Source organism: Pseudolysinimonas kribbensis, from assembly GCF_039531715.1.
GTDB classification, from domain to species: Bacteria; Actinomycetota; Actinomycetes; order Actinomycetales; family Microbacteriaceae; genus Pseudolysinimonas; species Pseudolysinimonas kribbensis.
In genome coordinates, this window is sequence record NZ_BAAAQO010000002.1 from 641903 (window position 1) to 690462 (window position 48560).

Below are 48560 nucleotides of genomic sequence, written 5' to 3' on the forward strand. Positions count from 1 at the left end.
CCGCGCCCGGGGCCGAGCTGGGCGGGCCCCATGAAGGGGAAGACGGCGCGGTTGAGGCGGTCCCACCAGCGGATTCGTGTGTCCACAAACAATGAGTGTACTAACGATTAGCGCACTATGCTTGCATCGTGCCCACGACCGCTCCCTCCGCCGACCTGCTCGCCCTCGACCGCCAGGTGTGCTTCGCGCTCGTCACGGCCGCGCGCGACGTCGTCGCCCTCTACCGCGAGGTGCTCGCGCCGCTCGGGCTGACCCATCCGCAGTACCTGGTCATGCTCGCGCTCTGGGAGGAGAGCCCGCAGAGCGTCCGCTCGCTCGGCCGCAGGCTGTCGCTGGAGCCCGCCACCCTCAGTCCGCTGCTGCGCCGCCTCGAGTCGGCCGGCCTGCTCGAACGCAAGCGCAACCCCGATGACGAGCGAGCGCTCGCGGTGGCGCTCACGGCATCCGGTACCGCGCTGCGGACCAAGGCGCTCGCCGTGCCGCCGACGATCATCGACCGGCTCGGCATCGACCTGTCCGAGCTGGAGCGCATGCGCGACACCCTGCTCGAGGTCGGCCGGGCCGCGCGCGCCGGGCTGAGCTCCGCCCGGGTCGCCTAACCGCCGCCCAGCCTCCGCAGCTCACGGAGGTCGTCGACGACGAGCGCCACGCGCCGGGCCCGCTCCGCGGCGGAGAGCCGGCTCCCGAGCGACCACGCCGTCGCGGTGCGCTCGGCGATGCTGTCGCCAACCTCGTCCCACGCCTGACGCCGGGCCTCGTCCACGAGCGCGTCGAGGTGCGCGTCATCGGCCGAGAGGCGGATGAGGCGGTCGGCGAGCGCGACGAGGGCCTCGCTGCGCCGGGTCAGGTGACCCACATCGCCCTCGCGGTAGTCGGCCTGGTGCGACGCCTTGCCCGTGCGGTCCTCAGCGCGGGCGCGCTCCTCGTCGAGGCGACGGGCGTCGGCCCGGCTCTCGACCGCGAGCCGGCGCAGCTCCTCACGGGCGATCGCCCGGGCGAACTCGGGCCGGTAGTCGGCGCGGTCGCGCACCGCCCGCAGGATCACCTCGTTCTTGACGGTCATCCGGGCGGCGGACTCGGCGATGAGCAGCCCGTCGGCGACGAGGTCGTCGAGCGTCGCCGGGGGCAGGGGCGCAGGCGCCTTGAAGGTGCCGACGTCCGCGCGCCGGCGTCGCCACCATCGCATCTCTCAGATGCTATTGGCGACGGCCGTCCGGCGCGGACACCTAGACGATCGCGAGCTCCTGCAGCTTCGCCTCGACGTCGGGGTTGCTCGGCTCCACCTGGTGCGACCCGTCGGGATAGACCACGACCGGGATGTTGATGCGCCCCGAGATGCGCTGCGCGGCCTCCGCGCTCGCGGCGTCGGCCTCGACGTCGATGTAGTCGTAGGCCACGCCCAGCCCATCCAGCTGCGCCTTGGTACGCCGGCAGTCGCTGCACCAGTCGGCGCCGTACATCGTGACCTTCTCGCTCATGCCCGGTGCAACCGGCGGCGGACCGGCGCCATTCCGCTCGCTAGCGTGAGAGGCGTGCCGGGCGAATGGGACGGGACCGCGGACGCGTACGCGGCCTCCTTCGCGCACCTGTGCGCCGGCACGATCGAGCCGCTCCTCGACGCGATCGAGCGCCCGGATTACGGGACGCTTCTCGACGTCGGCACCGGTCCCGGCAGCCTGGCCCGCGCGGCCGCCGCCCGCGGCTGGCGCGTGGAGGCGGGCGACGCGGAGCCGTCGATGGTCGCGCTCGCCGCGTCGCTCGGCGGCGGCATCCGGTATCGCCAGGCGACGCTGCCGCACCTGCCGCACGCGGACGGCGCCTTCGACGCCGTCACCGCCAACTTCGTCGTGAACCACACGCACGACCCGCGCGCCGCCCTCGCCGAGCTCGCCCGCGTCGCCCGCCGCACCGTCGCGATCACGATCTGGCCGCGCCGCCGCACCGAGCTGAACGGCCTGTGGTCGGGCATCGTCCGGGATGCCGGGGCCGTCAGCCCGCCCGGCACGACCCTCTCGCCGGAGCTCGACTTCGACCGCAGCGGGCCCGGCCTGGCCGCGGCCCTCACCGAGGCGGGGCTGCACGATGTCGTGGGCCGCACCCTCGAGTGGGACTTCGCAATCGCCGCCGACGACCTCTGGGCCGGGGTCGCCGGGGGTGCGGGCACGATCGGCACGACCTATCGCGCGAACGACGACGGCATCCGGCGCGGCATCCGCAGCGCGTACCGCATCCGGACCGGCGACCTCACCGGCGCCGACGGGCTCCTGCACTTTCCGGCCGCCGCGCTGCTCGCCGTCGGAGAGAAGGGGGAGTCATGACCGTCGTCGTCCGTCTCGCGTCGCCCGTCGATGCGGCGGAGCTCACGCAACTCCGTTTCGAATGGTCGCCTCCGCCCGCACCGGCTCCGCCCGCCGCCGCCCCGGATTTCGCGGCGCACCTCGGGGACTGGATGCGCCGCCAGGGCGAGCGCTACCTGTGCACCATCGCGACCGCCGGGCACGAGCCGGTCGGCATGGCCTGGCTCGCGGTCTTCGAGCGCGTGCCCAACGCACACGAACGCCTGCGGCTCTCCGGCGACGTGCAGAGCGTCTACGTGCGGCCCGGCCTGCGCAACCAGGCGATCGGTGAGCGCCTGGTGCGCCTGCTCCTCGACGAGGCCGGCCGCCGGGGCGTCACGGAGTTCACGGTCCATTCGAGCGAGGGCGCGCTGCCGTTCTACCGCCGGCTCGGCTTCGTGGGGTCCGATCGCCGACTGGAGCTCAGCCGGTAGGAGGAGGGTCGTCACGACGATCCATCGATGTGCGCGAGGGGGGACTTGAACCCCCACGCCCTTGCGGGCACTGGCACCTGAAGCCAGCGCGTCTGCCAATTCCGCCACTCGCGCGTGAGATCGCTCCGTCGCGATCAACCAGGCGACATTACCATCCAGGTGCGAACCGGCTGAACTCCGGCCTGGCGCTCCCGGATTGGGTCGGTAGCATTCGGTCTACCGATCGGGAGGAGACTCCGTGGGGATTCTCGACAGCTTCGAGAGGGGCTTGGAGCGCGTCGTCAACGGCGCCTTCGCCAAGACCTTCAAGAGCGGTCTGCAGCCCCTCGAGATCACCTCGGCGCTGCGCCGCGAGCTCGACACCCGCGCCGCGGTGGTCGCGCGCGACCGCATCCTGGTGCCCAACGACTTCACGGTGCGGCTGTCGGCCGACGACTACGCCCGGATGACGGGGCTCGGTCCGGCGCTCATCGACGAGTTCACGCAGCTGGTGCAGCAGCACGCCGTCGCCCAGGGCTACTCGTTCGCGGGCGGCATCTCGATCACGCTCCAGCGCGACGACGCCCTCACCGCGGGCGTGCTGCGCATCGACTCGGCCAACCTCAAGGGCGAAGTGTCCTGGAATCCGGTGCTCGACATCGGCGGCAAGCGGTTCCCGCTGCACAAGGGGCGCAGCGTGATCGGCCGCGGGTCGGATGCCGATGTCACCCTCGACGACACCGGCGCCTCCCGGCATCACGCCCAGATCCTCTGGGACGGGCGCCGCGCCGAGCTCGACGATCTCGGCTCCACGAACGGCACCCTCCTGAACGGGCAGCGGGTCACGAAGGTCGCCCTGCCGCCCGACTCGGTCATCGAGATCGGCCGCACCCGTATCGTGTTCCGGGTGCTCGCCCAGTCCGCGTCGCCCGACCAGTACGCCGACGTCCGGCGCGAGGGCGGTCGATGAACGCCAGCAGCCTCACGCTGCTCGTGCTGCAGCTGGGGTTCCTGCTGCTGATGTGGGTGTTCGTCTTCGTCGTGGTGTTCGCCCTGCGCTCCGACCTGTTCGGGCAGCGCGTGCGCCGGATGCCGCCTCCGGCGAGTGCCGGGGCCCCCGCCGTCGCGGCGACCGCCGCGCCCCCGGCGGCCGCCACCGCCGCCGTCACCGAACCCGTCCGCCGGCAGCCGCCCCTCGCCGACGACACGACGCCGAAGCGTCTCGTGATCACGAGCGGGCCGCGTGAGGGCATGGCGATCGACCTGCCGGCCGAGCAGCTGACGATCGGGCGCTCGAGCGAATCCGGCCTCGTGATCCGCGACGACTACACGTCGACGCACCACGCGCGGCTCATGCTCTGGAACGACCAGTGGGTGGTCCAAGACCTAGACTCCACCAATGGCACGTTCCTCGACGGAGTGCGCGTGACCCTTCCCACCCCGATCCCCCCGAACGTGCCGGTGACCATCGGGACCACGACGTTCGAGCTCCGGCGGTAGTCCGGTGGCCACGACCTCCAGCGCGGCCGTCTCGCACGTCGGAAGGATCCGGAGCAACAACCAGGACTCCGCCTACGCGGGCTCCCACCTCTTCCTCGTCGCCGACGGCATGGGCGGCCATGCCGGCGGCGATGTCGCCTCCGCGATCGTCGCCCAACGCGTCGCCGAGGCCGACCAGACGTACTCCTCCCCGCACGACGCCGAGTTCGCGTTGCAGTCGGCGCTGATCGCCGCGAACTCCCTGCTCGCCGAGACGGTCTTCGAGCACAGCGAGCTCACCGGCATGGGCACCACGGCGAGCGGGATCGTGCTCGTCGGCGGCCAGATCGTCGTCGCGCACATCGGCGACTCGCGCATCTACCGGTTGCGCGGCGGCACGCTCGAGCAGATCACCGCCGATCACACGTTCGTGCAGCGGCTGGTCGACTCCGGGCGCATCACGCCCGAGGAGGCGGCGGTCCACCCCCGCCGCTCCGTGCTCATGCGCGTGCTCGGCGATGTGGATGCCGCCCCCGAGATCGACACGAAGGTGCTCGACACGCGCCCCGGCGACCGGTGGCTGCTGTGCTCCGACGGACTCTCGAGCTACGTCAGCGACGAGCGGATCGCCGCCGCACTGCAGTCGACCACGAGCGCGCAGGCCGCGGCCGACCGGCTCGTGAAGGACAGCCTCGATCACGGCGCGCCCGACAACGTCACGGTGATCGTCGTCGACATCGGCGACTCCGACGATCCGGCGCCGCAGCACCTGTTCGTGGGCTCGGCGGCCGCGCCGTTGAGCTTCGAGGGCGAGAGCGCGCGCCGGCCGATCCGCCTGCCCACACTGCTGCTGCACCCGCTCAAGGCGAGCCAGCCGGAGGACGCGCACTTCGAGCCCGAGCGCGAGGGCTATCTCGAGGAGCTCATCCAGGAGGACCGCCGCCGCGCGATGCGCCGGCGCATCACCTGGCTCGTCGTCGTCGTCCTCGCGATCGCCGTCATCGTGACGACCGTCGTCGTGGGCTACCAGTGGACCCAGTCCCGCTACTACGTCGGCGTCGACCACGGCCGGGTCGCGGTCTTCCGCGGGGTGCAGCAGAACATCGGCCCGATCCACCTCTCGAGCGTCTACCAGACGACCACCATCGAGGTCGCCGACCTCCCCGCGTTCTACCGCGAGAGCGTTCGCAACACGCTCGGCGCCGACGATCTGCGCGACGCCCTGGCGATCGTCGACCGGCTCTCCAATCAGGCGGGCGATCAGCAGTGAGCGCCGCGAGCGCCCATCCGGTGCCGGCGGCCGCGGCGCCGGAGGAGGCGTCGCCGCACACGACGCTCACCGAGACCATCCGGATCCGGCTGCGCACCCCGGCCCGCCGCCGCAATCTCGAGCTCGTCCTGCTGGTCGGGGCGTTCCTCCTCGCCGGCGGCGCGCTCGCCCTCGTCGATCTCGGCACCCTCGGACGCGTCGGCGGCACGATGATGCTACTCGAGGCGGTGCTCGCGCTGCTGATCCTCGCCGTGCACGTCACGCTGCGCGTGGTCGCGCCGGACGCCGACCCGTTCCTGCTGCCCATCGCGACCCTGCTCAACGGGCTCGGCATCGCCGAGATCACGCGCATCGACATCGCCAAGGGCTGGACGGGCTGGGATGCCAACGGCGTCAAGCAGGTCGTCTGGTCGGCGATGGCGATCGTCATCGCGCTCGTCGTGGTGCTCGTCATCCGAAATCACCGCGTGCTGCAGCGCTACCGCTACATCGCGATGTTCGTCGCGCTCGCCCTGCTCCTGCTGCCGATGCTGCCGCTGATCGGCAAGACGGTGAACGGCGCGCGGGTCTGGATCGGCATCGGGCCCTTCAGCTTCCAGCCGGGTGAGCTCACGAAGATCGCGCTCGCGATCTTCTTCGCCGGCTATCTCGTGACCGCCCGCGACTCGCTCGCGATCGGCGGGCGCCGGCTGCTCGGGATGCGGCTGCCGCGGGTCCGCGACCTCGGCCCGATCGTCGTGGTGTGGCTCGCGGCGATGGCGGTCATCGTGTTCCAGCACGACCTCGGCACCGGCCTTCTCTACTTCGGCCTGTTCCTCGTGATGATCTACGTCGCGACCGGCCGCTTCAGCTGGGTCGTGCTGGGTCTCATCCTGTTCGTCGGCGGCGCCTTCGCGGCCAGCCGGGCGCTCGCGTACGTCGGCGGTCGCATCGACTCCTGGCTCGACGCCTTCTCGAAGACCAACTACGACAAGCCGGGCGGCAGCTACCAGCTCGTGCAGGGCATCTTCGGACTCTCCGACGGAGGCCTCATCGGCACGGGCCTCGGCCGCGGCCGGCCGCAGATCACCCCGCTGTCGCAGAGCGACTACATCATGGCGAGCCTCGGCGAGGAGCTCGGCCTCATCGGCGTGTTCGCGATCCTCGCCCTGTACCTGCTGTTCGTCTCGCGCGGCTTCCGCATTGGGTTCACCGGCCAGGACGACTTCGGCCGCCTGCTCGGGGTCGGGCTGTCGTTCGTCGTGGCGCTGCAGACCTTCATCGTCATCGGCGGCATCACGCGGGTGATCCCGCTCACCGGTCTGACCACGCCCTTCATGGCGGCGGGCGGCTCGTCGCTCGTCGCGAACTGGATCATCGTGGCCCTGCTGCTGCGGCTGTCCGACTCCGTGCGCAGCCAGCCGCGATGGGTCGTCGACACCCCCGCGGCCGGCACGGCGCTCGGCGGCCCGACCGCGAGGGGAGCCCGATGAACAAGGAGCTGCGCCGCGTCAGCATCGTGGTGCTCATCATGTTCCTGGCCCTGTTCGGGTCGGCGACGATCATCCAGGTCTTCCAGCAGCCCAACCTCAAGGCCGATCCGCGCAACGTGCGGGAGTTCTACGCGAGCTTCCAGACCCAGCGCGGCGCGATCCTGGTCGACGGCACGCCCATCGCCCAGTCCGTGCCCGTCAACGACGCCTACAAGTACCAGCGGCTGTACGCCGACGGCCCGCTGTACTCGGCGGTCACCGGATACTTCACCCTCAACCAGGGATCGACCGGCATCGAGGGCGCCGAGAACCAGGAGCTCAGCGGCACCGGCAGCGACCAGTTCTTCGACCAGGTCAACGCGATCATCACCGGCAAGGAGCCCGAGGGCGCGTCGGTGTCGCTCACGATCGACCCGAAGGTGCAGAAGGCCGCGTGGGACGCGCTCGGCGACTACACGGGCGCCGTCGTCGCCTTCGAGCCGAAGACCGGCGCGATCCTCGCCATGGTCTCCAAGCCCACGTTCGATCCGAACGTGCTCGCCGGCCACGACACCAAGAAGGTCATCGCGACCTACGACCAGCTGCTCCACGACTCGGGCGACCCGCTCATCAACCGGGCGATCGCCGGCAGGCTCGATCCGCCCGGATCGACGTTCAAGCTCGTCGTGGCCTCCGCGGCTCTCGCCAACGGGTACACGCCGGACAGCACCTTCCCCAACCCTCCCCGCCTGCAGCTGAGCGGCACCAACACCTACATCACGAACTCCGAGGGCGGCTCGTGCGGCGGCGCCGACACCGCCTCGATCAAGACGGCGCTGCAGTACTCCTGCAACATCCCGTTCGCCCAGCTCGGAAAGGATCTCGGCTACGACAAGGTGGCGACCCAAGCGAAGGCATTCGGCTTCGGCGACAAGAACCTGACGGTCCCGATGCCGGTCACGCCGAGCGTCTACCCGTCGACCAACGGCGATCCCGCCCGCCAGGAGCTCTCGAGCTTCGGGCAGGGCGACGACCGGGCCTCGCCCCTCCAGATGGCGATGATCTCGGCGGCGATCGCCAACGGCGGCGAGCTCATGCGGCCGAATCTCGTGAAGTCGATCACCAATCCCGACCTGACGACCAAGCAGGACTTCGCCCCGGAGCGCTACGGACAGGCCGTCAGCCCCGACATCGCCGCGACCATGACGCAACTCATGGTCAACAACGTCGACAACGGTGCCGCGAGCAATGCAAGAATCAGTGGAGTTCAGGTCGCGGGCAAGACCGGCACAGCACAGAACGGCGCGAACAATCAGCTGCCGTACACCCTCTGGTTCACCGGTTTCGCCCCGGCGGACGATCCCCAGGTCGCGGTCGCGGTCGTGGTGCAGAACGGTGGCGGCATCGGCAAGGCCGGCTTCGGGAACACCCTCGCGGCTCCGATCGCCAAGAAGGTCATTGAGGCGGTGCTGAGCAGATGAGACCCACGAGCGGCCTCACCTTCGGTGGCCGGTACCAGCTCGGCAACCGCATCGCGATCGGCGGCATGGGCGAGGTCTGGCAGGCCACCGACCTCGTGATCGGTCGCACCGTCGCGATCAAGATCCTCAAGGACGAGTACCTCGGCGACCCCGGATTCCTGGAGCGCTTCCGCGCCGAGGCCCGGCACGCCGCGCTCGTCAACCACGAGGGCATCGCGAACGTCTTCGACTACGGCGAGGAGGACGGCTCGGCGTTCCTCGTCATGGAGCTCGTGCCCGGCGAGGCGCTCAGCTCGATCCTCGAGCGCGAGCACGTGCTGCCCACCGACCGGGTGCTCGACATCGTCGCGCAGACGGCATCCGCCCTGCAGGCGGCGCACCAGGCCGGCCTCGTGCACCGCGACATCAAGCCCGGCAATCTGCTGATCACGCCCGACGGCCGGGTCAAGATCACCGACTTCGGCATCGCCCGGATCGCCGACCAGGTGCCGCTGACCGCGACCGGCCAGGTGATGGGCACGGTCCAATACCTGTCGCCGGAGCAGGCGAGCGGGCATCCCGCCTCCCCCGCGACCGACATCTACTCGCTCGGGATCGTCGCCTACGAGAGCCTCGCCGGCCGCCGGCCCTTCACGGGCGAGTCGCAGGTGGCCATCGCGATGGCGCAGATCAACGAGGCGCCCCCGGAGCTGCCGGTCACGATCGCCGAGCCGGTGCGCAACCTGGTCTACGCCTGCATCGCGAAGCGCCCGGAGGACCGGCCCGCGACGGCCGCACACCTCGCCCGGGCCGCCCAGGCGCTGCGCCGCGGGGATGTCGCCGGCGCGGTCGCCGCCGTCCCGGGTGTCGCCGGCCACGACCCGGTCTCCTCGTTCGCCGCCGACACCTCGGCGGCCACGCGGCTGCTGCCGGCCGGCGCCGCGGCCGGCGCGGTCGGCGCGGTCGCGACCCCGGGCCCCACCACCCAGACGATCCGGCGCCGCAATCCGTGGACCTGGCCGCTCATCGCGATCGTCTCGGTGCTCGCGGTCGCGCTCATCGCGATCATCATCGTGCTGCTCATCCGGCCGACCGGGCAGGCGGCGCCGACCTCGTCGCACACCACCCAGAGCAGGACGCCGACCCCCACCCCCACCCCGACGGCCACGTCGCACCTCATCAACGAGGAGGACTACGTCGGCAAGCCCTACGACCAGGTGGCCGCGGCCCTGGGCGTCCTCGGCTACGCCGTCGACCGGCAGGACGGCCCCGCCGCGACCACCCCGAACGACGAGGGCAAGGTCTCCGGACTGAACCCGACGGGCAACGTGGAGAAGGGCAAGACCATCAAGGTCTACGTCTACGGGCCGTACCCGGGCGCTCCGGCTCCGTCGGCCGCGACCGCCCCCGCGGGGCCGCAGCACGGCACCATCACGATCGCCTGGACGCCGTACACCAGCTGCCCCTCCGGGTTCCCCCTCTCCGGTTACGTCTTCAACGGAGGCGACGCGAGCGGCTACACGATCCCGTCCGGCAACACCGTCGACAAGACGGCGCAGAGCGTGGACATCGAGCTGAGCACCACCGCCACCTCGGCGACGGTGACCTACCAGGCCAGCTGCGGATCGGCCGGCCTGCAGTCGGCCGTGTCGAGTCCGCTCAACATCCCGATCGGCTGACGCGACGCGACGGACGCGGAGGAACGTCCCATTACACTGATGCGGACGTCGAGGAGGAACGCGTGACCGATCAGGAGGTGACTCCCGACGTCCGCATCATCGCCGGACGCTACCGGCTGGGGGCGCTGCTCGGTCACGGCGGCATGGCCGACGTGTATGCCGGCACGGATGCCCGCCTCGGCCGGCAGGTCGCGGTCAAGCTGCTGAAGCCCTCCCTCGCCAACGACCCGTCGTTCCGCACCCGGTTCCGGCAGGAGGCCCAGTCCGCGGCCCGGATGGCGCACCCGACGATCGTGCGCGTCTTCGATGCCGGCGAAGAGACGGTGCGCGAGGCGAGCGGCATCGAGGTGCAGGTGCCGTTCATCGTCATGGAGCGCGTCGAGGGCACCCTCCTCAAGGACCTCATCGCCCGCGGCCCCGTGCCGCCGGCCGAGGCCGTCAAGCTGGTGGACGGCATCCTGACCGCGCTCGAGTACTCGCACCGCGCGGGGGTCGTGCACCGCGACATCAAGCCGGGCAACGTCATGGTCACGCCGTCCGGCCAGGTCAAGGTCATGGACTTCGGCATCGCCCGGGCGATCTCCGACTCGTCGGCGACGATCGCCCAGACCAGCGCGATCCTCGGCACGGCGCAGTACTTCTCGCCCGAGCAGGCCCGCGGCGACGCGATCGATGCGCGCACCGACCTCTACTCGACCGGCGTCGTGCTGTACGAGCTGCTCACCGGCCGGCCGCCCTTCCGCGGTGATACGGCGGTCGCCGTCGCCTACCAGCACATCAGCGAAGCGCCCGTCCCGCCTCATTCGCTCAATCCCTCGATCTCACCGGCGCTGAACGCGGTCGTGATGCGCGCGCTCGCCAAGAACAAGGACGAGCGCTTCCAGTCGGCCTCGGATTTCAAGGCCGACCTCGACATCGCCTCGACCGGCAAGGTGCCCGATCGCGTTCCCGCGGGTGACGACTTCAACGCCACCCTGTTCGGGGTCAGCCCGAACTCCACCGCGGCGTCGTCGGCGACCCTTCGCCGCCTAGCGGAGGACGGCAACGACTCCGCCCCGCGCACCCAGAGCCGGCCACCGGTCGCCTGGATCTGGGGCGGCATCGCGGTGATGGCGGTCATCGTCGTCGCGGCCCTCGTCTGGGTCTTCAGCCTCACCCCGCAAAACCTCGTGGGCGCCGGTGCGCAGACCGAGGTCCCGAATGTGATCGGGCTCGAGAAGGGCGCGGCCGAGAAGAAGCTCGAGAAGGCCAACCTCAAGGTGAACGAGGTCACCCAGTCCAGCGACAAGATCCAGCCGGACCACGTGATCTCGCTCACCCCGAAGGCCGGCACGAAGGTGGTGCCCGGTCAGCAGGTCGAGGTCGTCGTCTCGACGGGTCCCGCGACCGTCACGCTCCCGGGGCTGGTCTACAAGACGCAGGATGACGCGCAGACCGCGATCAAGGCCGCCGGCCTGGTCGTCGGCGAGATCCGGTCGCAGGATTCGCCGTCCGTGGCGAAGGGAGCGGTCGTCGGCGCGCAGGTCGACGGCCTCGAGGGCATCCAGACGACGAGTGTGCAGGTGCCCGAGGGCAAGAAGGTCAACCTCATCGTCTCCACCGGCAACGTCAACGCCCCGGATCAGCGAGGGCAGTCGTTCACGGCGGCGCGGGATCTGCTGAGCGGCCCCGACTACCAGCTGCAGGTCAAGCTGGTCGCCGACGGCTCGTGCTCCGGCGGCAACGTGACGGCGCAGTCGGCGATCGGCGAGGTGCCGCAGAAGTCGGCCGTGACGATCACCTACTGCTCGGGCGGCTGACCCGCCCGCTAGTGCGAGGTGCGGACCGTGACGTCCTGCGGGGCGACGAAGGTCTGCACCCACGGGAACACCCAGAACACCAGGGCCGCGATGATCGCCGCCACGGCGACGAGCACGATCAGCAGCCGCACCCACCAGGGCCCGGGGAGCACTCGCCACAGGGCCGCGTACATCACTTCTTCCCTTCGTACACGTCGGCGATCTCGGCGGGCGCCCCGTGATCCGGCTTCGCGTCGTCGCGCGGGATGAACTTGTCGAAGTCGCCGTAGGCGATGATGCGCTCGGCCGTCGAATAGAACGGGTTGCAGCTCGTGAGCGTGATCATCCGGTCGACGGCCTGCACACCGGGCACCTCGGGCACCGGGTCGATGACGCCGACCTCGGTGGGCTGCACGTACTGCAGGTTGCGGAACGAGTACTGGTACCAGCCGTCGATCGTCTCGACGTAGATGTGATCGCCGACGTGCAGCTGGTGGATGAGGTGCAGGTTGCCGCCGTACGCGGAGCGGTGCGCCGCGATCGCGAAGTTGCCCACGTCGCCCGGCATCTGCGTGGTCGGGTAGTGGCCGAGGTTGTTCTTGTTGAGCACGGCGGAGGCACCGACGCCCTGCGCGATCGGCCGCACGTACAACGGCTGACCGGCCTGGTTCCAGCGCGGCACGATCAGGTTCGCGAACCGCTGCGCGTTCGCGGGGGCCTTGGCGACCGGAATGGTCGTGGAGCTGGCCGGCTTGGTGTTCGCCTTGGTGGCATCCCACTTCTGCGACTGCTGGAGCGCCTGATCGTGCAGCTGGCCCCCGACGATGATGTCCTGCAGCCAGAGCTGCCAGCCGAGGAACATGAGCACGAGCACACCGGCCGTGATGAGCACTTCGCCCAGCACGCCGACGACGGAGATGCGGCGCCGCGGCCGGCCGTTCGCGCTGCGCACGCCGGTGGATCGACGTCCTCTCCTCGGGCGCGCGGCGGCCCGCTGGGCCGGGGCGCCGTCCCCCTCGGGCTCGGTCATGTGCTGCATCATACGGCGCAGGCGGCAGCCGCCGGCTGGGAGAACGGTCGACTACACTGCGGGCATGGCCCGACCCACGACCCGCAGCAAGAGCGAGCCTTCGGACGAGACCCGGGGTGAGAGCGCACCCAACCCGGTGTGGTTCCGCCCGGTGATGTTCGGCTTCATGTTGGTCGGGCTGGCGTGGATCATCGTCTTCTACCTCAGCAACCAGCAGTGGCCGATTCCGCAGCTGGCCAACTGGAACATCCTGGTGGGCTTCGGGATCATGTTCATCGGCTTCCTGATGACGACCCGCTGGCGCTGAATCACACCGCTGTCATTCGTCCACACTGTGGACGAGCCTGTGGATAGGTCGCTCTAGAAGTACTGCGCTCGTTCGGTGACCACGCACGCGACGGTGATCAGCACGAGCAGGATCGCGATGCCCGCGACGATCGCGACCTGCACCGAGCGCGGCCGATTGCGCCTCGTGCGCAGGAACACGTAGCCGATCGCGAGCCCGGTCAGCAGGCCGCCGAGGTGGGCCTCCCATGCGATGCCCGGCACGAAGAAGCTGATCGCCAGGTTCGCGACGACGACGATGAGCAGTTGCATCGACTGCACGCCCATCGCCGTGCGCAGCGCGATGATCGCGCCCAGCAGGCCGAAGATCGCGCCCGAGGCGCCGAGCGCGGAGGACGGCGAGAGCAGAGTGCCGAGCCACTGCGCCGACGCGTGACCCGAGACGACCCACAGCTGGTAGACGAGGACGACACCGACGCTCCCGCCGAGAGCCGTCACGAGGTACAGCGCGAGGTAGCGCAACCGGCCGAGGAACCGCTCGAGCGCCGGCCCGAAGATGAACAGGGCGTAGAGGTTGAAGAGGATGTGCAGGAAGGACTGCGGGGAGTGCAGGAAGGCGGAGGTGATCATCCGCCACGGCTCGCTCGCCACGAGCCGCGGGTCGAGCACGCCGGCGTTGGTCACGAGCCCGCCGCTGACCAGCTGACCGATGTAGACGACGAGGCAGAGGGCCATCATCACGTAGGTGACGACCGGCACGCCCTGCGGCAGCAGCCGGCGCGCGTAGCCGCCGGGGCCTCCCGCGCGCGTCGCCGCGACGGATGCCCGGCCCTCACGCATGCACTCGGGGCAGAGCACGCCGACCGGCGCCGGCGTCTGACAGTCCGGGCAGATCGTGCGGCCGCAGCGCTGGCAGTGGATGAAGCTCTGCCGGTCGCGATGCCGGTAGCAGGTCGCCGACTGGGTCTCCTCGAGCGGCGCGGGGGTGCTCACAGCAGCCCTCGCACGATCGCGATGACGACGAGCACGGCGAGCCCGCCCGCGATGAGGCCGTAGGGCACGCGCCGGCTGCGGTGCTCCTCGAAGCGGCGCTCGATGAAGGCGGCACCGGTACCCCCGAGGATGCCGCCGACGATCGCCGGCAGCAGGGCGGGGCTGAGGATGAGCGTGATGAGCACGTAGACGCCGATCATCACGAGCAGCTGGGTGCGCAGCCCCGGTGAGGACCACACCTGGATCAGCGTCGCGCCGAACAGGCCGTAGATGATGCCGTACAGGCCGTATCCCGGGTAGCCCACGATGACCGCGGCGGCCGCCCCTGCGATCCCGGCGGCGAGCAGCACGACGACGAAACGGCGTCGCCCGAGCTGTCGTTCGGCGAGCGGGGCCGTGAGCAGGAACACGAGCACGCTCAGCACGAAGCTGAGCACCCCCGCGAGACTCGCCCCCGGCGCGCTCGCGATCGACGCCGTGACGAAGCGCCACACCTGCCAGCCGAGGCCGGGGAGGGCGACGAGCCACAGGCTCAGCACCGGGGTGAAGAGCCCGACCAGCCACACCGCCGTCGCGATCGCCGCCGTCGCCCAGCTGATGACCGGGCTCTCGTCGCCGGGGCGCAGCATCCCGAGCGCGACGCGCTGCCAGGCCGGACGGTCGTCCAGAACGGCGCCGGAGCGGACGCGGACCCGCTTGCGCTTGACCGGCTTGGGTGCGGGCCGCGGACCGGAGGCCGGGGTCCACTGCACCGAGCCGCCGAGCTCTTCGATGCACGTCGGGCACCGCACGCCCTGCGGCGTGAGGATCTGGCATTCGGGGCAGATCGTGCGGCCGCACCGCTCGCACAGCGTCCAGCTGGTGCGGTCGGGATGGCGGTAGCAGACCGAGGCATCCACCTCGGGGCCGACCCCGCTCATGGGGTGGCCGCTAGACCGGCGTGACGTCGACGCTCTGGATGACGACGTCGTCCAGCGGCTTGTCGCGCCCGTCGGTCGACACGCCCTCGATCTCGTCGACGACCTTCTTCGACGCGTCGTCGGCGACCTCGCCGAAGATCGTGTGCTTGCCCTGCAGCCACTGGGTGGGCGCGGTGGTGATGAAGAACTGCGACCCGTTGGTGCCGCGCCCCATCTGAATGCCGGCGTTCGCCATGGCGAGCACGTAGGGCTCGTTGAAGTTCAGCTCGGGGTGGATCTCGTCATCGAACTGGTACCCCGGACCGCCGATGCCCTTGCCGAGCGGGTCGCCGCCCTGGAGCATGAAGTCGCGGATGATCCGATGGAAGATCACGCCGTCGTAGAGGGGCTTGCTCGTCGGCTGACCCGTCTCGGGGTCGGTCCACTCCTTGGCCCCGGTGGCGAGGCCGACGAAGTTGCCGACCGTCTTCGGTGCGTGGTTGCCGTAGAGGTTGAGCTTGATGTCGCCGTGGTTGGTGTGCAGAGTCGCGACCGCGGTGGGGGCTGGCATGGTGATGATTGTGTCATGCGGGCTCCGACGATGCTCGGAGCGGATGTCCAGGCGCGGTGGAGCGTGGCCGTCGGCCCCCCATGCCAGGATGGGTGCACCGGCCGCCGCGGCGGCATCCCACGGACGGAGGTCACCATGGCTCTCTCCCGCAAGCGTCAGAAGGAGCTGAAGCGTCTCCGGCGCTCGGCCGAAGACCTGTGGCAGGAGCAGCGCGAGGCGATCGACCACGCCAGCACCGTGCTGCGGGAGGCCCGTCGGCAGGCGGGCAACTACGCCCGCGAAGAGGTCGGGCCGCGCGTGCGTTCCGCCTACGACGACCGCATCCGTCCCGCGGTCGCCTCCGCGCGTCACGGCATCAGCCATGACATGCTGCCGGCCGTCTCCGGCGCCGTGGGCTCGGCCCTGGCCGTGCTCGAGGCGACCCGCGATCCCCGCGTGCGCGACGTCGTGCGCAAGGCAGCCTCGGTCACGGACCGCATCGGAAAGGTGACCCCCCTCCCCGTGAAGAAGAAGACTCCGGTCGGCCGCTACATCGCGCTCGGCATCGGCGCGGTCGCGGTCGCGGGTGTGCTCTACGCCGCCTGGCAGACCCTGCGTGCGGACGACGACCTCTGGATCGAGGATCTGGGCGAGGTCGGCGCTGCCGACATCGGCGAGGATGACTAGCTTCTCCCGCCGCATTCGCTAGGCTCCGGCGGGTGAAGAACCTGCCGCTGCGCGCACGACCGATCGACATCTTCTTTCTGGTCATCTTCAGCGTGTTCATCGTCACGTGCATCATCAGCGACTCGGTCGAGGGCCTCGGGCTCGATCAGGTGGCGGACTCGCCGAACATCCTGGTGCAGTGGAACTTCTGGTACGCGTCGAACTTCGACCCGCTCTACCAGTCGCACCCCCTCTGGCTGCGGTTCATCAGCGGCACGTCCGCCTTCGTCTATGTGATCTTCTACGTGCTGCTGATCATCTCGATCGTCAAGCGCTGGAACTGGATCCAGCTGCCGTCGGTCATCTACGCGACGATGATCATCGCGATGACCGGCATCCCGATCTTCGGCGTCGAGTTCTTCGGCGGCCCCGGCGAGCACACGCCGAACCCGGCGGTGTTCCTCGCGTTCAACCTGCCCTACATCGTGGTGCCGCTGCTGCTGCTCATCCGGATGCGCAAGCCGCTCCCGTTCACGCGCCGGTTCTGAGAGCGGTCAGGCGCGCGGGTCGCCGCCCAGCTTGCGCACCTCGTCGTCGATCCGGTCCTGCGAGATCGGACGCGAGGTGGGCCCGAATACCGACAGCGCCGAGAACACGGTCGCGATGGCGAAACCGAACAGCGGCCACATCGGCCAGAAGTAGTCGTGGGAGCCGGTGAACGCCCACACCGCGATCAGCAGGATCGAGACCACGATGAAGACGGCGATCATGTACCAGAAGTCGCGTCGGGCCTTGATGCGCTTCCGGGCGACCTCGCGGATGTCCTCGCTCACGCGGCCAGTGTAGGGGGCACGGACATTCGGCGCGCGAGGCTCGCGCTGGTCGATCGCGCGTCGAGTGCTTCAATGAGACGGAGTCGGAGGGAGCCCCGGTGGTTGGTCGAGGCCTCGAGCCGATGCCGGAGCGTCGTCCGTCCGCGTGGCTGGCGACGCTCGCTCCCGGGTCCTTCGCCCTCGTCATGGCGACCGGCATCGTCTCCATCGGGTGCCGGCTGCTCGGGCATCCGGTCCTCGCCCTCGTGCTGCTCGTGGCCACCGCCGTCGGGTTCGTCCTACTGCTCGCCGCGTATGCCGCCCGCGCCGCGCTCTTCCCGGGTCGGACGCTCGCGTCGATCACGGCCCCCTCGAGCGCCGTCGGGTACTTCACCGTCGTCGCCGCCGGGAACGTGCTCGGCACGGCGCTCGCGGTCCACGGGCTGTGGCTCGTCGCCCTCGTGCTCGGCGTCGTGGCGTTCCTGATCTGGGTGGTGCTGACCTACGGGCTGCTGTGCTCCATCGTCCTGGCGGGAAACCGCCCCCGGCTGCGCGAGATCACCGGCACCTGGTTGATCTGGGTCGTCGGCACGCAATCGGTCGCCGTGCTCGCGGCCGCCATCGCCCCCGAGCTGCCGTGGCCGCTCGGAACCGAATTGCTCGAGGCCGGCGCGGTCATGTTCTGGAGCGTCGGCGTCGTGCTCTACCTCGTGCTCGTGGTCATCATCTTCCTGCGGCTGTTCCTCATCGAGACGACGCCCCGGGAGATGGGCCCCACCTACTGGATCCTCATGGGCGCGACGGCGATCAGCGTGCGCGCCGCCGCCGGCATCCTGACCCTTCCGGCGCATGACCGGCTCGGCCTGGTCGCCGAGATGCACGGCTTCGTCGCGGGCCTCGCCGTCGTGCTCTGGGCGTTCGGCACCTGGTTCATCCCGGCGCTCGTGCTGTTCGGCGTCTGGCGGCACGTCATCCGTCGCCACTCCTGGGGATACGAGCCCGGCCTGTGGAGCGTCGTGTTCCCGCTCGGGATGTACGCGGTCGCCTCCGTCACGCTCGGTCGCGCGATCCATGTCCGGTTCCTGCAGGATCTCGCCGCCGTGTGGGTGTGGGTCGGCGTCGCGGCCTGGCTGCTGGTCGCCGCGCTTCTGGTCGTCGTGCTCGTGCGCCGACCGCGGCGGCGAACGGAGCAGGGCGCGATCACGACCTGAGCCGGGGAGTGGAGCCTAGGGGAATCGAACCCCTGACCTCCTGCTTGCAAAGCAGGCGCTCTACCAATTGAGCTAAGGCCCCGCGGCATCCACCGTACCCGGTGCGCGCGTCAGTATCCCGCGACCGGATCGACGACGCCGACCAGCGGCGTCCCGTCGCGAAGGGCGCGCACATTCTCGCGCACGCGACGCGCGTACAGCGGCGACATCATGTCCTCGGTGTCGGCGTGATGCGAGGTGATGACGCAACGCGGCTCGCTCCAGAGCGGGTGCCCGTCGGGCAGCGGCTCGGGGTCGGTGACGTCGAGCCCGGCGGCCGCGAGCCGGCCCGCCGCCAGCGCGTCGGCGAGCGCGTCGGTGTCGATGAGCGGGCCGCGGGCGATGTTGACGATCACGGCCTCCGGCGGCAGCAGCGCCAACCGGCGCGCGTCGAGCAGCCGGACGGTCTCGGCGGTGCTCGCCGCGGCGACCACCACGACGTCGGCCTCGGGCAGCACCTCGTCGAGGCGGTCCGCCGTGACGGTGCGGTCGGCGCCTGCGACCGGAACCGGGCTGCGGCGGACGATGGTGGTGCTCACGCGGAAGGGGGCGAGCATCCGGAGCAGCTCCGTCGCGATCCCGCCGCCGCCGATGATCACGCCGCGACGGTCGAACAGCGAGCGACCGGTGCGCGGGGTGAGCCAGGTGCGTGTGCGGGCGTGATGCGGCAGGTCGCGCAGGCAGGACAGGATCAGCAGGAGGGCGTGCTCGGCGACCGGCTCCGCGTATGCGCCCTTCGCGCAGGTCCAGTCGCGATCGCCGTCGCCGAACAGGTGCGCGTAGGCCTCGATGCCCGCCGACGGCAGCTGCACCCAGCGCACCTGCGCCCAGGCCGACAGCGCGTCGGTGAGCGCATCGTGAGCGGCGCGACCGTGTCCGCAGACGATACCCTCCGTCTCGGCCGACAGCGGCACGACCCGGCCGCCGGCCTCCCGGATCGCGCCCTCGAGCACCGCATCGCCCTCCGGCACCACACTGATCGCCGGCTCCGGGATCGGGTCGCGACTCATTCCCACCTCCGGCAGCTCTCCAGCGAAGCGGCGCGACCGCGCTCGTGCCGCGGAGCGGCAGCACGCCGCAGGAGCGGCGGCGCACCGACCCAGCGTAGCCGGGCGCCCGCGCGCGGCCGGCGGAGCGGCGTGCGCCGCAGAAGCGGCGGCGCACCGACAAGCACAGTGGGGCTACCAGGACTTGAACCTGGGACCTCTTCGTTATCAGCGAAGCGCTCTAACCGCCTGAGCTATAGCCCCATGCCCCGAAGGGCCTTGCCTACTGTAGTCGATCGCGTCAGTTGTTCTGGAATCCCACCAGGACACCGCCGGTGAAGCGCACGCTGAGGTTGTACAGCAGTGCCGCGATCGCCCCGAGCACCGTGCCGACGATGGTGTCGAGGATCGCGACGACGAACGTGAACAGCGCCACCTTGCTGAGGCCGAACGAGTCGGTGATCGAGAACGACTTGTCGTTCAGGATGTCCTGCAGCGCCCCGTCGAGCCGGTCGAAGACGTGCGTCGAGTACAGCACGACCCAGATCAGCAGGCTCGCGACGATGAGCACGATCCCCAGGCAGAGCCAGATGAGGAACGACAGCTTCACGACCGACCAGAAGTCGACGTAGACCAGGCGCAGGCGCACCTGCCGGTTGGAGACGCTGCGGGAGTCCTTGCGCTGGAGTTTCTCGGCGACGCTGCTCATGCTCCGGGCTGATCCTCTCCATCAGACGACTCCACCGGCGCGGAATCGCCCTCTACCGTACCGGTCTCCTCCTGAGCGCCGGGCACGGCCTCGTCGTCGGTCTCAGCCGCCTCGAGGTTGCGCTCGCTGTTGCGGGCGATCGCGATGATCCGATCCTCGTCGTCGAAGCGCGCGAAGACGACCCCCATGGTGTCGCGGCCCTTCGCCGGCACCTCGGCGACCGCCGAGCGCACGACCTTGCCGCTGGCAAGGACGACGAGGGTCTCGTCGCTCTCGTCGACGATGAGTGCGCCGGCGAGATCGCCGCGGTCCTCGCTGAGCTTCGCGACCTTGATGCCGAGCCCGCCGCGACCCTGCACCCGGTACTGGTCGACCGAGGTGCGCTTGGCGTAGCCGCCCTCGGTCACGACGAACACGAAGCCCTCGTCGCTCACGACGGAGGCCGACAGCAGGGCATCGCCCGCGCGGAAGTCCATGCCCTTGACGCCCGACGTCGAGCGTCCCATCGGCCGCAGCGCCGTGTCGGTCGCCGAGAATCGCAGGGACTGACCCTTCCGGGAGACCAGCAGGATCTCCTCGCCCTGCGACACGAGCATCGCCGACACGAGCTCGTCGCCCTCGCGCAGATTGATGGCGATGATGCCGCCCGTGCGATTCGTGTCGTACTCGGTCAGGCGCGTCTTCTTGACGAGCCCGCCGCGGGTGGCGAGCACGAGGTAGTCGGCGGCGGAGTAGTCGCGGATCGCGAGCACCTGGGCGATCTCCTCCTCCGGCTGGAGGGCGAGCAGGTTGGCGACGTGCTGTCCCTTCGCGTCACGGCCGGCCTCCTGGATCTCGTAGGTCTTCGCGCGGTAGACCCGGCCGGCGGTCGTGAAGAACAGCAGCCAGTGATGGGTCGTCGTCACGAAGAAGTGCTCGACGACGTCGTCGGCGCGCAGCTGCGCCCCCTTCACCCCGCGACCCCCGCGATGCTGCGAGCGGTAGTTGTCGCTGCGGGTGCGCTTGATGTAGCCCCCGCGGGTGATGGTGACGACCATCTCCTCCTCGGGGATCAGGTCTTCGACGCTCATGTCGCCGTCGAACCCGAGCAGGATCGTGGTGCGCCGCTCGTCGCCGTACTTGGCGACGATCTCGCCGAGCTCCGCGGTGATGATCTCGCGCTGCATGACCTCGCTCGCGAGGATCGCCTGGTAGCCGGCGATCTCCTTCTCGAGCTCGGCCAGGCGATCCTGGATCTTCTGGCGCTCGAGCGCGGCCAGGCGGCGCAGCTGGAGGGCGAGGATCGCGTCGGCCTGCGCCTCGTCGACGTCCAGCAGCTTGATGAGCCCCTGCCGCGCCTCGTCGACGTCCGGTGAGCGGCGGATCAGCGCGATGACCTCGTCGAGGGCGTCGAGCGCCTTGACGTAGCCGCGCTGGATGTGGGCGTCGGCCTCCGCCTTGTCGAGGCGGAACTGCGTGCGCCGCACGATCACGGAGATCTGGTGCTCGATCCAGAACGAGATGAACTGGTCGATCGCGAGAGTGCGCGGCACGCCGTCGACGATCGCGAGCATGTTCGCGCCGAAGTTCTCCTGCAGCTGCGTGTGCTTGTACAGGTTGTTGAGGACGACCTTCGCGACGGCGTCCTTCTTGAGCGTGATGACCAGGCGCTGACCGGTGCGACCCGAGGTCTCGTCGTTGATGTCGGCGATGCCGCCGATCTTGCCGTCCTTGACGAGCTCCGCGATCTTGACCGCGAGGTTGTCGGGGTTCACCTGGTAGGGCAGCTCGGTGATGATGAGCCGGGTGCGCCCCTGGTGCTCGTCCACGTCGACGACCGCACGCATCGTGATGGAGCCGCGTCCGGTGCGGTAGGCGTCGTGGATGCCCTTCACCCCGAGGATCTGCGCTCCGGTCGGGAAGTCGGGGCCCTTCACCCGCGCGATGATCGCCTCGAGCAGCTCCTCCTTGGTGGCATCCGGATGCTCGAGCGCCCACAGCGCCGCCTCCGACACCTCGCGCAGATTGTGCGGCGGGATGTTGGTGGCCATGCCGACCGCGATGCCGACCGATCCGTTGACCAGCAGGTTCGGGAACCGGCTCGGGAGCACGATGGGCTCCTGGGTGCGGCCGTCGTAGTTGTCCTGCATGTCGACGGTGTTCTCGTCGATGTCGCGGACCATCTCCATGGCGAGCGGCGCCATCTTGGTCTCGGTGTACCGGTGCGCGGCGGCGCCGTCGTTGCCCGGGGAGCCGAAGTTGCCCTGTCCGAGCGCGAGGGGATACCGCAGCGACCACGGCTGCACGAGCCGGACCAGGGCGTCGTACACCGACGAGTCGCCGTGCGGGTGGAACTGCCCCATGACGTCGCCGATGACGCGGGTGCACTTCGAGAAGGCGCGGTCGGGTCGGTAGCCGCCGTCGTACATCGTGTAGATGACGCGGCGATGCACGGGCTTGAGGCCGTCGCGCACGTCGGGCAGGGCGCGCCCGACGATGACGCTCATCGCGTAGTCGAGGTAGCTGCGCTGCATCTCGAGCTGGAGATCGACCGGCTCGATGCGGCCTCCCGGCGCCGGGATGTCGGTTCCGGTGGTGTCGGTCATGCGTGTCCCCTCGTCCGGTGTCCTCAGATGTCTGTTTGTCAGATATCCAGGAAGCGGACGTCCTTGGCGTTCTGCTGGATGAACTGTCGGCGCAGCTCGACGTCGTCACCCATGAGCGTGGAGAAGATCCCGTCCGCGATGGCGGCATCCTCGAGGGTGACCTGACCGAGCGTGCGGGTGTCGGGGTTCATCGTGGTCTCCCACAGCTCCTGGTGGTTCATCTCGCCGAGGCCCTTGTATCGCTGCACGCCGTTGTCCTTCTGCAGCCGCTTGCCCGCCGCGAGCCCCGCGGTCAGCAGCGCGTCGCGCTCGCGATCCGAGTACACGTACTCGTCGTCGGAGTTCGTCCACTTCAATCGGTACAGCGGCGGCTGGGCGAGGTAGACGTAGCCCATCTCGATGAGCGGCCGCATGTAGCGGAACAGCAGCGTGAGCAGCAGCGTCGTGATGTGCTGGCCGTCGACGTCGGCATCCGCCATCAGCACGATCTTGTGGTAGCGCGCCTTCTCGCCGTCGAAGTCCTCGCCGATGCCCGTTCCGAAGGCGGTGATCATGGCCTGGATCTCGGCGTTGGCGAGGGCCCGGTCGAGCCGTGCCTTCTCGACGTTCAGGATCTTGCCCCGCAGCGGCAGGATCGCCTGCGTCTCCGGATCGCGCCCCGTCTTGGCCGAGCCGCCGGCCGAGTCGCCCTCGACGAGGAAGATCTCACTGCGCGACGGGTCCTTGCTCGAGCAGTCGGAGAGCTTGCCGGGCATGCCGCCGCCCTCGAGCAGACCCTTGCGCCGGGTCTGCTCGCGCGCCTTGCGCGCGGCAATGCGGGCGGTGGCCGCCTGGATCGCCTTGCGGATCACGTCGCGTGCCTGCGTGGGGTTGCGCTCGAACCAGTCGCCGAGCTCCTGCCCGACCACCCGCTGCACGAACGACTTCGCCTCCGTGTTGCCGAGCTTGGTCTTGGTCTGACCCTCGAACTGCGGCTCGGCGAGCTTGATCGAGATGACCGCGGTCAGCCCTTCGCGCACATCGTCGCCGGAGAGGTTCTCGTCCTTCTCCTTGAGCAGGTTCTTCTCGCGGGCGTAGCGGTTGACGAGGGTCGTGAGCGCCGCGCGGAATCCCTCCTCGTGCGTGCCGCCCTCGTGGGTGTTGATGACGTTGGCGTAGGTGTGCACCGACTCGGAGTACGCGTTCGTCCATTGCATGGCCACCTCGAGCGACATCGTGCGCTCGGTGTCCTCGGCGTTGAAGTCGATGACCTCGGGATGGATGACCTCGGTCTTCTTGGCCGAGTTGAGGAACTCCACGTAGTCGACCAGGCCGCGCTCGTAGAAGAAGACGTCGGAGCGCTGCTCGCCGTCCACCCCCTCCTCGGCCGGGCGCTCGTCGGTCAGCGCGATCCGCAGGCCCTTGTTGAGGAACGCCATCTGCTGGAACCGGGTGCGCAGAGTCTCATAGTCGAAGTCGACGGTCTCGAAGATGTCGGCGCTCGGCCAGAACGTGGTCGTCGTGCCGGTCTCGGTCGACGTCGTGCCGCGGGCGACCGGGGCATCCGGAACACCGTCGGTGTAGGACTGCGTCCACACGTAGCCCTGACGGCGCACCTCGACCGTGAGTCGCTTGGACAGCGCGTTGACGACGGAGCTGCCGACGCCGTGCAGTCCGCCGGACACCGCGTAGCCGCCGCCGCCGAACTTTCCGCCCGCATGCAGGATCGTCATGACGACCTGCAGCGACGAGGTCTTCTCGGTGGGGTGCTCGTCGACCGGGATGCCGCGACCGTCGTCGACGACGCGAACGCCGCCGTCCGGGAGGATCGTCACCTCGATGTGGGTCGCGTAGCCGGCGAGCGCCTCATCGACCGAGTTGTCGACGATCTCCTGCACGAGGTGGTGCAGGCCGCGCGGGCCGGTGGATCCGATGTACATCCCGGGGCGCTTGCGCACGGCCTCGAGCCCTTCGAGCACCTGGATGTCGGATGCGCCATACGAGTCGTCGGACGTGGTGCTCGGAGAAGTGGAGGACATCGAGGCGGTGGCTCCTGCCGGGGAATCGGACCGCGCGCGAAGTGGCCGCGACGGTCTTCCGATTCTACCTCAGTGGGGGTCCCGAAATCGGGTTGCGCGCCGATCTGAGGGCCTTTCGGGCGTTCGTCTACCTGATTTGCCCTGTCAGCCGTAGGTGTCGCGTGGACCGCGCCCTGGGACCTTTCTCAGACCGTGATTCCACGAGGGGGCGTCCGGTCCGATGAACCGAACATCGGAGATGCCGGCCGCGCGGTGTCGCTCCTCGATCTTGGCGACGACCTGCATGCGCATGCTGCGCAGCTGGGTGGCCCAGCTGTTCGACTCGCAGCGCACGGTGAGCAATCCCTGCTCGATCGCGATCGGTGTGGTGTGGGCCGCGTTGTCCGCGCCGATGATGTCGCCCCACGACGCCAGCAGCACGGCCTCCGCGAGCGGGGACTCCCAGCCACGCGAGGAGGTGAGATCGTCCACGACGTCGAGGATGCCTCGGGGTTCGCGTCCGGGACCGTACGGCACGGTGCCCTCCTCGCGTGCCGCGCGGCGACGGCGCCGGGCGTCCGCGCCGCGCATGCCGGGCTCACCGAACACATCGCGGAAATGACGGAACACCGCCACGTGCTCGGGAACCGGCTCGCCCTCCTCGGCCCGGCGGATCACTCCAGCACCGCCCCGGCCTCGATCCGCACCATTCGGCCGGCGAACTCGGGCGGCACGTCGGAGACGACAGCGGCGGTCACGAGGACCTGCTCGTACTCGCCGACCGCGGCGGCGAGCTGCCCGCGCCGGGTCTCGTCGAGCTCGGCGAACACGTCGTCGAGGATGATGATCGGATCCCCGAGCGGCGAGTCGAGCCGCAGGACGGCGGCCGACGCGAGCCGCAGCGCGAGCGCGAACGACCACGACTCACCATGACTGGCGTACCCGCGGGCCGGAAGGCCGTTGAGCATGAGCACGAGATCGTCGCGATGCGGGCCGGCCAGCGTGAGCCCGCGCTCGAGCTCCGCCCGGCGCAACCGGACCAGTGCCGCGCGGAACGCCTCCGCGATCGCGGGCCGCTCCAGTCGCGCGCTCGCCGGGTCGCTCACCTCCTCGTCCACCGCATCCGACAGGATGCTGAGCGCGTTGCCGAGTTCGGCGCGGTGCTCGTCACCGGCGATCCGCGTGTACGCGGCCGCCACCTCGGGCGCGAGTCGCTGAGTGAGATCGGCGCGCGCGTCGATGATCTCGGCACCCAGCTCCACCAGACGCTCGTCCCACAGCTCGAGGGTGGAGAGCTCCGGGTTCCGCACCCCGCGCGCGGACTTGAGAAGCGAGTTGCGCTGTTTGAGCACGCGCTCGTAGTCGGCGATCACCCCCGCGAAGCGGGGCGCGGTCTGCACGAGCAGCTCGTCGAGGAACCGGCGGCGGGCGGATGGCTCACCGCGCACGAGCACGAGATCCTCGGGCGCGAACAGGACGGTCGTGATGTACCGCGGCAGCTCGCGCGGCTTGGTCGCGACCCGGTTCACCTGGGCGCGATTCGCACCCGAACGGTTGATCTGCAGCTCGATCAGCACATCGCGGCCGCCGTGCTCGAGCCGCGCACGGACGATCGCGGCATCGCTCCCGGTGCGGATGAGGGCCTGATCGGTCGAGACCCGATGCGATCCGAGCGTGCTGAGGTACCCGAGGGCCTCGACGAGATTCGTCTTGCCCTGCCCGTTGCGCCCGACGAAGACGTTCGGACCGCCGGCCAGTTCGAGGTCGGCCGCGGCGTAGTTGCGGAAGTCGGTCAGACCGAGGTGCGCGACGATCACGTCCCGCGGTCCGTCACGAGCCGGCGCCGTCCACGGCGGCCTTCACCGCATGCCCGCCGAACTGGTTGCGCAGGGCGGCGACCGCCTTCATCGCGGGGGAGTCCGTCTGCCGCGAGACGAAGCGGGCGTAGATCGACGCGCTGATCGTCGGCAGCGGGACCGCGTGATCCAGCGCCTCCTGGATGGTCCAGCGGCCCTCACCCGAGTCGTCGACGTATCCACGGATGTCCTGGAACTCGGGGTCGGCCTTGAGCGCCTTGACCAGCAGCTCGAGCAGCCAGCTGCGCACCACGGTGCCCCGCTGCCATGCCTCGAAGACCCCCGCGACGTCGTGGATCAGGTCCTTGTTGGCATCCATGAGCTCGTAGCCCTCGGCGAGCGCCTGCATCTGGGCATATTCGATGCCGTTGTGCACCATCTTCGCGTAGTGCCCGGCGCCGACCGGGCCCACATGGACGAATCCCTCCTCGCGCGGGCCCTCCGGACGCAGGGCGTCGAAGACGGGCATGGCCCGTTCGATGTCGGCCTTGTCGCCGCCGGCCATCAGCCCGTAGCCGTTGGCCAGACCCCAGACCCCGCCGGAGACACCGCAGTCCGCGAAGTGGATGCCCTTCTCCCCGAGCTTGTGGGCGTGCGGCTTGTCGACGGTGTACTTCGAGTTGCCCCCGTCGATCACCAGATCGCCGTCCTCCAGCACCGCCGCGATGTCGTTGATGACGCTCGTGGTGACGGCGCCCGAGGGCACCATGACCCACACGACGCGCGGGGTGGGCAGAGCAGCGGCGAGGGCGGCGAGGTCGGGAACATCCGTGACCGCCGGGTTCGGGTCGTAACCGGTGACCTCGATGCCGTGATCGCGCAGCCGCTGGCGCATGTTGTTGCCCATCCGGCCGAGTCCGACGAGTCCGATGTGCATGACTTCTCCCTGAAGTTCGGCGGTGGATGAAGCGGCCGGCGGGACGTCGGTCAGCGCAGCAGCAGGTTCGGCTGGAGCAGGTACCTGTAGTTGTCCGCGCCCGGCTGGTCCTTCGACGACTGACTCGTGATGAGCACGGGCCCCGGCTTGTTGGGATTCTCGGTCTTGGTGAACGAGATCCGCACGAACTCCGAGTGAACTGCCTGCAACGCGTCGAGGAGGAACGACGGCTTGAGCGAGACCACGGTGTCCTCGCCGTGCAGGTGGGCCTCGATCGTCTCCTGCGCCTGGGCCTGCTCCGACCCCGCCGCCTCGAGAGCCAGTCCGTCGATCGAGAAGCTGAACCGCAACGCGGCCTCGCGCTCCAGGACGAGTGACACACGACGCACCGACTCGATGAGCTCGGAGGTGGTGAGCACCGCGTAGTTGTCGACCTGCTCCGGGAACAGGCGCTTCACCGGGGGGAAGTTGCCCTTGATGAGCAGGGAGGTGACGGTGCGCTTGTCGGCGCTGAATGCGATGAGCTCGCGGTCGTCGCCGCGCACGATCGACACCGCGACCGTGCCGCTGTGGGCGAACGTCTTGCCGACCTCGGAGAGGGTGCGGGCCGGGATGAGCGCCGCCGTGCCGGCGCTGGAGGTGGTTCCGCCATCCCAGTCGATGTCGCGAACGGCGACGCGATAGCGGTCGGTCGCGACCAGGGAGAGCGAGGTCTCGCCGACCTCGAGCTGCACACCCGTGATGACGGGGGTCACGTCGTCGCGGGAGGCGGCGACGGTGACCTGGGCCACGGCGTCGGCGAACTCCTCCGCCGGCACCACGCCCGTGCGCTCGTCGACCTGGGGCAGCGTCGGATACTCCTCGACGGGCATGCTCAGCAGCGTGAACTTGGCGGAGCCGCACCGCACGGCGATCCGGCCCTCATCGGTCGAGAACTGCACGGGGGCGTTCGGAAGCCGGCTCGCGATGTCGGCCAGCAGTCGACCGGAGACGAGTGCGGTGCCCGGCTCCTCGACATCCGCTGAGACCTCGGTGCGGGAGGAGACCTCGTAGTCGAAGGACGACAGCACCAGCGCGCCGTCGGATGCCTCGAGCAGGATGCCGCTGAGGATCGGCTGGGTGGTGCGCTGCGGAAGCAGACGAACGGCGAACGACACGGCCTCGCTGAAGACGTCCCTGTTGACCTGGAACTTCACGAAGGCGACTCCTTGTCGTCACGACGGGCGGGCGTCGATACTCCCACTCCGATCCTGGCACAGCAAGAGCGGCGGCCCGGTGGGCATGGGGAAGGTTGTGGCCCGGAGAGAGGGAAGAAGAGGTCTTAATCCTCTTAACGCCTGTGGGCACTGTGGACAACGGTCCGATCGTCAGGCCGCAGCAGGGAACTACACGCGTGTGAGATGTGGGCTGGGCGTGGACGAGGGGGCGGTCGGCGCGATGGCGGGCGATCCCGACCGGCCGGATTCCACAGCGCGACGGCGCGCCATCAACAAGTCGTCCGCATGGCGGCTCGGCGTTTTCCACAGGTTATGCACAATCTGTGCAATCAGCGCGATCCGGTCGCGGATGTCCAGGCCCCCGATCGGGGGGCAGCCCTCAGAGCTTGTTGTAGCGCTGGTTCTGCTTGATCCGGCTCGTCAGCTCGGTGACCTGGTTGTAGATCGAGCGCCGTTCCTTCATGAGCTCGCTGATCTTCTTGTTCGCGTACATGACGGTCGTGTGGTCGCGGTTGCCGAAGAGCTGCCCGATCTTGGGCAGCGAGAGGTTCGTCATCTCGCGGCACAGGTACATCGCGATCTGGCGCGCGGTGGCGACCGCTTGCGACCGGCTGGAGCCGTAGAGGTCGTCGACGGTGAGCTTGAAGTAGTCGGCAGTGTGGTTGATGATGTCGACCGGCGAGATCACGTTGTCCTCGTCGAGCGTGATGATGTCCTTCAGCACGGTCTGGACGAGCTGGAGATCGACGGGCGTCCGGTTCAGGCTCGCGAAGGCGGTCACCCGGATCAGGGTCCCCTCCAGCTCGCGGATGTTCGACGAGACCTTCGTCGCCATGAACTCGAGGATGTCGTCGGGCACCTGGAGCTTCTCGCTCTGCGCCTTCTTGCGCAGGATCGCGATGCGCGTCTCGAGGTCGGGCGCCTGCACGTCGGTGATGAGGCCCCACTCGAAGCGCGACCGCATCCGGTCCTCGAAGCCGGTGAGGTGCTTCGGAGCGACGTCGCTGGTGATCACGACCTGCTTGTTGTGATCGTGCAGTGTGTTGAAGGTGTGGAAGAACGCCTCCTGCGTCTCCACCGCGCGCTGCAGGAACTGGATGTCGTCGATCAGCAGGATGTCGATCTCGCGGTAGCGGGCCTGGAAGGCTGAGGCGCGGTTGTTGGCAATCGAGTTGATGAAGTCGTTGGTGAACTCCTCGGAGCTCACGTAGCGCACCCGGATGCCGGGGTAGAGCCGCTCGGCGTAGTGGCCGATGGCGTGCAAAAGGTGGGTCTTGCCGAGCCCGGAGTCGCCGTAGATGAAGAGCGGGTTGTAGGCCTTGGCCGGCGCCTCGGCCACGGCGACGGCGGCGGCATGCGCGAACCGGTTGGATCCGCCGATGACGAAGTTGTCGAAGTTGTATTTCGGGTTCAGGCGCGAGTCCCCGCGCCGACCGGCGTCGAGCGGCGGAGGAGTCGGCGTCGCGTCGACCGACGCCGACTCGAACGGTCCGGGGTCGGGGGCGGGTTGCAGCACAGAGGGCTGGATCTCGGGATTGACGACGATCGCGAAGTTGGAGACCTCCTGGTCGTCGTCGAGGGAGGTGAGCGCGTTCAGGAGGGGAACGCGGATGCGCTGCTCGAGCATGCCGCGCGTGAGCTCGTTCGGCACCTCGAGATAGAGCGTTCCGGCGAGCACGCCCTTGGGCTCCACGAGGTTGATGAAGCCGTGCAGCTGCGGCGTGATCCGCTCGTCCGAGTCCAGCTGGGTGAGAACGGTGCTCCACAGCCGTTGGGTCGGATCGGCGGTGTCGGTCATCGCGCTCGTCTCGCTTCGGGGCGTCATGTTCTCCACAGGGTTATCCCCTGCGCGCGCCGTTGTGGAGGAACGCCGCGTGACCGCTTTCCCCCTGGGCGGCTGACGACAACCTTAGTTCCGGCACGGGCGTGGCGAGCAAGCAGAATTCCCCAGGCTGTGGAGAATAGAGGTTTGTGCCTGCCCGCGTTTGACCGACCGGGCCGGACGCCCTACTTTTAATCAGTTGACCACGACGGCTGGTCGCCGTCCACGTTCTTTCCCGGTCGCTTCGATGGCCGGATCTCCGGAGATATCAGCATGAGCAAGCGAACCTTCCAGCCCAACAACCGGCGCCGTGCCAAGGTGCACGGTTTCCGTCTGCGCATGCGCACCCGCGCCGGCCGCGCGATCCTCGCCGCCCGTCGTCGCAAGGGGCGCAGCGAGCTCTCCGCCTGATTCGCGGTGCTCGCCAAGGCCAATCGCGTGACCACGGCGGACGAGTTCCGCGCCGCCGTCCGTCGGGGCCGTCGGCACGCCACGCCTGAGGTCGTCTATTACCGACTCGCCCGCGACGGCCAACCATTGCGTTTCGGGTTCATCGTCTCCCGGGCCGTCGGTGGCGCCGTCGAGCGGAATCGGCTGCGTCGCCGTATGCGCGCGGTCGGGCGCGAGCTGGTGGATGCCGGGCGCGCCGGCGAGGACGTGGTGGTGCGGGCGCTGCCGGGCTCGGCGCAATTGAGCTGGAGCGAGCTGTCGGGCCGGATGCGGGCGGAGCTCGCGCGATGATCGTGCTCGAGTTCCTCTGGCTGCTGCCGCGCAACGCCTGCGTGCTCATCCTGCGCGGGTACCGGGCGGTCATCTCTCCGCTGTACGGGGACGTCTGTCGGTACTACCCCAGCTGCTCCGCATACACTCTGCAGGCGATCCAGCGGCACGGGGTGATCGCGGGCGTCGCCCTGGGCGCCTGGCGGATCGCTCGCTGCCACCCCTGGGCGAAGGGCGGCGTCGACGACGTTCCCCAGCGCCGGGTGCCGCGCTACCGCATCACGGACTTCGGCTTCGTCGTCGCGACGGGCCACGGAAAGGGCTGACACGTGGACCTCAACGGCATCATCAACGGGATCGGCACGGTCCTCACGCCCATCAAGTGGGTGATCGAGGCGATCCTCGTGGGGTTCCACTGGGTCTTCGAGAACGTGTTCGGGATGGACGGCGATGCCGGCCTGACCTGGGTGCTCTCCATCGTGGGTCTGACCGTGATCGTCCGGGCTGCGCTCATCCCGGTCTTCGTCCGTCAGATCAAGAGCCAGCGCAAGATGATGGAGATCGCGCCGCAGCTCAAGAAGATCCAGGACAAGTACAAGGGCAAGCGCGACCAGTTCTCCCGCGAGGCGATGCAGCGCGAGACCATGGAGATGTACAAGAAGGCGGGTACCAACCCGCTGAGCTCCTGCCTCCCGCTGCTGATCCAGATGCCGGTCTTCTTCAGCCTGCTGCCGACGCTCAACGAGGCGAAGCCTGATGCCCAGGGGCACTTCCACGCCGGCGTCGGCCTGTTCTCCAAGGACCTGGTCGAAAGCCTCTACCGCGCCAACCTGTTCGGCGTCGCGCCGCTGAAGGACAGCATCCAGACGGCGTGGGGCACCGAATGGGTCGTGGTCATCATCGCCGCGGTGATCGTCGTGCTCATGACGGGCTCGCAGTTCTTCACGCAGCTCCAGCTGGTGTCCAAGAACATGTCGCCGGAGACCAAGGCGAGCCCGATGTACCGCCAGCAGCGGATGCTGCTCTACGTCCTGCCGCTCATCTTCATCTTCTCCGGCTTCGCCTTCCCGATCGGCGCGATGTTCTACTGGCTGACCTCGAACGTGTGGACGCTCGTGCAGCAGTACCTCGTCATCCGGAACCTGCCGACCCCCGGCAGTGAGGCCGCCCTCGCTCGGGAGGCGCGACTCGCCCGGAAGGCGCACGCTCGTGCGCTTGCCCGCGGGGAGGACCCGGACGGACCGGGCGGCATCGCCCTCGAGGCCGCTGCGGACGGCCCGAGCGCCGCGCCGAAACGGGAGACCACTCAGCGGCAGCAGCCGACGAGCAAGAACCGCAAGAAGAAGGGCGGCCGCTGACGATGTCGGATGCGACCCAGCAGGAGCAGTCGGCGATGCAGCCGACTGACGACCAGGCGATGAACACCGCCGAGCAGGCCGAGCTCGCCGAGACGTGGGCGGAGGAGCCGGCCGGACCGAGCACGTCGGCGGAGCCCTCCGAGCAGGAGCTCATCGACGAGGGCGACATCGCCGCGGACTACATCGAGGAGCTGCTCGACATCGCCGACCTCGACGGCGACATCGACATCGACGCTCGCTCCGGTCGCGCCTACGTCTCGGTGACCGCCTCCGACAGCTCCGACTTGAGCGTGCTGTCGAAGCCGGACACCGTGGCGGCGGTCCAGGAACTCACCCGGCTCGCCGTGCAGAACCGCACGGGCCGGTTCTCGCGTCTGATCCTCGACATCGGCGGCTCCCGCGATACGCGCGCGGGTGAGCTCGCCGCCCTCGTGGACCGCGCGGTCGCGCGCCTCGAGGAGGGTGCGGCATCCGCCTCGCTCCCCCCGATGTCGAGCTATGAGCGCAAGATCGTGCATGATCTGGTTGCGGAGCGGGGCCTCGTGTCGGAGTCGGAGGGCGAGGGTCGCGACCGGCATACGGTCATCACCCGCGCCTGACGCGGCATGTCGGCCCACCTGCCCGACCGGGGCGTTTCACGTGAAACATCGGCGCCGGAATCCGAGCCGGAGCCCGCTGTCGCGGCGCAGTTGTTCGGGGCCGGGATCGAGCGGGCGCGGAGCTATGCGGGACAGCTGACTCGTCGTGGCGAGGAGCTGGGACTCATCGGGCCGCAGGAGCTGTCCCGGCTCTGGAGCCGGCATCTTCTCAACTGCGTCCTGCTCGCCCCGCTCCTTCGTCCCGGGCGGGTGGGAGATGTGGGCAGCGGCGCCGGCCTGCCGGGCATCGTGCTCGCGATCGCCCGGCCGGACGTGCACATCGTGCTCATCGAACCGATGGAGCGGCGCACCGAATGGCTGCGCGACGAGGCCGAGCGGCTCGGGCTCGCCAATGTCGAGGTGCTGAGGGCGCGCGCCGAGGACATCAGCGACCTCGCGCTGGACCAGGTCACCGCGCGGGCGGTGGCGGCTCTGCGGACCCTCATCCCGCTGACCGCGCCCCTGGTCCGGGCGGAGGGCGAGCTGCTCCTCATGAAGGGCGCCCGTGTGGCGGAAGAGCTGACCGCGGCACGGAAGGCGATCGCGGCGGCTCGGCTGCGTGACGTCGAGGTGCTCGAGCTCGGCGCCGGGCTCGGGACCGAGACGACCCGCGTCTTCCGAGCGAGCGTGGGATGACTCCTTTCCCACAGGACCGGGCCTCCACCGGACGACGACGGCCGCGGCTGCCGGTCGAAGCACGCGGGTACAGTTGTCTGGTTCCGCGGGCGACCCGGACCGCGGTGTTTCACGTGAAACCTCGACGAATGACGACGGACGGAGCCCGGTGAGCGGCGAACGACTCGATGGGGGAACGCCCCTCGCCTCCGAGGTCGCAGACATCGCCCGCCGGCGCACGCTGCTCGCCGAGCAGGTGCTCCCGTTGCCGGAGGCGACGAGGATCATCACGGTCTCGAACCAGAAGGGCGGCGTCGGCAAGACGACCACCACGGTCAACCTCGCGGCGGCGCTCGCGCAATCCGGTGCGAAGGTGCTGGTGATCGACCTGGATCCGCAGGGGAACGCGTCCACGGCGCTCGGCGTCGAGCACCGGTCGGAGACCGCGAGCGTGTACGACGTCATCGTGAGCGACGTGCCCCTGGCGGATGTCGTGCAGTCGAGCCCCGAGTTCCCCGGCCTGACGTGCGTACCGGCGACCATCCATCTCGCGGGCGCCGAGATCGAACTCGTCTCACTCGTGGCCCGCGAACAGCGTCTGCGCAGCGCCCTCGACGCGTACCTGCTCGATCACGACGTGCACTACGTGCTCATCGACTGCCCGCCCTCGCTCGGGCTGCTGACCATCAACGCGTTCGTCGCGGCGCGCGAGGTGCTCATCCCCATCCAGTGCGAGTACTACGCGCTGGAAGGGCTCAGCCAGCTGCTGAACAGCATCCAGCTGATCCAGCACCACCTGAACCCGGCCCTCGATGTCTCGACGATCCTCCTCACGATGTACGACTCGCGCACGAACCTGGCGAACCAGGTGGTCGAGGAGGTGCGCCAGCACTTCCCCGAGCAGGTGCTCAACACGCTCATCCCGCGGTCGGTGCGGATCTCGGAGGCCCCGAGCTATGGCCAGAGTGTGATCAGTTACGACGCCAACTCGCCTGGATCGCTCTCGTATCGCGAGGCGGCGGCCGAGATCGCCCGACGAGGAGGCCGCTGATGGCTGCCGCGAAGCGCACCGGCCTCGGCCGCGGGATCGGTGCCCTGATCCCGACCGCCGAGGAGCAGGGTCGGCGACCCTCGACCGAGCGGCCGGTCGACGTGTTCTTCGCCGCGGACACCGCGGACGGTCTGGTCAACGTCCCCGGCGCGCGGCTCGTCAGCCTGGATCCCGCCGACATCGTTCCCAATGCGCAGCAGCCGCGCACGGAGTTCGACCAGGAGGCGCTCGACGAGCTCGTCGTCTCGGTCCGCGAGTTCGGCGTCCTGCAGCCGGTCGTGGTCCGGCCCCGTTCCGACGCGGGGGCCGGCGAGGCGCACTACGAGCTGATCATGGGCGAGCGCCGGTTGCGCGCGACCAAGATCGCCGGGCTGCCGAGCATCCCCGCCATCGTGCGCGACACGGCGGACGACGCCATGCTGCGCGACGCTCTGCTCGAGAACCTGCATCGCGCTCAGCTGAACGCGATCGAAGAGGCGTCGGCCTACCAGCAGCTGCTCGCGGACTTCGGCATCACTCAGGAGCAACTGGCCACGCGGATCGGGCGATCGCGTCCGCAGATCACGAACACCCTGCGGCTGCTGCGGCTGCCGGAGCCGATCCAGCGCCGCGTCGCCTCGGGCGTCCTGAGCGCCGGTCACGCGCGGGCGATCCTCGCCGCGGGGGAGCCGGATGCCATGCAGCGGCTCGCCGACAAGATCGTCAACGAGGACCTGTCGGTGCGCGCGGCGGAGGCGGCGGTGTCGCTCACGAAGCCGACGAGACCGGGCGCGGCGCCGAAGCCGACCAAGGGTCGTCGTCAGGGTCAGCTCGACGAGATCGCGGAACGCCTCGGCGATCGGCTCGACACCCGGGTGCGGATCGCGCTCGGGGCGAGCAAGGGCACGCTCACCATCGAGTTCGCGACGGTCGGCGACCTCAACCGTATTCTCGGGGAGCTCGGCGAAGACGGCTTCGGCGGATAACTGGGAATGCCGGTTACGTGCCTCGGTCTTTCTTACTGCGCGACCGCCACCGCGGATGCTACGAGCGGAGTGCTGCGCGCGCGAGCTCCGCGTAGACCCAGCCGAGATCGTGCCCGGCCGCCTCCAGCGCCTGCGGCAGGAGCGAGGTCTCGGTGAGACCCGGCAGCACGTTCGCCTCGAGGAACCAGGCGGTCCCGGCGCCGTCGATGATGAGGTCGACCCGGGAGAGGTGCCGGAGCCCCAGCGCCCGGTGAGCGGTGAGAGCGGCCTCGGTTGCGGCCGCGGCGACGCCCCGGTCGATGCGCGCCGGCACGTAGAAGCGGGTCTCACCCGCGTTGTAGCGGGCCTCGAAGCTGTAGACGCCCGAGAGCGGCTCGATCTCGACCGCCGGCAGGGCGACCGGGCCGTCGCCGGTGTCGATGATGCCGATCGCGATCTCGGTGCCGGTGATCCGCTGCTCGACGAGCGCGACATCCCCATAGGTGTAGGCGTCCACCATCGCGCGCGGCAGCCCGGCGCGGTCCTCGACGATGGTCACGCCCTGCGCCGAGCCGCCGCGCGCGGGCTTGACCACGAGCGGCACCGGGAGCTCGTCGGCGATCGCCTCGAAGACCGCGTTCGCGCCGAGCTCACGGAACGCGTCGCGCCCGAGCGTGATGGACCTCGGGGTGGCGACCCCGGCGCGGGCGACGATCGCCTTGGCGGTCGGCTTGTCCCACGCGAGGCGGGCCGCGTCGGAGAGCGATCCGACGAACGGGATGCCGAGGAACTCCAGCAGCCCGCGCAGGGCGCCGTCCTCCCCGCTCGCGCCGTGCAGGGCGGGCCAGACCACGTCGGGCGGGTCGGCCCGGAGCGCGGCGAGGAGGGTGGCATCCGGATCGACGAGCTCGACGTGCAGCCCGTGCTCGAGGAGGCTGTCGGCGACGCGACGGCCGGAGCGCAGCGACACGTCGCGCTCGTGCGAGATGCCGCCCGCGAGCACGACGACGCGGTGCAGTTCGGTCATGGCGAAGGGCTCCGGGTCAGCCGACGTTGGGCGGCAGCACGCTCTGTCGCTCGGGGTGCGCCGGCAGCGGCTGGGTCTGCGCGAACTCGTTGAGCAGCGTCAGCTCGCCGCTGATGACGGCGGCGAGACGTCGGACGCCCTCGCGGATGAAATCCGGAGTGGGGTAGCAGAACGAGAGCCGCATGGCGTCGCGCCCACCGCCGTCCGCGTAGAAGGCCGTGCCGGGCGTGTACGCCACGAGCTCCTTCACGGCGCGGGGCAGCATCGCTTTCGAGTCCAGCTGCTCGGGCAGGCGCAGCCACACGTAGAACCCGCCGTTCGGCACCGTCCAGCGCAGGCCGGGGAGGTGCTCGGCGAGCGCGGCGAGCATCGCGTCGCGGCGCTCGCGGTAGACGCCGCGGAACGTGTCGATCTGACCGCGCCAGTCGGCCGTGTCGAGGTACTCGGAGATGACGTGCTGCGAGAACGAGCTCGGGGAGAGCACCGCCGCCTCGTTGGCGAGCACGAGCTTCTCGCGGATCGCGTGCGGCGCCAGGGCCCAGCCGACCCGGAGGCCGGGAGCGAGGGTCTTCGAGAACGTGCCCAGATAGACGACGCCGTCCTCCTCGATCGAGCGCATCGCCTGCGGGGGCGCCTGATCGAAGTAGAGCAGTCCGTAGGGGTTGTCCTCGAGCACCAGGATGCCGGCGTCCCGGGCGATCTCGAGCACCTCCATGCGGCGCTGCCAGCTGAGGGTCACGCCCATCGGGTTGTGGAACGACGGCACCGTGTAGAGCAGCTTGATGCGACGGCCCGCCTCGCGAAGACGCACGATCGTCGCGCGCAGGGCCTCGGGCACGAGACCGCCCTCGTCCATCTCGACGTGCACGATCTCGGCCTGGAAGCTCTTGAACACGGTGATCGCCGTGACGTAGCTCGGTCCCTCGGCGATCACGACGTCGCCGGGATCGAGGAAGAGCTTCGCCATCAGCTCGAGCGCGTGCTGCGATCCGGTGGTCACGACGACATCGTCGACGCTGCCCCGGATGCCCTCCAGCGCCATGACCTCGAGGATCTGCTCGCGCAGGCGCGGCATCCCCTGACCCGATCCGTACTGCAGCGCGACCGGACCGTGCTCGCGCACCGTGCGCTCCACGGCGGTCTCGACGAGCTGCCGGGGCAGGGCCGAGACGTACGGCATACCGCCGGCGAGGGAGACCACCTCGGGCCGGCTGGCGACGGCGAACAGGGCGCGCACCTCGGAGGCGGCGAGGCCGGCGGTGCGCTCGGCGTAGCTGTCGTACCAGGGGTCGAGGTTGTTGCCCTGCTGCTGGGTCACCCGACCCAGGGTAGCCGCCAACGACCAAACGGCCCCGCCCCCGAGAGGGGACGAGGCCGCCGATGCCGGATTGGCTACGCGAGGAACTCCGCGAGGTCCGCCTCGAGGGCGGGCTTGGGCTTGGCGCCGATGACGGTCTTGACGACCTCGCCGCCCTTGAACACCTTCATCGCGGGGATCGAGGTGATGCCGTACTTCATCGCGGTCTCCGGATTGTCGTCGACGTTGAGCTTGACGATCTGGAGCCTGTCGGAGTTCTCCTCCGCGATCTTGTCGAGGATGGGCGACACCGCGCGACACGGCCCGCACCACTCCGCCCAGAAGTCGACCATGATCGGCTTCTCGGACTGCAGGACGTCGGCCTCGAAGGTCGCGTCGGTCACTTCCTTGGCACTCATCTGTCCTTCTTCCTGAAACGAACCTGCTGAGACAACGCCGCCGGCGGCGTCCGTATTCCGGTCGGCGATCGTCAGGCCGGCACGGCGACGGGAGCCGCCCCCTCGGCCCGGGCGAGCAGCTCCTTCGGCAGGGCCGCGAGGTAGTGCTCGGCGTCGAGGGCCGCCACGACGCCCGAGCCGGCCGCGGTCGCCGCCTGCTTGTAGGTGGGGTCGATGACGTCGCCCGCCGCGAAGACGCCCGGCAGATTCGTCTTGGAGGTGCGGCCCTGCACGGCGATCGTCCCCTCGGGCGTGAGATCGAGCTGGCCGTGCACGAGGTGCGTGCGCGGGTCGGCGCCGATCGCCACGAACAGACCGCTCACGTCGAGCGTGGTCTCCGACCCGTCGACCGTGTCGACCAGGCCCACGCCGGTGACCTTCTCGTCGCCGTAGATGTGGGCGACCTCCTTGTTCCAGACGAACCGGATCTTCGGATCCGCCTTCGCGCGGTCCTGCATCGCGACGGAGGCGCGCAGCTCGTCGCGACGGTGCACGAGGTACACGACGTCGGCGAACCGGGTGAGGAAGGTGGCCTCCTCGAGCGCCGAGTCGCCGCCGCCCACGACCGCGACCTTCTTCTGGCGGAAGAACGCGCCGTCACAGGTGGCGCACCACGAGACGCCGTAGCCCGAGAGCCGCGTCTCGTCCTCGAGACCCAGCTTGCGATACGCCGACCCCGTCGCATAGATGACGGTCAGCGCCTCGTGCACGTCGCCGTTGCCGAGCTTCACGGTCTTGACCTCGCCCGCGAGCGAGAGCTCCACGACATCGTCGTAGACGATCTCGGCGCCGAACCGCTCGGCCTGGTTCTGCATCTGGATCATGAGGTCCGGCCCCATGATGCCGTCGGGGAAGCCGGGGAAGTTCTCGACCTCGGTCGTCTTCATGAGCTCGCCGCCGAAGTCGACCGAGCTCGCGATCACGAGCGGCTTGAGATTCGCGCGCGCGGCGTAGATCGCCGCCGTGTAGCCAGCCGGGCCCGAGCCGATGATGATGACCTGCCGCATGGAAGCCTCCGTAGTGCTGGGGAGTACAACACATCGTAGGCACGGGATGTTCCCGCGCCCCGGCTCATCCCCGGCGCAGGATCCGGCGCACCGGCGCGAGCAGGTCGCGCAGCTCGGGCACCCGGAGCGCCGCGAGCACGGCGAGGTACACGAGGGCGGTGACCCCGCCGACGACGAGGACGCTCACGAAGGCTGCACCCCGTGAGGCGGCGGTGAATCCGAGACCGGCGGCGAATCCGTGACCCGCGGCGATCCCCTGCGACAGGTCGAGGCCGCCCAGCGCAGCGAGCACGGCCAGGCCGACCAGCGCGGCCGGGATGGTGGCGAGCGCGAACACGCCGAGACGGCGCAGCAGCCGACCGCCGTCGATCCCGCCCATCCGGCGCCGCAGCACGAGGGCGGAGACGAGCGTCTGCACGAAGCCCGCGACCGTCGTCGCGAGCGCGATGCCGGCCGCGACCCACTCGCCCGGCGCCGCGAGCATCGTGCATGCCAGCCCGCAGAACAGCACGCCCTGCAGCAGCTGGATCCAGAACGGCGTGCGGGTGTCGGCGAGGGCGAAGAACGCGCGCTGCAGCACGTACAGGATGCCGAACGGCACGAGCCCGGGCAGGTACCCAAGCAGCACGAAGGCGGTGCCGGTGAGCTCGCCGCGGGTGTGCGAGAAGAAGGCGGCGAACGGGACGGCGGCGACCGCGAGCGCGACCGCGGCGCCCGTCACGAGCAGGCCGATCTGCCGCAGCGACGCCGAGACATCCGCGCGCATGTCGGCGAGGCGTCCGTCGCGGGCGTGGGCGCTCATCCGGCTGTAGTAGGCGGTCGCGATCGACAGGGCGATGATCGAGTGCGGCAGCACGTAGATGAGCCACGCCGTCTTCAGGACCGCGGCGGACGCGTCGTCTGCTCCCGCGGTCAGCGCGATGTTGGTCTGCACGATGCCCGCGACCAGGCTGATGAGCACCATGCCGAAGGTCCACGCGCCGATCCGGCCCACCGTGCCGAGCCCGCGCCAGCGGAAGTCGATGCGGAATCGCAGGCCCGTGCGACGCCAGAAGAACGCGAGTGCGATGCACTGCACGATCACCCCGAGCGTGGCGCCGCCGGCGAGGACGGCGACCTGCGCGGGCGTCCAGGTGCCGGCCGTTCGCTCGACGTGGTCGTTGCCGAACAGCGCCCAGAACAGCACGAGGCTCGCGATGACGACGATGTTGTTGATCGCCGGCACCCACGTGACCGGCCCGAAGACCCCGCGGGCGTTCAGCACCTCGCCGAGCAGGGCGAAGAGGGCGTAGAAGAACAGCTGCGGCAGGCACCAGAACGACATCGCCAGGGTGAGCTGTACGCCGGCGCCGGCGAGCGCGTTGCCGCCGCCGCCCGCGGTGTAGATCCCGACGAGCACGGGCGCCAGCCCGACGGCGACGAGCGTGACGACGAGGAACGCGGTGGTCCCGAGCGTGATCAACCGGCTGACGAACACGTCACCGCCGTCGGCGTGGCGGGCGGCGCGGACGATCGCCGGCACCAGGGTCGCGCTGAGGAGTCCGCCGGAGACGAGCGGCAGGATGTTGTTGGGCAGCGTGTTCGCGACGGCGAAGGCGTTCGCGCCCTGGTTGTTCAGACCGATGACGGTGGTCAGCGCGAAGGCGCTCAGGAACCCCAGCACGCGCGACACGATCGTGCCGGAGGCGAGCAGCGCCGAGGCACGGCCCATGCGCGCGGGCGGCGCCGCCGGGGAGCCCGGAAGCGGGGGCGGGGCGGTCACGTCCGGGACCCGGGGTCGTGGGGCGCGGCATCCGGAGCGGCGTCCGTGGCAGGGCCGTCGCCCGGGTCGTCGTCGCCCGGGGCCTTGTCGTCGTTGTCGACGCTCGCCGCACGGTTCCGGCGGCGCCGCAGCACCTGGCGCACGATGCCGCCGCCGAAGACCAGCGCGAGCAGCACGACGATCACCCCGGTGCCGATGCCCTCCCACGACGGGCGGAGGTTGACCGTCATCGTGTCGCGCGCCCCGATCGCCACCGAGGGATCCGCGGCACTGTGCAGGGAGATGGTCGCGAGCACGGTTCCCGGACTGATCGCCTGGGCGGGCACCAGGGCGCGGGCGGTCGCATCCGGCTCGATCTTGAGCTGGACATCGGCGCCGCCGACGTGCAGGGTCGCCCGGCGGGGTGCGACGTTCACGAGCACCGTGACCGGCACCGACAGCGCGTTGCTGACGGTCACCGGGATGGTCGTATTGGCGGCCGTGACCAGCACGCTGCTGCCGTGGACGATCTTCACCTTCGCGAGCAGAGCGGACGATGACGCGAGGTAGCTCTGCAGGCGCTCGGCCCATCCGGTGGCCGACTCGACCCACGCGACCGACATGGTCGACAGCAGCTGGAGTCGCCGTGGTGCGGTGATCTTCGTGGCCTGGTCCCCGGCGATGGTGGCGAACGCCGCTTCGGGGGCGACGGTGCCGACCACCTCGCCCACGAGTGCGGCGCCGGCGGCGGGCACCGATCCGTCGACGACCTTCGCATCGGCGGCCGGGCCGGCGAGCACCGCCGCCAGCCCGACGGACTGCGCCGAGGACTCCTGGTCGATGTTCTGCAGCAGCTCGTGCACATGCGTGGCGCCGACCGACCACCCGCGGTCCAGCGTCGCGATCACCGACCGGCCCGGGGCGACCGCGGCCATGCCGTCGAGCGCGGTGTCGAGGCGCTGCAGGCCCTGCTGGAGCGCGGCGTCGCCGAGCGACTCGACCGCCTGCCGGGCGATCTCGCTGAGCCCGTCGTCGCTGATCAGACCGTCGATCCCGTCGAGCCGCACCCGTGCCGTCGTCGTCGCCGACACGTTGCGCGAGCTCAGCAGGACCGAGTGGAACCCGGCGTCGCGCAGCGGACCGAGGTCGGCGGTCGAGACGGTTCCGGGCGCGGGCCACGCGACATCGGTCGTGACGTAGTCGCCCGCGAGCACGTCGGCATCCGTCGGGAGGGGCGGGGGGCCAGCGGGGGTCGTCGGCGTCGCGTGCGGCGCCGGTCCGCCGCTCGGGCTCCCGCTCGGCGTCGGCGTCGCGGAGGGCGATGCCGCCGGCCCGAAGCGGCCCGGGTCGATCGCGAACCGGAAGTCGAGCTGGTCGAGCAGCGCCAGGCCCCCGGTGGCGTGGGCGAGGACTCCGGGATCGGCGTCGGCGTATGCCAGCGGGAACATCTCGTTCGGCAGCGCCTCGAGGCGCTCGAGCCAGGCGCGCGCGGACGCCGGCGCCGCCGTGCCGAGCACCCGGATCGACGCGACGATCATCGGATCGATCGCCAGCACGGCGGCGGTGCCGCTGACAGCGTCGAGCTGGCGGGTGAGCACGCCGGCCGGGCCCGTGTCGGTGGCGAGCGTGTCGGCGGAGATGAGGCCGGTTCCGCGGGTGCTCGACGGCATCGTGATCGGCACGATCACCGCGATCGAGACCGGTCCCGTGCCCGGCGTGAGGGTGCGCCCGGATGCCAGCTCGGCCGGGGAGGAGCCCGAGGGATCGTCGCCCGCGGCACCCGATCGCAGGCCCGCGGCCGTGGCGGGTCCGAGACCGCCGAGCGCGGCGACGAGGACGCCGGCGGCGGCGAGGCCGGCGACCCAGGATCGGCCGGCACCGCGCATCAGGCGCACGCCTGAGCCGTTCCGAGCGCCGGGGACATGACCCCGATTGTAGGAGTCGCGCCTCGCGCGGACCTCCGCTGCAGGGGTGGGCGCCGCTCGCGATCGGCCTCGCCCGCTGTGGGAGCATGGAGGCCATGCTGAGCGTCGCGGCGGCCGTGGAGCGGTTGCGGGGGCTGGCATCCACCCCGGAACTCGCCGGGTTGTCCCACGCTTTCTCCGCGGCCGGGCAGGAGCTCGCCCTCGTCGGCGGTTCGGTGCGCGACGCGTTCCTGGACCGCGAGCTGTCGGATCTGGACCTCACGACGTCGGCTCGGCCCGACGAGATCCTCGCGATCGTCGCGCCGCTCGCCGACGCGCACTGGGACGTCGGCCGCGAGTTCGGCACCATCGGCGCGCGCCTCGGCGGCGCGACCGTCGAGATCACGACCTATCGCAGCGACGCCTACTCGGGCGAGTCCCGCAAGCCGGTCGTCGCCTTCGGCGACACGCTCGAGGGCGACCTCGTGCGCCGCGACTTCACCATGAACGCGATGGCGCTCGTGCTCGCGCCCGGCCCGGAGCCGCGGCTGGTCGACCCGACCGGCGGCCTCGACGACCTGCTCGCCGGCCGGCTGCGCACGCCGTCGCCGCCGGAGGTCTCGTTCGGCGACGACCCGCTGCGGATGATGCGCGCGGCGCGATTCGCGGCGCAGCTCGGCGCGCAGCTCGACCCGGAGGCGTTCGCGGCCGCCCAGCGCCTGGCGGATCGCATCGGGATCGTCTCGGCGGAGCGGGTGCGCGACGAGCTCACCAAGCTGCTGCTCAGCTCGCGGCCCGTGACCGGCATCCGGCTGCTCGTCGACACCGGGCTCGCCGACCTCGTACTGCCCGAGGTTCCGGCCCTGCGGCTCGAGATCGACGAGCACGCCCGGCACAAGGACGTCTACGAGCACAGCCTCACGGCGCTCGAGCAGGCGATCGAGCTCGAGCGCGCCCGCGGGCACGCCCCCGACCTGGTGCTGCGGCTCGCGGTGCTGATGCACGACATCGGCAAGCCGGCGACCCGGGTGATCGAGCCGGGGGGAGCGGTCAGCTTCCACCACCACGACGCGCTCGGCGCCCGGATGGCGGCGAAGCGACTGCGCGAGCTGCGTTTCGACAACGCCGTCGTCAAGGCCGTCTCGGAGCTCATCCGGCTGCACCTGCGCTTCTTCGGCTACGCGGACGGTGCGTGGACCGACTCCGCGGTGCGTCGTTACGTGCGGGATGCCGGCCCCCTCCTCGAACGGCTGCACATCCTCTCGCGCGCCGACGTGACGACCCGCAACCGCCGCAAGGCCGACCGGCTCGGCTTCGCCTACGACGACCTCGAGGAGCGGATCGCGGCGCTCGCCGAGGAGGAGGAGCTGGCGGCGATCCGGCCCGATCTGGACGGCGAAGCGATCATGCGGATCCTGGACCTCGGGCCGGGGCCTGTCATCGGTCAGGCGTACCGATTTCTCCTCGAGACCCGCCTGGACGAGGGTCCGCTCGACCCCGCGGAGGCGGAGCGCCGCCTTCGCGCGTGGTACTCGGCTCGCTAACACCGCGCTCGGGCGCCTATACTCGACAGGTTGTCCGCCGGGCTCCGCCCGCGCCGGACCGTGTCAATACCCTCCTGCTGCAGATCGTCTGCAGCCGTTCTAGTCCAGAGGAGGTGGGTTAGTGACGCACCAGTACGAGTTGATGGTCATCCTCGATCCCGAGATCGATGAGCGCACCGTCGCCCCCAGCCTGGATCGGTTCCTCAACGTCATCCGCAACGATGGCGGCACGATCGACAACGTCGACATCTGGGGACGCCGCCGGTTGGCCTATGAGATCCAGAAGAAGAGCGAGGGCATCTACGCCGTCGTCAACTTCACCGCGGAGTCCGCGGCGACCCAGGAGCTCGACCGTCAGCTGAAGCTGTCCGAGGCCGTGCTGCGCACGAAGGTGCTGCGCGCCGAGGAGGCCGTGGCCCGCGTGGCCGCGCACGCCGCCGACGAGGCCAAGCGCGCCGAGCGCAAGGCCGCCGCCGCCGCGAAGGCGCCGGCCAAGGCCGCCGCCGAGGCGCCCGCCGCACCGGTCGCGCCCGCGGCGCCCGCCGCAGCCGCCGCGGACGAGAAGGCCGAGTAGGCCATGGCGGGCGAGACGATCATCACCGTCGTGGGCAACCTGACGGCCGACCCCGAGCTGCGCTACACGCAGGGCGGGCTCGCCGTCGCCAACTTCACGATCGCATCCACGCCGCGCACGTTCGACCGCCAGGCCAACGAGTGGAAGGACGGCGAAGCGCTGTTCCTCCGCGCGTCCTGCTGGCGCGACTTCGCGGAGCACGTGGCCGGCTCGCTGACGAAGGGCAGCCGCGTCGTCGCGACCGGCCGCCTCCGGCAGCGCTCCTACGACGACCGCGACGGCAACAAGCGCACCGCGATCGAGCTCGAGGTCGACGAGATCGGACCGAGCCTGCGCTACGCGACCGCGCAGGTGACGCGCACCTCGGGCGGCTCCGGTGGCGGCGCGGGTGGCGCGGCCGGCGGCGGACGCCCGCAGGGCGCGGTCGCCGACGAGCCGTGGGCCGCGAGCGGCTCGACCGGCGGAGGCTCCGACGACGTGTGGAGCACGCCCGGCGCGAACTACAACGACGAGACCCCGTTCTGATCCGCGGATCAGGGCAGAGAGAAAGCAACAGCACATGCCAGGTAAGAGCACCGGGGATCGCCGCAAGCGCGTTCCCAAGGGCGGCAAGAACGCCGCTCCGGCGAAGTCCATCAAGGTCGGCGTGATCGACTACAAGGACGTCGCGACCCTTCGCAAGTTCGTCTCGGAGCGCGGCAAGATCCGCGCCCGTCGCATCACCGGCGTCTCCGTGCAGGAGCAGCGTCTCATCGCCCGCGCGGTCAAGAACGCGCGCGAGATGGCGCTCCTTCCGTACGCGGGCTCGGGACGATAGGAGATACGGATGTCGAAGCTCATCCTCACCTCCGAGGTCTCCGGCCTGGGTTCGGCCGGTGACGTCGTCGAGGTCAAGAACGGGTACGCCCGCAACTACCTCATCCCGCAGGGCTTCGCCGTGGCCTGGAGCCGCGGCGGGGAGAAGCAGATCGACCAGATCAAGGCGGCCCGCGCCGCGCGCGAGCTGGCGACCCTCGAGGAGGCCCAGTCGCTCAAGGCCAAGCTCGAGGACACGACCGTCAGGCTGACCGTCAAGGCCGGTCGCGAGGGGCGCCTGTTCGGCTCGGTGAAGACCGAGGACATCGCCGATGCGGTGTCGGCTGCCGGTATCGGCAGCATCGACAAGCGGACCATCGAGCTCGCCGCACCCATCAAGGCCGTCGGCCGGCACGAGGCGTCGGTGCGTCTGCGGGAGGACGTCGTCGCCGCCATCACCCTCGACGTGGTGGCCGCGAAGTAGACCCGTCACATCGCGAGCGGCGTCCCCCATCCGGGGGACGCCGCTCTGCACTTTCGGCGTCGTCCGGAGCTCACCCGTCCACAGCCGACTTGTCAAGAGGCAAAGCTTCAAGCGGCGGTGTAGGCCTCTTTCTCCACACAGGGGGAGAACGGCGAAATGCCTGGTCAGACAGGTGTGAACACGAACAGATCGCCGAGTTCCCACAGCTGAGTCCACATCTTCTTCACACGACGTGCGGCGTTTCGCGCCGATTCTGCACAGATCTATCCACAGGGTCGGCTTGTCCCCCTCGCCCGCGCCTCCCTACGTTGAGGCGTCGCCGATCAGGTCGACCTCCCGCGGGGGGCGGGATCGCCGAGCGCGCCCCCCGTGTGTCGGTCGTCGCTGGGATGGTCGGTGGCGTCAGCATGAGCTCAGGAGGGAACGCCCGATGTCGATCGCCCATCTCGGTCTTGCCGGTGACCGGGGGGAGCGCGCCGAGCGCGAGGCCTGGCAGGGCGAGCGGACGCCGCCGCACGACCTGCTCGCCGAGCAGAGCGCTCTGGGCGGCATGCTGCTCAGCAAGGACGCGGTGGCCGACGTCATCGAGACCGTCCGCGGCGTCGACTTCTACATCCCGAAGCACGAGCTCGTCTACGACGCGATCCTGACCCTGTACTCGCACGGCGAGCCCACCGACGTCATCACCGTCACCGATGAGCTCACCAAGAGCGGGGAGTTGCAGCGCGCCGGCGGAGCCGAGTACCTGCACACGCTCACGGCCCTCGTGCCGACCGCCGCCAACGCCGGCTTCTACGCATCGATCGTCGCCGAGAAGGCGGTGCTGCGCCGCCTGGTGGAGGCGGGCACGCGCATCGTGCAGATGGGTTACGCCAGCGAGGGGGAGGTCGTCGATCTCGTCAACAACGCCCAGGCGGAGATCTACGGCGTGACCGGCGGCGTCGAGGCCGAGGACTACGTGCCGCTCGTCGACGCGATCCAGACCGCGGTCGACGAGATCGAGCTGGCGAGCGGACGCGACGGCGAGATGGCGGGGGTGCCCACCGGGTTCGCGGACCTCGACGAGCTGACCAACGGCCTGCACGGCGGCCAGCTGATCATCGTCGCCGCCCGCCCCGGACTCGGCAAGTCGACGCTCGCACTCGACTTCGCGCGGTCGGCCACCATCACGAAGAAGATGCCGACCCTGTTCTTCTCGCTCGAGATGGGGCGCAGCGAGATCGCGACGCGCCTGCTCGCGGCCGAGTCCTCCATCCCGATGCACACGTTGCGCAAGGGCAACATGGACCCGCGCGACTGGGCGCGGCTGGCCAACACGCGCGGAGAGATCGCCGACGCGCCGCTGTTCATCGACGACAGCCCCAACATGACGCTCGTCGAGATCCGGGCCAAATGCCGGCGCCTCAGCCAGCGCGTCGGACTCAAGCTCGTCATCATCGACTACCTGCAGCTCATGACCTCGGGCAAGAAGGTCGAGAACCGCCAGCAGGAGGTCAGCGAGTTCTCGCGGGCGCTCAAGCTGCTGGCCAAGGAGCTCGACGTGCCGGTCGTCGCGCTCTCGCAGCTCAACCGCAACGCCGAGGCGCGCGCCGACAAGAAGCCCGCGCTGTCCGACCTGCGTGAATCGGGCTCGCTCGAGCAGGACGCCGACATCGTGATCCTGCTGCACCGCGAGACCGGCCTCGAGCGCGACGACCCGCGCGCCGGCGAGGCCGACCTCATCGTGGCGAAGCACCGCAACGGCCGGCAGGACACCATCTCCGTGGCGTTCAGCGGCATGTACTCGCGCTTCAGCGACATGTCGCGGGTCTAGAGCACCGGGACGCCCGGCCTCGCGGCCGACCCCCAGCGGCACGTCCGTACACTTGAGGATCGTGTCCGCCGCGCCCGCCGTCGCCCCGCATCGGCCGCGCGTCGCGGCGTGGATGCTGACGGCCGCCCGTGCCGCCCTCGCGCTCGTCCTCGGGCTGGCGATCACCTTCACCGGAGGGCACTCCGCCCGG

General features: G+C 70.1%; 51 protein-coding genes and 3 tRNA genes. 28 read left to right on the forward strand and 26 right to left on the reverse strand.

From position 1 onward, the window contains the following. Positions 1 to 125: 125 nt before the first annotated feature. Positions 126 to 599, forward strand: a complete 474-nt coding sequence (locus tag ABD285_RS03770) for a MarR family winged helix-turn-helix transcriptional regulator (protein WP_284255664.1) — start codon at positions 126 to 128, stop codon at positions 597 to 599. Here the strand turns inward: ABD285_RS03770 and ABD285_RS03775 are convergent. Both ABD285_RS03775 and ABD285_RS03780 read right to left on the reverse strand, forming a co-directional pair. Further along, positions 596 to 1186 (reverse strand): hypothetical protein, encoded by a 591-nt coding sequence (locus ABD285_RS03775; protein WP_284253963.1) that lies wholly within the window; start codon positions 1184 to 1186, stop codon positions 596 to 598. The two genes, ABD285_RS03770 and ABD285_RS03775, sit on opposite strands and share 4 nt — an antisense overlap. Positions 1187 to 1226: 40 nt before the next feature. Further along, the gene (locus ABD285_RS03780; RefSeq protein ID WP_284253964.1) at positions 1227 to 1478 is read right to left on the reverse strand and encodes a glutaredoxin domain-containing protein; all 252 of its coding nucleotides are present in this window, start codon (positions 1476 to 1478) and stop codon (positions 1227 to 1229) included. Positions 1479 to 1532: 54 nt separating this feature from the next. On the opposite strand from ABD285_RS03780, the gene ABD285_RS03785 reads away from it, so the two are divergent. After that, complete coding sequence (locus tag ABD285_RS03785; RefSeq protein WP_344200439.1) at positions 1533 to 2318, forward strand: class I SAM-dependent methyltransferase; 786 nt, start codon at positions 1533 to 1535, stop codon at positions 2316 to 2318. Next, positions 2315 to 2770 (forward strand): GNAT family N-acetyltransferase, encoded by a 456-nt coding sequence (locus ABD285_RS03790; protein WP_344200442.1) that lies wholly within the window; start codon positions 2315 to 2317, stop codon positions 2768 to 2770. Before ABD285_RS03785 ends, ABD285_RS03790 begins: the two co-directional genes overlap by 4 nt. Positions 2771 to 2800: 30 nt before the next feature. On the opposite strand, the gene ABD285_RS03795 is transcribed toward ABD285_RS03790, so the two are convergent. Beyond that, a tRNA-Leu gene (locus ABD285_RS03795) sits at positions 2801 to 2884 on the reverse strand. A gap of 124 nt (positions 2885 to 3008) precedes the next feature. On the opposite strand from ABD285_RS03795, the gene ABD285_RS03800 reads away from it, so the two are divergent. The 7 genes from ABD285_RS03800 to pknB all read left to right on the forward strand — a co-directional run bounded on the left by ABD285_RS03800 (position 3009) and on the right by pknB (position 11887). Continuing rightward, positions 3009 to 3719, forward strand: coding sequence for an FHA domain-containing protein (locus tag ABD285_RS03800; protein ID WP_284253966.1), 711 nt, complete (start codon positions 3009 to 3011; stop codon positions 3717 to 3719). After that, the gene (locus ABD285_RS03805) at positions 3716 to 4249 is read left to right on the forward strand and encodes an FHA domain-containing protein FhaB/FipA (protein ID WP_344200447.1); all 534 of its coding nucleotides are present in this window, start codon (positions 3716 to 3718) and stop codon (positions 4247 to 4249) included. The genes ABD285_RS03800 and ABD285_RS03805 overlap by 4 nt, the downstream gene beginning before the upstream one ends. Before the next feature lie 4 nt (positions 4250 to 4253). Further along, the gene (locus ABD285_RS03810) at positions 4254 to 5498 is read left to right on the forward strand and encodes a PP2C family protein-serine/threonine phosphatase (protein ID WP_344200450.1); all 1245 of its coding nucleotides are present in this window, start codon (positions 4254 to 4256) and stop codon (positions 5496 to 5498) included. Further along, entirely contained in the window at positions 5495 to 6970 is a 1476-nt protein-coding gene (locus ABD285_RS03815) for an FtsW/RodA/SpoVE family cell cycle protein (protein ID WP_425564932.1), read from the forward strand. The genes ABD285_RS03810 and ABD285_RS03815 overlap by 4 nt, the downstream gene beginning before the upstream one ends. Next, complete coding sequence (locus ABD285_RS03820; protein ID WP_284253967.1) at positions 6967 to 8430, forward strand: peptidoglycan D,D-transpeptidase FtsI family protein; 1464 nt, start codon at positions 6967 to 6969, stop codon at positions 8428 to 8430. The genes ABD285_RS03815 and ABD285_RS03820 overlap by 4 nt, the downstream gene beginning before the upstream one ends. Continuing rightward, complete coding sequence (locus ABD285_RS03825; protein ID WP_344200453.1) at positions 8427 to 10088, forward strand: serine/threonine-protein kinase; 1662 nt, start codon at positions 8427 to 8429, stop codon at positions 10086 to 10088. The genes ABD285_RS03820 and ABD285_RS03825 overlap by 4 nt, the downstream gene beginning before the upstream one ends. Positions 10089 to 10150: 62 nt before the next feature. Next, positions 10151 to 11887, forward strand: coding sequence for a Stk1 family PASTA domain-containing Ser/Thr kinase (pknB, locus tag ABD285_RS03830; protein ID WP_344200455.1), 1737 nt, complete (start codon positions 10151 to 10153; stop codon positions 11885 to 11887). A gap of 8 nt (positions 11888 to 11895) precedes the next feature. On the opposite strand, the gene ABD285_RS03835 is transcribed toward pknB, so the two are convergent. Further along, the gene (locus tag ABD285_RS03835) at positions 11896 to 12060 is read right to left on the reverse strand and encodes a hypothetical protein (protein ID WP_344200458.1); all 165 of its coding nucleotides are present in this window, start codon (positions 12058 to 12060) and stop codon (positions 11896 to 11898) included. Further along, complete coding sequence (locus tag ABD285_RS03840; protein ID WP_344200460.1) at positions 12060 to 12896, reverse strand: class E sortase; 837 nt, start codon at positions 12894 to 12896, stop codon at positions 12060 to 12062. The genes ABD285_RS03835 and ABD285_RS03840 overlap by 1 nt, the downstream gene beginning before the upstream one ends. Before the next feature lie 64 nt (positions 12897 to 12960). Here ABD285_RS03840 and ABD285_RS03845 point away from each other — a divergent pair, with 64 nt between their 5' ends. After that, entirely contained in the window at positions 12961 to 13203 is a 243-nt protein-coding gene (locus tag ABD285_RS03845) for a cell division protein CrgA (protein WP_284253969.1), read from the forward strand. 53 nt (positions 13204 to 13256) lie between these two features. Here the strand turns inward: ABD285_RS03845 and ABD285_RS03850 are convergent, their stop codons facing one another. Genes ABD285_RS03850 through ABD285_RS03860 form a run of 3 tightly spaced genes read right to left on the reverse strand, consistent with a single transcriptional unit; the run spans position 13257 to position 15644 of the window. After that, positions 13257 to 14174: a rhomboid family intramembrane serine protease gene (locus ABD285_RS03850; protein WP_284253970.1), complete on the reverse strand. Its 918-nt coding sequence runs from the start codon at positions 14172 to 14174 to the stop codon at positions 13257 to 13259. Next, positions 14171 to 15094 (reverse strand): rhomboid family intramembrane serine protease, encoded by a 924-nt coding sequence (locus ABD285_RS03855; protein ID WP_284253971.1) that lies wholly within the window; start codon positions 15092 to 15094, stop codon positions 14171 to 14173. Before ABD285_RS03855 ends, ABD285_RS03850 begins: the two co-directional genes overlap by 4 nt. A 10-nt stretch (positions 15095 to 15104) precedes the next feature. Continuing rightward, positions 15105 to 15644, reverse strand: a complete 540-nt coding sequence (locus ABD285_RS03860; protein ID WP_344200466.1) for a peptidylprolyl isomerase — start codon at positions 15642 to 15644, stop codon at positions 15105 to 15107. Positions 15645 to 15779: 135 nt separating this feature from the next. Here ABD285_RS03860 and ABD285_RS03865 point away from each other — a divergent pair, with 135 nt between their 5' ends. Together ABD285_RS03865 and ABD285_RS03870 are read left to right on the forward strand one after the other, a co-directional pair. Further along, on the forward strand, positions 15780 to 16310 hold the full coding sequence (locus ABD285_RS03865) for a hypothetical protein (protein ID WP_344200469.1): 531 nt from the start codon (positions 15780 to 15782) through the stop codon (positions 16308 to 16310). A gap of 32 nt (positions 16311 to 16342) precedes the next feature. Next, on the forward strand, positions 16343 to 16837 hold the full coding sequence (locus ABD285_RS03870) for an EXPERA domain-containing protein (protein ID WP_284253974.1): 495 nt from the start codon (positions 16343 to 16345) through the stop codon (positions 16835 to 16837). Between the two features lie 6 nt (positions 16838 to 16843). On the opposite strand, the gene ABD285_RS03875 is transcribed toward ABD285_RS03870, so the two are convergent. Beyond that, positions 16844 to 17122, reverse strand: a complete 279-nt coding sequence (locus tag ABD285_RS03875) for a 2TM domain-containing protein (protein WP_284253975.1) — start codon at positions 17120 to 17122, stop codon at positions 16844 to 16846. Between the two features lie 98 nt (positions 17123 to 17220). On the opposite strand from ABD285_RS03875, the gene ABD285_RS03880 reads away from it, so the two are divergent. Next, on the forward strand, positions 17221 to 18312 hold the full coding sequence (locus ABD285_RS03880) for a tellurite resistance/C4-dicarboxylate transporter family protein (RefSeq protein ID WP_344200472.1): 1092 nt from the start codon (positions 17221 to 17223) through the stop codon (positions 18310 to 18312). Between the two features lie 9 nt (positions 18313 to 18321). Here the strand turns inward: ABD285_RS03880 and ABD285_RS03885 are convergent. From ABD285_RS03885 to dnaA, 11 genes are all read right to left on the reverse strand, one after another. Further along, a tRNA-Ala gene (locus ABD285_RS03885) sits at positions 18322 to 18394 on the reverse strand. A 28-nt stretch (positions 18395 to 18422) separates the two neighbouring features. Then, the gene (locus ABD285_RS03890) at positions 18423 to 19361 is read right to left on the reverse strand and encodes an NAD(P)-dependent oxidoreductase (protein WP_284253977.1); all 939 of its coding nucleotides are present in this window, start codon (positions 19359 to 19361) and stop codon (positions 18423 to 18425) included. Positions 19362 to 19527: 166 nt separating this feature from the next. Next, positions 19528 to 19601: transfer RNA gene (locus ABD285_RS03895), tRNA-Ile, on the reverse strand. A 37-nt stretch (positions 19602 to 19638) separates the two neighbouring features. Beyond that, a complete protein-coding gene (locus ABD285_RS03900; protein ID WP_284253978.1) occupies positions 19639 to 20046 on the reverse strand; it encodes a DUF3566 domain-containing protein in 408 nt (135 codons plus the stop codon). Next, entirely contained in the window at positions 20043 to 22631 is a 2589-nt protein-coding gene (gene gyrA, locus ABD285_RS03905; protein ID WP_344200477.1) for a DNA gyrase subunit A, read from the reverse strand. The genes ABD285_RS03900 and gyrA overlap by 4 nt, the downstream gene beginning before the upstream one ends. 38 nt (positions 22632 to 22669) lie before the next feature. Next, a complete protein-coding gene (gene gyrB, locus ABD285_RS03910) occupies positions 22670 to 24649 on the reverse strand; it encodes a DNA topoisomerase (ATP-hydrolyzing) subunit B (RefSeq protein ID WP_344200480.1) in 1980 nt (659 codons plus the stop codon). A gap of 144 nt (positions 24650 to 24793) precedes the next feature. Continuing rightward, on the reverse strand, positions 24794 to 25306 hold the full coding sequence (locus tag ABD285_RS03915) for a DciA family protein (protein WP_284253979.1): 513 nt from the start codon (positions 25304 to 25306) through the stop codon (positions 24794 to 24796). After that, positions 25303 to 26445, reverse strand: coding sequence for a DNA replication/repair protein RecF (recF, locus tag ABD285_RS03920; protein WP_284253980.1), 1143 nt, complete (start codon positions 26443 to 26445; stop codon positions 25303 to 25305). The genes ABD285_RS03915 and recF overlap by 4 nt, the downstream gene beginning before the upstream one ends. A gap of 13 nt (positions 26446 to 26458) precedes the next feature. Then, positions 26459 to 27361, reverse strand: coding sequence for a phosphogluconate dehydrogenase (NAD(+)-dependent, decarboxylating) (gene gnd, locus ABD285_RS03925; protein WP_284253981.1), 903 nt, complete (start codon positions 27359 to 27361; stop codon positions 26459 to 26461). Positions 27362 to 27411: 50 nt separating this feature from the next. After that, positions 27412 to 28557, reverse strand: a complete 1146-nt coding sequence (dnaN, locus tag ABD285_RS03930) for a DNA polymerase III subunit beta (protein WP_344200485.1) — start codon at positions 28555 to 28557, stop codon at positions 27412 to 27414. 400 nt (positions 28558 to 28957) lie between these two features. Further along, positions 28958 to 30403 (reverse strand): chromosomal replication initiator protein DnaA, encoded by a 1446-nt coding sequence (dnaA, locus tag ABD285_RS03935; protein WP_425564933.1) that lies wholly within the window; start codon positions 30401 to 30403, stop codon positions 28958 to 28960. A 270-nt stretch (positions 30404 to 30673) separates the two neighbouring features. On the opposite strand from dnaA, the gene rpmH reads away from it, so the two are divergent. The 8 genes from rpmH (at position 30674) to ABD285_RS03975 (ending at position 35747) form a co-directional block, all read left to right on the forward strand. After that, positions 30674 to 30811, forward strand: a complete 138-nt coding sequence (gene rpmH, locus ABD285_RS03940) for a 50S ribosomal protein L34 (RefSeq protein ID WP_096382907.1) — start codon at positions 30674 to 30676, stop codon at positions 30809 to 30811. Positions 30812 to 30838: 27 nt separating this feature from the next. Beyond that, positions 30839 to 31141 carry a ribonuclease P protein component gene (rnpA, locus tag ABD285_RS03945; protein ID WP_425564934.1) on the forward strand — a complete coding sequence of 101 codons (303 nt, stop codon included), beginning with the start codon at positions 30839 to 30841 and terminating at the stop codon, positions 31139 to 31141. Next, entirely contained in the window at positions 31138 to 31446 is a 309-nt protein-coding gene (gene yidD / locus ABD285_RS03950; protein ID WP_284253984.1) for a membrane protein insertion efficiency factor YidD, read from the forward strand. Before rnpA ends, yidD begins: the two co-directional genes overlap by 4 nt. 3 nt (positions 31447 to 31449) lie before the next feature. After that, positions 31450 to 32478 (forward strand): membrane protein insertase YidC, encoded by a 1029-nt coding sequence (yidC, locus tag ABD285_RS03955; RefSeq protein ID WP_284253985.1) that lies wholly within the window; start codon positions 31450 to 31452, stop codon positions 32476 to 32478. 59 nt (positions 32479 to 32537) lie between these two features. After that, a complete protein-coding gene (locus tag ABD285_RS03960) occupies positions 32538 to 33077 on the forward strand; it encodes a Jag family protein (protein ID WP_425564958.1) in 540 nt (179 codons plus the stop codon). A 6-nt stretch (positions 33078 to 33083) separates the two neighbouring features. Continuing rightward, positions 33084 to 33752: a 16S rRNA (guanine(527)-N(7))-methyltransferase RsmG gene (gene rsmG, locus ABD285_RS03965; RefSeq protein ID WP_284253986.1), complete on the forward strand. Its 669-nt coding sequence runs from the start codon at positions 33084 to 33086 to the stop codon at positions 33750 to 33752. 148 nt (positions 33753 to 33900) lie between these two features. Continuing rightward, the gene (locus ABD285_RS03970) at positions 33901 to 34782 is read left to right on the forward strand and encodes a ParA family protein (RefSeq protein WP_284253987.1); all 882 of its coding nucleotides are present in this window, start codon (positions 33901 to 33903) and stop codon (positions 34780 to 34782) included. Then, positions 34782 to 35747, forward strand: a complete 966-nt coding sequence (locus ABD285_RS03975; RefSeq protein ID WP_284253988.1) for a ParB/RepB/Spo0J family partition protein — start codon at positions 34782 to 34784, stop codon at positions 35745 to 35747. Before ABD285_RS03970 ends, ABD285_RS03975 begins: the two co-directional genes overlap by 1 nt. 58 nt (positions 35748 to 35805) lie before the next feature. On the opposite strand, the gene ABD285_RS03980 is transcribed toward ABD285_RS03975, so the two are convergent. From ABD285_RS03980 to ABD285_RS04005, 6 genes are all read right to left on the reverse strand, one after another. After that, positions 35806 to 36753 (reverse strand): D-alanine--D-alanine ligase family protein, encoded by a 948-nt coding sequence (locus ABD285_RS03980; protein ID WP_284253989.1) that lies wholly within the window; start codon positions 36751 to 36753, stop codon positions 35806 to 35808. A 16-nt stretch (positions 36754 to 36769) separates the two neighbouring features. Further along, entirely contained in the window at positions 36770 to 38080 is a 1311-nt protein-coding gene (locus ABD285_RS03985) for an aminotransferase-like domain-containing protein (protein ID WP_425564959.1), read from the reverse strand. Between the two features lie 65 nt (positions 38081 to 38145). Further along, positions 38146 to 38469, reverse strand: coding sequence for a thioredoxin (gene trxA / locus ABD285_RS03990; RefSeq protein WP_284255667.1), 324 nt, complete (start codon positions 38467 to 38469; stop codon positions 38146 to 38148). 71 nt (positions 38470 to 38540) lie between these two features. Next, complete coding sequence (trxB, locus tag ABD285_RS03995) at positions 38541 to 39515, reverse strand: thioredoxin-disulfide reductase (RefSeq protein ID WP_344200511.1); 975 nt, start codon at positions 39513 to 39515, stop codon at positions 38541 to 38543. 64 nt (positions 39516 to 39579) lie between these two features. Next, positions 39580 to 41277 (reverse strand): murein biosynthesis integral membrane protein MurJ, encoded by a 1698-nt coding sequence (gene murJ / locus ABD285_RS04000; RefSeq protein WP_284253990.1) that lies wholly within the window; start codon positions 41275 to 41277, stop codon positions 39580 to 39582. After that, positions 41274 to 43142, reverse strand: a complete 1869-nt coding sequence (locus tag ABD285_RS04005; protein WP_344200516.1) for a DUF6049 family protein — start codon at positions 43140 to 43142, stop codon at positions 41274 to 41276. Before ABD285_RS04005 ends, murJ begins: the two co-directional genes overlap by 4 nt. Positions 43143 to 43276: 134 nt before the next feature. On the opposite strand from ABD285_RS04005, the gene ABD285_RS04010 reads away from it, so the two are divergent. The 6 genes from ABD285_RS04010 to dnaB all read left to right on the forward strand — a co-directional run bounded on the left by ABD285_RS04010 (position 43277) and on the right by dnaB (position 48370). Beyond that, positions 43277 to 44704: a CCA tRNA nucleotidyltransferase gene (locus tag ABD285_RS04010; protein WP_344200519.1), complete on the forward strand. Its 1428-nt coding sequence runs from the start codon at positions 43277 to 43279 to the stop codon at positions 44702 to 44704. Positions 44705 to 44846: 142 nt separating this feature from the next. Next, positions 44847 to 45278: a 30S ribosomal protein S6 gene (gene rpsF, locus ABD285_RS04015; RefSeq protein WP_425564960.1), complete on the forward strand. Its 432-nt coding sequence runs from the start codon at positions 44847 to 44849 to the stop codon at positions 45276 to 45278. A gap of 3 nt (positions 45279 to 45281) precedes the next feature. Beyond that, positions 45282 to 45803 (forward strand): single-stranded DNA-binding protein, encoded by a 522-nt coding sequence (locus ABD285_RS04020; protein ID WP_284253994.1) that lies wholly within the window; start codon positions 45282 to 45284, stop codon positions 45801 to 45803. 34 nt (positions 45804 to 45837) lie between these two features. Next, positions 45838 to 46095: a 30S ribosomal protein S18 gene (rpsR, locus tag ABD285_RS04025; RefSeq protein ID WP_284253995.1), complete on the forward strand. Its 258-nt coding sequence runs from the start codon at positions 45838 to 45840 to the stop codon at positions 46093 to 46095. Positions 46096 to 46104: 9 nt separating this feature from the next. Then, positions 46105 to 46557 (forward strand): 50S ribosomal protein L9, encoded by a 453-nt coding sequence (gene rplI, locus ABD285_RS04030; protein ID WP_284253996.1) that lies wholly within the window; start codon positions 46105 to 46107, stop codon positions 46555 to 46557. Between the two features lie 430 nt (positions 46558 to 46987). Further along, positions 46988 to 48370: a replicative DNA helicase gene (gene dnaB, locus ABD285_RS04035; RefSeq protein ID WP_344200523.1), complete on the forward strand. Its 1383-nt coding sequence runs from the start codon at positions 46988 to 46990 to the stop codon at positions 48368 to 48370. Positions 48371 to 48560 lie beyond the last annotated feature (190 nt).

Bases quoted from the DNA above. Each gene is read 5' to 3' on its own strand.
- rpsR (WP_284253995.1), top strand. From the start codon at position 45,838: ATGCCAGGTAAGAGCACCGGGGATCGCCGCAAGCGCGTTCCCAAGGGC.
- ABD285_RS04005 (WP_344200516.1), bottom strand. From the start codon at position 43,142: ATGCGCGGTGCCGGCCGATCCTGGGTCGCCGGCCTCGCCGCCGCCGGC.
- dnaA (WP_425564933.1), bottom strand. From the start codon at position 30,403: ATGACGCCCCGAAGCGAGACGAGCGCGATGACCGACACCGCCGATCCG.
- ABD285_RS03805 (WP_344200447.1), top strand. From the start codon at position 3,716: ATGAACGCCAGCAGCCTCACGCTGCTCGTGCTGCAGCTGGGGTTCCTG.
- ABD285_RS03975 (WP_284253988.1), top strand. From the start codon at position 34,782: ATGGCTGCCGCGAAGCGCACCGGCCTCGGCCGCGGGATCGGTGCCCTG.
- trxB (WP_344200511.1), bottom strand. From the start codon at position 39,515: ATGCGGCAGGTCATCATCATCGGCTCGGGCCCGGCTGGCTACACGGCG.
- ABD285_RS03845 (WP_284253969.1), top strand. From the start codon at position 12,961: ATGGCCCGACCCACGACCCGCAGCAAGAGCGAGCCTTCGGACGAGACC.
- gyrA (WP_344200477.1), bottom strand. From the start codon at position 22,631: ATGACCGACACCACCGGAACCGACATCCCGGCGCCGGGAGGCCGCATC.
- ABD285_RS03960 (WP_425564958.1), top strand. From the start codon at position 32,538: ATGAACACCGCCGAGCAGGCCGAGCTCGCCGAGACGTGGGCGGAGGAG.
- ABD285_RS03860 (WP_344200466.1), bottom strand. From the start codon at position 15,644: ATGCCAGCCCCCACCGCGGTCGCGACTCTGCACACCAACCACGGCGAC.
- ABD285_RS03775 (WP_284253963.1), bottom strand. From the start codon at position 1,186: ATGCGATGGTGGCGACGCCGGCGCGCGGACGTCGGCACCTTCAAGGCG.
- ABD285_RS03980 (WP_284253989.1), bottom strand. From the start codon at position 36,753: ATGACCGAACTGCACCGCGTCGTCGTGCTCGCGGGCGGCATCTCGCAC.
- rpsF (WP_425564960.1), top strand. From the start codon at position 44,847: ATGGTCATCCTCGATCCCGAGATCGATGAGCGCACCGTCGCCCCCAGC.
- rsmG (WP_284253986.1), top strand. From the start codon at position 33,084: ATGTCGGCCCACCTGCCCGACCGGGGCGTTTCACGTGAAACATCGGCG.
- ABD285_RS03855 (WP_284253971.1), bottom strand. From the start codon at position 15,094: ATGAGCGGGGTCGGCCCCGAGGTGGATGCCTCGGTCTGCTACCGCCAT.
- ABD285_RS03780 (WP_284253964.1), bottom strand. From the start codon at position 1,478: ATGAGCGAGAAGGTCACGATGTACGGCGCCGACTGGTGCAGCGACTGC.
- ABD285_RS03790 (WP_344200442.1), top strand. From the start codon at position 2,315: ATGACCGTCGTCGTCCGTCTCGCGTCGCCCGTCGATGCGGCGGAGCTC.
- ABD285_RS03900 (WP_284253978.1), bottom strand. From the start codon at position 20,046: ATGAGCAGCGTCGCCGAGAAACTCCAGCGCAAGGACTCCCGCAGCGTC.
- ABD285_RS03825 (WP_344200453.1), top strand. From the start codon at position 8,427: ATGAGACCCACGAGCGGCCTCACCTTCGGTGGCCGGTACCAGCTCGGC.
- ABD285_RS04020 (WP_284253994.1), top strand. From the start codon at position 45,282: ATGGCGGGCGAGACGATCATCACCGTCGTGGGCAACCTGACGGCCGAC.
- ABD285_RS03865 (WP_344200469.1), top strand. From the start codon at position 15,780: ATGGCTCTCTCCCGCAAGCGTCAGAAGGAGCTGAAGCGTCTCCGGCGC.
- trxA (WP_284255667.1), bottom strand. From the start codon at position 38,469: ATGAGTGCCAAGGAAGTGACCGACGCGACCTTCGAGGCCGACGTCCTG.
- ABD285_RS04010 (WP_344200519.1), top strand. From the start codon at position 43,277: ATGCTGAGCGTCGCGGCGGCCGTGGAGCGGTTGCGGGGGCTGGCATCC.
- ABD285_RS03890 (WP_284253977.1), bottom strand. From the start codon at position 19,361: ATGAGTCGCGACCCGATCCCGGAGCCGGCGATCAGTGTGGTGCCGGAG.
- rplI (WP_284253996.1), top strand. From the start codon at position 46,105: ATGTCGAAGCTCATCCTCACCTCCGAGGTCTCCGGCCTGGGTTCGGCC.
- dnaB (WP_344200523.1), top strand. From the start codon at position 46,988: ATGTCGATCGCCCATCTCGGTCTTGCCGGTGACCGGGGGGAGCGCGCC.
- gnd (WP_284253981.1), bottom strand. From the start codon at position 27,361: ATGCACATCGGACTCGTCGGACTCGGCCGGATGGGCAACAACATGCGC.
- ABD285_RS03840 (WP_344200460.1), bottom strand. From the start codon at position 12,896: ATGACCGAGCCCGAGGGGGACGGCGCCCCGGCCCAGCGGGCCGCCGCG.
- ABD285_RS03820 (WP_284253967.1), top strand. From the start codon at position 6,967: ATGAACAAGGAGCTGCGCCGCGTCAGCATCGTGGTGCTCATCATGTTC.
- yidD (WP_284253984.1), top strand. From the start codon at position 31,138: ATGATCGTGCTCGAGTTCCTCTGGCTGCTGCCGCGCAACGCCTGCGTG.
- rpmH (WP_096382907.1), top strand. From the start codon at position 30,674: ATGAGCAAGCGAACCTTCCAGCCCAACAACCGGCGCCGTGCCAAGGTG.
- ABD285_RS03835 (WP_344200458.1), bottom strand. From the start codon at position 12,060: ATGTACGCGGCCCTGTGGCGAGTGCTCCCCGGGCCCTGGTGGGTGCGG.
- gyrB (WP_344200480.1), bottom strand. From the start codon at position 24,649: ATGTCCTCCACTTCTCCGAGCACCACGTCCGACGACTCGTATGGCGCA.